This is a genomic window from bacterium (genome assembly GCA_035549195.1).
Lineage (GTDB): Bacteria > Oederibacteriota > Muellerivitia > Muellerivitales > Muellerivitaceae > DASZRK01.
In genome coordinates this window covers 1-51,574 of record DASZRK010000029.1, presented here as the reverse complement: position 1 = coordinate 51,574, position 51,574 = coordinate 1, and the positions used below count along the sequence as shown (strand labels likewise).

Below are 51,574 nucleotides of genomic sequence, written 5' to 3'. Positions count from 1 at the left end.
CATTCGTGGCCATTGGCTTGTGCCCAATGGCCGGGTATGGGCTGGCTGGTTGATTTTGAGAAGTCTCAGTGTCTGACGCTGTCTGGGATTGTGTTGGGGCGGGTTGGGTTTGGGAGACCGCCGGAGCCAGGGGCTTGGCCGCCAAGAGCTTCCCGATCCAGCTACGGCCCAGCAACAGCAACAGGCCTAGGGCCAGGATCCCATGGACCATCCAACGCCTAGTCAGGGTCCCCAAGGCTCGCTTCAGGTTAGCGGCCAGGAACTTCCGCAGGGGGTCCGAGGTCAGGTAGAGGTAGAGCTCTTGCAACGGAGTATGCCCTGCTGAAGCACCCCTCACCCCACCTTCTCCCCCAAGTGGCGAGGGTTTAGACATGGAACCGGAGGCCCTATCCCCCGAATCCGCGTCCCCAGGGTCGACCACCGCTTTCCTATCCTCTTTGACTTGGCTTTCGGTCTTAGGTTCCGGGCTGACCACGGCTGGCGCCTTCTGGACCTGCCCCACCTTAAAGCTATCGACCGGGTTGCCGGCCTTGACCCAGGCCACCAGCTTCTTGCATTGGTCGGGGGTCAGGTAGTCGTCCAAGACCGCCCCCAGGGCCCTTTCGACCTGTTCGGCGTCCCCCAGTTCGGCCAGGACCAGCAGATGGACCTCGGTAATAGAAAAACCCTTATTTTCGGTGTTCAGAGCCTGAACACTCTTTTCAAGGGTTTTTCGGGCCTCGGGGGTTAAGACCCGGGTGATCTTCCAGGCGTTGTTCACCTTGGCCGCCGACAATCCCAATTCCGCCGCGACCTTCCTTTGGGTCTGTCCCGTGTACCGCTTCATCCGCCGCTCGATGGCCAGGTCCCACCGCCACCAGGACATAGGCTCCCACCTGTTATCCAGGATGGCCGCCAGCTCCTCCTCATCCTCGCTCAACCCCTCCAGCACCACTGCCCGCAGGATCGCCAGCCCGGCCAGCTTGGCCCCCGCCAGGCGCACGTGGCCCCCGATGAGCAGGTATTCATAGCCGGGGTATTTGGTCTTTTCGGCTTCCGTCAGTGCGCGGACCCGGATCTCGACCTGTTGGCCTTTGGCCTGAAGGGACTCGGCCATGGCCTGGGCGGCCTGAGGGTCCACCGGGCCCCGGGGGTTTTCCGGATTGGCCAGGATCTGGCCTAAGGGAATGTCAACGATCTGGGCGACGGCATTGGCGACGGGACTCATTCGATACCTCCGGCTTATAGGGTGACGGCCGGGCAAATCTTAAAAAAACGTTCGGGGGGCTTCCAGGAATTTTGAAAAACGGAAAATAATTGTGCAGTCGAAAATTGTTTTCCGGTCAGTCTTTGGGCGGTTTTGAAACCGGGGGGGAGAACCGAAAGCCGGGGGGACAAGGTCCCCCCGATCTTTCAGGGCCCCGGGCGGAGAACCCGGGACCCAAGGAGGCTCCGCCAGCGATCCCTTGGCGGATGCCAAAGGCGCGGCTGAAGCGTCTTACTTCGACATGTCGTCCTTCTTCATGTCGTCCTTCATGTCGGTCTTCATATCGTCCTTCTTCATCGAGTCATCTTTCTTCATGTCGTCCTTCATCGTGTCGTCCTTCTTCATCACGGCCTTCTTCATCATCTTCTTTTTCTTCATTTTCTTCTTACTTTTCATCATTTTTCCCGGGGTGGCCGCAGGCGTGGACGACATCATGGCTTCATCCGCCAAGGTCATCCCGGCCGCGCCGAGGAACAACACCGACATCAAGACCACAAAAAAACGCTTCATGAGACCCTCCTTGAAATTGAAAGAGCGGTCGACCGCCCTTGAAGACCCATCGGCCGGCCTGGAACCGGTCCAAAACGCAGATACGGCGCCAAGCGGGCGAAAGTTACATTTTCAGGGGAAGCTTTCGCGGGGCCTGGACCCCATCGGATCACGGACCCAGGCAGGTAACCTCGTTCAAGACCCGGCCGTATGGGGAAGAGAGGGGCTTGGCCCCGTTCCGACCCAAGGAGCCTTGAAGGAAAGGAGCCGATGATGGACGAGGACATTCGGATCGCAGGGATCCAGGCTAGCCGGGCACTGGCCGAGACCCGCGAATATACGAGGATCGCCGAGGAATACCGGGCGGCCGTGAACGCCCGCGATCTGACGGCGATCGGCAGGACGCTCCATCCCGACCTTCATTTCGTGGGGCCCGCCGGCGAGGTGCATGGCCGGGAGAGTTTTTTGGGGATCTACACGAAGGCTTTCGCCGACCTGGAGAAGTTGGATCGGACGACCGAGGCCTTGGAGAACAACCTGGTCTATTTCAAGTATTACCTGGTCCTGCCCCCGCCCCTCGCCCCGATCCAAGGCACCCTGAAGACGACCCACGCGGAAGATGGGCTCATTCGAAAGATCGAAATGACCCACCCCTCGAGCCGGACCGGGAATGAACCGAACCCCCAATGACCAGGGCCAAGGACAGCCTGGACCGGACGGGCGTCAGCCGAGCTCTTGGGCGAGCCCGAGGAGGATCCCCTCGGGACCCCGCAGATAACAGAGCTTGTAGCTGTTCTCGTATCGGACCACCTCGCCGACGAGCTGGGCGCCGCGCGCGCGGAGGCGGGTGAGCGTGCCCTCGATGTCCTCCACGGTGAACATGACGCGCAGGTAGCCCAGGGCGTTCACCGGGGCCCGGCGGTGGTCGGCGGCGACGGCGGGGCGCAGGAACCGCGAGAGCTCGAGCCGACTGTGTCCGTCGGGGGTGGCCATCATGGCGATCTCGACGGACTGGTCGCCCAGCCCGGTCACCCGCCCGGCCCATTCCCCCTCGATCATGGCCCGGCCCTCGAGCTTCAGGCCCAGCTCGGTGAAAAAAGCGATGGCCTCCTCGAGCGACTCCACCACGATCCCGACGTTGTCCATCCGCCGCAGGTTGTTCTTTCCGGTCATCTTGTCTCCGATCGTTATGATCCCACCGCCAATTCCCTGAAGGACTACCGGTCCCCCGCCGAAGCGTCGCCGTCAGTTGCCGCGCCTTCGACCTTGTAATTCATGAAATGACAGGCCTGTTCCAGGCTCCTTCCGGTCTTCGGGTCCCATATCAGGACCGCCATTTCGGACGGGAGCAGGAAACCTTCCACGGCCTTATAGGCGATCCGGACCTCGCGTTCCTCCCCGGCTTGATCGGTCCAACCCGTCAGGACATAACCCCGGGGGGAGCGGTCAAAGATCGTATCCATGGCGAATTTGGAGCCGTCGGTCCTTTCCCCCCGGACCGAATGGATCTTGAACCCCGTATCCAGGACAAAATGATGGGCTTCCTGCTTGTCCCCCAGGTCGACCAGGAGGTTGTCGCCGCCGTCCCCGATCCGGGCGTCGAATTTTTGAAGATCCCCGGCCGTAAAGACCTCTTCCACCATGAATCCCGACCAAAGGTTGATGATCCGTGCCGCCAATGACCGCATGGCCTTGCCCAGGTCGTCCATCCCCGAATCGAAACGGTCCTCCCCCGACCGGGGGATGGACGGGCTTTCGATCTCCCATCCCGTCGACGGGTCCCAGTCAAGGGAGACCCCGAACCCATCCAAAGCCTTGACGACGGGCGCCTTCTTGCCGAACTTTTCCACCGCCTTATCGCGGATCTTGTCGATCAGGTCGCTCCGGAACTCGCCATGAAGCCTCCGGAGCCCCTCCCGCGGGAGGTTGTAATAGACCGAATTGATGCCTTCCAGGATCTTCGCCGTCTTGGGATCGGTCCCGGCCAGGGCCGGGTGGAGCAGGAAGAGGAGGGACAAAAGGATCGGGGATCGCCATACCTTGTTCAATAGGGCCTCCGGGGGAAGATCGGGCCATTCTAACAGGCCAGCGGGGCCCTGACCGCGAAACATCCTGGGACATTGCCGGGCCAGGGAAAGGCCAGGGCCCTCCGGTCAAAAGCCTCCCCGGCGTGGACAGCTATTTCCTTTTTATGGACCGAAACAAAAGGAGGGTCACCGTGAGCATCACTACGAACAGCAGATAATATCCATGGTACGGGGTGGTCAAGGTCGCGAATTCGCCTCCCCATAGGATCACGAGCAGAAGGACGAACCAAAGATCCTTCCAAGTGGGCGGTGGAAAAGCGCGCCTCCGGGACCTGGAATTTTTCCCCGATCTTCTATTTTTTGACCTCAAATAGTTTCACCCTTCCGGCCGATCCGCCCTCAACTGTAGTTGAACGACTTTTTGACCATCAGGAAGAGCTTATGATCCGCCGCCTTGGGGCCCTTCCAAAGAAGATGCAATTGCGGAGGGGCCTTATCCCCCAGCTTTCGGCGCCAAACCATCGCCAGGCGGTGCGGACCGGCCTTCAAGGCCATCTTTCCCTCCGTTGTTCCCGGCGCCGTGAGGACCCTCTTTCCATCGATGGTCAAGGAAACCGGGTCCGAACTTTGCACCCGGAAGGAATAGCTTCCCTCCTCCTCGGCGTCGAATTCCCCTTTCCACGACGCGCTCAAGACGGGCCCGGGCGCCCCGAGATCCCCTTCGCTCGTCACATCCAGGAAAGCCACTTGGTGGCGGGCGGTGGGAGGGCCTTTCAGGTCCGGGGTCGGGTAGAAGGTCCCTTCCACCCCACAGAAGAATCCGTAGCTCTTCAGGCAACCCTCATCCAGGGCCCGGACCTTCCCATCCGGACCCTGGAAGGTCTCGGTGGACTTGGGCCAATCGTATTTCTTTTTCCCTTTTGGATCGTAAGGGCAGGTGGAATAAATGAGGATCGGATAGTCATTCACCTCCAGGTCCAGCTTGTCCCGGTCCCGGACGGTCTTCCGGTCGACCTGGAGGGTCACGGGGCCGCCCTGGATGAAGAACTGATAAACCCCCGCTTGGGGCGGATGGAACCAGGCGGTCAGGGTTTCCGAGAGCCGGTCCGGATCCTTCAAGGTGTCATAGAAGGCCCAAAAGCCCCTTTGCTGGTGAACATCCACGTTCCGGATGGGATAAAAATAAGCGACCGTCTCCCCCTTCCCGTTCTTCCATTCCTCCTCCGGCTGGGGCCGTCGGTTGGTCTGCTTGTTGTAGTCCATGATGTCCTTGAGGAGCTGGAGGCTGGCCCTTTTCCCCGGGTCCAAAAGGAATCCGGTGCGCCAATAGAGCTTGGAATAGTTGGGCCAAAGATCGAAGGGTGCTTCCAGGCGGCGCACCTGGCCCCGGCCGAAGGCCTGCAGGTCCTCGGGGGTCAGTTGGTCGTAAAGGGTCGGGGTGACGAAGAACCGGACATCCTTGAGGCGGCTCATTTTCTGGAGGACCAAGGCCAGGTCGGGGGAGGCGGATCGGGCCGGGTTCCCCGCCAGGAGGAACAAGGCCAGCCCAAGGATCGATACAGGACGTTTCATAACCCTCTTTTCGGACCCTATCCAGGGACCCACCAACCGATCACAGGCTACCACGGCTTCTTCGCCAATACCCAAGGATCCCTGCCAGGATCAGGGCCTCCCCGGCCCAAAAAAGGGGCCATTCGTAGGGACCGGGCACGAGAGCCTCAGGCCCGGTCCGGCCCGGCCCCTTTGTTCAAAGGCGCCTTTAATAAACTTCGAATAAGATCCGAAGCCGGGTCTTGGAATCGATGGCGACATTCGCATTGGTCGCCGGTTTAAATCGCCACTTCGACGCTGTTTTTAAGGCGATGGCGTCCAACTCATCATTGCCGCTCGGATCCAAAAGCCGTGGTGTCACGACACCTTGGGCCGTGATCAGAAATTCAATGACCACATGGGTTTTAAGGTTTTGGTCCCTTAAATAAGCGGGAATGACCGGGGCCGGGGCATAGATCGCTACCGGTCCATGGGTCGGCCCCAAATCGGGTCCGGCATCCACTTGGTTCTTCTCCGGGGCTTTGGGAAGTTCTTTTTTTTCGACCCTTTTTTTGCGGCTTTGCTTCCGGCTGAATATCACTTCTTCCTCGACCTGGACGGCTTCAGCTCCGGTCAAGTGGGCATTGGCGGGCAATTGGACGATCTGGGCCTCCACATAGCCGGCCGGATCGAAGGTATCCCTCAAAAAGGACCAATGCCCCGATCCCAGCGCGAGGAAAAAAAGGAATTCCAAGGCCAAGGCGATCCCGGCCGCTTGGCGGAGTCTTTTTTCGTCGGCTCCCGATCTTAACAGGGTGCCCGCGATCGTCATTTTTCTTCACCCGCCTCGGCGACCAAAGCGAACTTTCGCACACCCACTTCTTTGGCCTTGTCCATGGCCTGAACGACCAAACCGTAACCGGCGGCCTGATCCGCATTCACGATGACCACCTCCTGGGGGTTGGCCTGCATCTGGTAGGTCAATTGGGCCCCCAATGTTCCCAAGTTCACTTGGGTCTTATTGACCAAAAGGGTCCCGTCCTTTTTGACCGTGAGGATGATGTTTTGCTTCATGTTCTCGGCCTTTCCCGACATTTTGGGGAGGAGCACCTTGACGCTATTGATCCGGGTCATGGCCAGGGAGGACACCATAAAGAAGACCAAAAGGAAAAAAATAACGTCGATCATGGGGATGATCTCGATCCTGACGCGCTTGGCCGGTCTTTGTCGGATCTGCATCAGTTCTTCCTTCTTTCCGCGCCCATCCGGGCCTCCAATAGACGGGAAGCCGCCGATTCCATTTCATAAATGAAGTTCTTGATGTCGTTGTTGAAGTAATTATTGGCGATGACGCAGATCAGGGCGATCACCAACCCGGTCGCGGTGGCGATCAGGGCTTCCGCGATCCCGCCGGTAATGGAATAGGGGTCATCCACCCCGCTTTGGGTCAAGACCTTGAAGGATCCCATCATGCCAATGATGGTCCCCAAAAGGCCCATTAAGGGAGCGATGGTGATGGTCGTGTCCAGGACATGGACCCTTTTTTCAAGGATGGGGACCCAGCTTTCCCCCTCGTTCTTCATGGCGATCTCCATTTCCGCCGTCGGATTCTTGAAATGCTCAAGACCGGCTTTTAGCACCGCCGCGACAGGAGTGGCCTTGCCCGCGCAAAGCTTGAGAGCCTCGGCCGTTCTGCCTTCTTGAACTTTCTGCAGGACATCTTGGGTAAGATCGGGCGGGGTCACATATTGCTGGTGGAGCGCTTTCCACCGTTCGACGATGACCGTTAAGGCGATCAATGACGATCCCAGGAGCGGGGCCATCATGAATCCACCCCTGAAAATGAATTTGAACCCCTCGAATAAACCGCTCATTTCCGTTCCTTTCCATTCCTGAATTAAAAAAGGCAGGACGCCGGGCAGCCCCGGACGGCCATCCGGCATCTTCCCAGCCGCTTTTGCATCCCTTTTTCCCCGCTTCGAGGACCTTGGCCGAACGGAAAATGAATTGCCGTCCCGCTCCAGGGTGATCGCCGTTGGGTCCATTGGCGATGAAGATGGGATATCGATCATCGAAAACATTCAACCTGTCCGGCCCGCCTTCAGGCCCTGAAGGCCCCTTTCCTTCTGGAAGGCATGGCCCGGGCCGTCCGGCGCCGACCTAGAACAGGCCTTCTTGGACATTGACCCCGTACCAGATATCCAGGCCCGTTACTCCCGTGGATTCCATCTCGCCTTTCATCGGCTCCGATCGCATGAAAGCGGGGGCCTTCGAGACATCGGACGCCTCATGGGCCACGATGGCGATCTCCGGCTTTCCCGGCAGGTGGTGGATACTGTAGTTGCTGTTCTTGTACTTCCTTCCCGGATGGTTGTGTTTCCCGCCGTCCTCCTTGTAAAAACAATCCAGCCAAAATCCGTAGTCCCGCACCTCATTTCGGGCGATCACAATGCCACCGGTCATCCGGGGCTGTTCCGTGTATCTTCGCTCGGTCGTGTCCAACCCGTACCAGACCATGGGGACCTGGGTGTCGGCCTTGTCCATGGCGGCCATGAACTCGGGCGACCGGACCAGATCCACTCCCTCGCCCAAACGGGCGCATTTCAGGGTGATGATGAAGGTTCCGCGGTCGTTCAGGTCGCGGTGCAGACTGTAGGCGGAAAATCCATGGGCCTTTAGCTTCGGCCCCTCCTCGAAAAATGCCCGAAGATAAGCCTTGGGGTCCGCGGCCTTTTGGCGGATAAAAATGGTCCCCGGGGCCTCCAAAGAAGACCGATCGTTCCGGCAACCGGACGAAAAGAACGCCATCATCAAAACGGCCGCGAAAACCATGCTCACCGACAGGGGATCGAACTTTTTCATGCGCCCTCGCTCCGATCTTGAATTGAAGTGATCCTACACTTTCACTCACCCGATACCATTCGCTTGATGGATCGATACGGGCCAACCAGGTCTTTGGACCTCTTTCCTATTGTCCTTAAGACCCGCCGCGCGGATGGAACAACGACCGTCCTTGCCAAGGACAGGACCAAGACGCCGGCCGGCCCCTGAGGACCGACCGGTGCTCCGATCGCCGTTCTTGCGCTTCAAGCTCTCCCGTTCAAAGCGTTTTCGACAAACGGAAGATGAATTCCCGGCCGTTCTCGTAGTGATTCCCGTTGTAGCCGTTGTTGATGAAGATGGCGTAGGGGTTATCCAGGACGTTCAGGACATCCAGGCTGGCTTTCATGCCGGAAAGGCCGCTGTCCTTTTTGAAGGCATAACCCAGGGTGACATCCGCCGTGAAATGGCTCGGCAGCCTCAAACTATTGCCGTCCCCGGTGCTCAACCCACCCCCGTAAAGTCCTTCGGCGGTGATCCACAGGTCGCCCGGGTCGTAGGTCAGACCCACATTGGCCGTATGGATCTGGCAATGGTCCAGGTATTGGTAGACCCCGGCCGGCGGGATGTCGCCGCCCGTGACGGCGAAGTCGCCGCCGCTGATCCCCTGGCCTTCGGCGATCTCGAAGGTATAGTTGGCGAAATCCGACCAATCCTTGTCGAGGGCGCCGCGCATGGAAAATTCCACCCCATAGGCGTAGCCGGTCGCGTAATTGAAGGGCTGGTCGATCCCGGTGTTCAACAGCTGGGTCTCATCCAGCATGTTCACGGCGTCCTTGTAATAGCCGTTGAGGGTGAACAGCTGGCTGCCCGCCTGCTGGGAGATCCCGGCCTCGAAGTAATCGTCCTTCTCGGCCTTGATGTTGTAAGGGACCGACGCGTCCCCCACCCCCAGATCGATGAAGGTCTGCCGGAGGTCTTCCGCCGGGGCGGGCATGAAAAGCTTGCCGTAGAACACATGGAACTTGGTGGTCTCCGCCGGCAGGAAGCTGATCCCCACCCTCGGTCCCCAGTTGCTGTCGTTGTCCGTGGAGCCCGGGAAGACGAACTGGGTGGCGTCAAAACGGATCCCCGCGTTCACGACCAGCCATTTGGCCAGGGTGAGTTCGTCCTGGAGATAGACCCCTTCCTCATAGCCGACATCGGTGGAGCTGTCCCCGCTGGCCGTGGTCACCGGGCCGCTTCCGTCGTTGGAAACCTCGACGATGGAGACCGGACCCGACGATTGGGTCAAGAGGACCTGGCCGCCCATCTTGATCAGGTTATTGGGGTCCGCGCGCCAGCTGAGATCCACCTGCGTCCCGTAGTTGTCACTGGTCCGGTCCTGGGAATAGGAAGACTCGGTGATGCCTCCCAAGGAGCCGGCCAGGGAGTTGAACTGGCTTTGGGAAAAGGCCAGGTCGTTCGCCAGATCGTTGGTGAAGGTCAGGTTGGATTCCTTCCAATAAGGCGCGATCTGGACGAAGGAATTCTCATCGAAGGTATGCTTCCACGACAGTCCCACGTATCGATTGGCTTCGGTTTGGGTGTCGTTGGTGGTGGAAGGCACATAGTTGAAGGGGCCGTTCCCATAAGTGTCCGTCAGCCCGGTGAAATAAGTGAAATGGGGGCCGCTCGGATCGAAGGAACCGTCATAGTCGGGGATCTGGTTGAATTTGTCCTCGCTATAAGCCGTGAGGCCCAATTTGTTCGAGTTATCCGCGACCCAATCGAATTTCACGAACCGGTCCGTCCCATAGCTCTTGTCGTGGTTCGCCAGTTCGCTTCCGCCGTTCTGGTCGTTGTTGATATCGGCGGGCGCGGGAGTGTCCAGGCCCCGGTCGGTCGAGAAGGAATCGACCGAAAGCAGGTAATGGAAGGCCCCCGACGCGTCGGCGCCCCCGTAATGGGCGTAGCCCGATGTCTGGTTGTAAGAGCCGTAGCTGGCCCCGATCTCCCCTCCCGACTCCGTGCTCCCGGACTTGGTCACGATGTTGACCACCCCGGCCAAGCGGTTCCCGAACTCAGCGGGAAGCCCGCCGGTCAGGATCTCCATGTGGTCGATATTGACGGGAGTGAAGGCCTCCCCGAAAGAACCGCCCACCGAATCCGGCAGTTGGATCCCGTCGATCTGGTACTGCAAGTTGGCGTGGTTGCCCCGGGTGAAGACCTGCCCCAGCGCCCCCTCCACGAAACCGGCCGTGGTGGTGTACAACAACCGGCGCACGTCGGCGGTCGCTCCCCCCGGAAGTTGGGCGATCTCGTCCTTGTTCAGGTCCCGGCTGCTGTTGGAGGCGGAAGTGACGAGATGGCGTTTGGCCTTCACCGTCATTTGCATATCCCCTCCCGCCGACAAACGGACCTCGAGGGAGGCGGTATCACTGGAAACCGCCACCGTCCCCTGATAGGGGGTGAACCCATCCGCCTGGACCGTGACCTGGTAATCCCCCAGCGTCAGCGGAAAGACCTGGAAGGTCCCCGTGGCCGAGGTCGTCAGGTCTTTCTCGAACCCATCGCCCTTGACGGTCACCTTGGCGTTGGGCACCGCCGTACCCTGATCGTCCAGAACGGTCCCCGATAAAGCGCCATCCACCGTCGCCAAGACACGCCCAGTGGAAAGGCAAAAAAGCGCTAACAACAGGAAAACAAACTTCTTATGAATGGTCATCCTTCTCTCCTGTAAATGCAATTCATGGCCTGGCGACCATTCGATCCATGCGGAGGAATGGAGCTATTCCATGGAAAATCGGTTTTGTTGCGATGGAATGGTTGCGATCGGGCGAAGCCCAATGGAAAGATCCCCCGATCAGCGGAATTCAGCCGAAATGAGACGGGGCTGAAGTGACCGTTACAGGAGGATGGAAGGCGGGGCCCTTCCAACCGACGGAAAGGATACGATCGAAGGGACGAATGAAAGCGGCGTAAAAACCACGACCGAGACGAAGAACAGTGAATGGAACAGGGTAGGGAGCTTGGGTGTGGAGGCCGCGTTGGAAGCGGTCAATTGCCAGGCGCAAAGCGGGCAATCGTCATGACTTTCAAGATCGTCATGATGATGGAAAGCCTCCATCGCCAGCACCAAAAAGAGCGCCAGCAACGAGAACTTCATGAATAAAAAAGGATTTTTACGAAAAAACCTCATCGATCCAGGCCCCCCCAAAACCGACGGCCGCGACGTTTTTGCCCGTTCAATTTCTTGACCCTTTCCGGCATTGGAGATTCATCTTTCCTCCTTTTGACACTGACCCACGCCCAAAGGCTAGTCATCCTTCCGCCGAATTTTGAGCCTGGAGACTTTTATTCACTTCCCCGTCTTGACAGGCATCGCAGTGCCTGCACAAACGCAAGTTCAGCCAATGGGCCGCCGCGAAGTGACATCCACCCAGACCCATGGCCCATCCTTCCCAGGGTTGTTCAAGGAAGAAGTGTCCGCACCCCCAGATCACGGCCCCCAGCAGGCCCAAGGCGGGGACACGCCGATCGCGATGCCAGCCGAAGCCCCGGCTCAGGGCAAAAGCGGCCACGGACAGGCTGGTCACGATCATGCCCGTTTCGAACCGTTCGTCCTTGAGGAACGCCATGCCCGCCAGGGGCAAGAGCGTCAACACGAAGGGCAACAGGGCGCAATGGACGGCGCAGGCCATGGAGAGCGTGGTCCCCAATCCGTCCCAAAAGGTCCCTTTGAGTTTTTCAGTCATCAATTGCATGTGTCCTCCTTAGCATTTGGGTACCGGCTTGTGCCCCGTTTCTATTCCGCAGGCCTTGCGCAAGTCCCTCAAGACCAGCTTGTGGGGCGGCTTGGGGATCCGGTACCGCTCGATCCCTTGCTCCCGGATGATCAGGATCTCCGTTCCCAGCGACGATCCGCACTTGGGGCAAGCCTCGATCGCGTTGACCTGCACCAAGGCCCCCCTCTCCAACCCGAAGGCCTTTCCCACCCATTCGGGGACCCGTCCCATGGCCTTCGTTCCCAGGAACCTCTCGATGTACAGATCCAAGGAATCAATGGGTACGATCCCGCTCTTGATCCTAATTGGATCCATGACCTTCTTCCGGATGGTCCTTTTGGCCCGGGGCCAAAGTGCGCATGTCCTTCCGTTCCACATCCGCTGAAGGTTTGCGGTCTTCACACTTTCCCCCGCAACAAAAGCCGTCCCGAACGGCGCCGACCGCCTTTCCGTCATTTCCCGGAACGGATCGTTTGCGTTTATGATTCCCAAAAGCCATGCCATCGCCCTCCAAGTTGGTTGATGCCGCTTGATCCGTTCGGCGGGGAACAAGCCGGAACTCTATTAATAATTTTACTAATTGCGGGGGAAAATATACCCAAGCTCTGCCGATCCGTAAATAGTTTTATTACTAATTACAGATCAAAGGTCCGGAAGGGGGAATGCTTGAAGGAGGGGTTAAGAGGCCTTTTGGCAGGAACTGCAGTAACCGTAGAATTCCAGGGTGTGCCCCAGGATCCGGAAACCCGGGTCCTCCCCGGGTTTCCCGGCCTTGGGCTCCGGCACATGGTCCAGACAAAGGCTCTTGCCGCAGGAAAGACAAATGGCGTGATGGTGGTGGCTTCCTTCCGCCTGGTACTCGAACCTCGAGGCCGTCCGGTTTTGGAGATGGGTTTGGATCACCAAACCCATCTTGGTGAGCATCAGCAGGTTCAGGTAGACCGTGTTCAAGCTCACCCGGGGATGATCTTTTTGGACCTTTTGGCGGACTTCCAGGGCGGTCATGGGGACCTTGGACGCCATCAGGATCCTCAAGATGCCTTGCCGCTGGGGCGTCAGCTTGTGCCCTTTTTCCTTGAGTTGTTTTAAGACCCGTTCCAGTTCCACATAGTCTCCGGGAGCATTCGCCTTATTTCGTTGGAGGATATTAAGGTTTTGTCACTCAACCCACAAGTGATCCGTGCGGCCGGGGGCTTAAAACCCCTCGGAAGGCGGGGGTATCCTCAAACTCTCGATGGCCTGCAATAGGTCCGAGGTGAGGAAGGGTTTTCCCAGGACCCAATTGGGCAGGCCCCGGGTGAATTCGACGACCCGGTCGCTCTCCGGGTCGCCGGTGATGAAGATCATCCGGTCCGCCAGCTCGGGCCGCCGCTCCTTGACCTTTTGGTGGAATTCCAGCCCGCTCAATCCGGGCATGTTCACATCGGTGATGATGAGGTCGATCTTGGTCAAGCCGCGCTCGATGATCTGCAAAGCGTCCTGGGCGCATTCCGCCGGATAGGTGAAATGACCGTTCTTCCGCAGGACCCGGGTATAAAGGGACAGGAACACAGGATCATCATCGACGATGAAGACCCGGTACCCTTTCGCCGCTTCCGTTCCGTTCGCCATCATTTTCCACCTCCCGTGGATGGCCCGCTAGCGCCCCGGGGATCCCGGAACGGCCGGGGTCCCCTTCGCCAGGGCCTCCTGGACCTTCGAGGTCAGGGCCTGGAGGGTGAAGGGTTTTCCGATGAAATGATGGCCCGGTTCCAACACCTCCCGCCGGGCGCCGTTCTGGTCCGAATAACCCGACATATAAAGGATGGAGAGGCCCGGCCTTTTCGCGACGATCTCCCGGCCCGCCGTCACCCCGTCCTTCCCCGGCATGACCACATCGGTGAGCAAAAGATCGATGACCCCCGGGAATTCCTCGCTGATCCGGATGGCCCTTTCCCCATTGGGCGCGGTCAGCACCCGATAACCGGCCGATTCCAGGGCCCGGCGGGTCGCCTGGAGCAGGGCCGTTTCGTCCTCCACCAAAAGGATGGTTCCCTGGCCCCGGGCCGCTCCCGGGGCGGGGGCGGCCGCCTCGTCGGTTCCCTTCCCGGAAAGGTCACAGGGCAGGAAGATGCGGAAGGTCGTACCCTTCCCCAGGGCGCTTTCCAAAAGGATGCCCCCTTTGGATTGTTGGACGATCCCATAAACGGTGGAAAGACCCAGACCCGTTCCCTTTCCCTTGGGCTTGGTGGTGAAGAAGGGCTCGAAGATGCGCGTTTTGACCTTGTCCTCCATTCCGCTTCCCGTGTCGGAGACCGTCAGCAGGACATAGCGGCCAGGAGGGATCCCCAGCGCCGAGGCCCCTTCCACGCCCAGTTCCTGGTCGGCGGTGGCGATGGTGAGTTCTCCACCCTCGGGCATAGCGTCCCGGGCATTGACCACCAGGTTCATGAGCACCTGTTCCATCTGCCCGGGATCGGCCAGGACCTTCCCCAGACCGGGGGCTAGGTCGAGGGAGAATTCGATATCCTCGCCCAAGATCCGCCGGAGCATCTTTTCCAGGCCCCGGGTGACCTCGTTCAGGTCCAAGGACACCGGTCGCACCATCTGCTTATGCCCGAAGGCCAGGAGTTGGCGGGTCAGCACCGCGGCCCTTTCGGCGGCGTTCTTGATCTCCAGCAGGTCCCCTTTCTTGGGATCGTCGTTCCCCGTTTCATCCAGGACGAAGCCGGTATAGCTCAGGATGACCGCCAGGATATTGTTGAAGTCGTGGGCCACGCCCCCCGCCAGGGTGCCGATGGCCTCCATCTTTTGCGAGACCCGCAGCTGTTCCTCGAGCTTCTCCCGGGCCAGGAGCAGCCGTTTCTGTTCGGTGATATCCGAGATGAAACCGTCGATATAAAGGGCGGCTCCGCTCGCGTCCAAGGTCAATTTCGCGTTGAGTTTCACCCAGATCACATCGCCGTCCTTCCGTTTCCAGAGGGCCTCCAACCCCTTCACGAACCCGTCCCTTTGCAGGAGCTCGATGAAGCGGGCCCGGTCCGAAGGCTCGGCCCAAAGGTCGCGGGCCGTTTCCCGGATGGAACCAACGGCCTCTTCGGGGGAGCCATAGCCGAGCATTTGGGCAAAGGCCATGTTCGCCTGCAGGCCTTTCCCGAGGAAATCCGTCCGGAAGATGCCCTCGATGGAGTTGTCGTAGATCTCCCGGTACTTGGCCTCGCTTTCCCGGAGCTTTCGTTCCTCGTTCTTGAGGGCGGTAATGTCCCGGTAAATGGCCGAATAACCCTTGAGGTTCCCCGCCCCGTCCCTTAAGGGCGTGGAACTGACGGACAAATGGACCAGCTTTCCGTCCTTCCGCTTGCGCAGGGTGTCGTAATGGAGGGTTTGGCCATGTTCGAGGATCCTCTGGCGTTTCGACGTGGTCTCTCCGATCCGATCATCGGGCTCCAGGATGCGGCTGTTCCTGCCCAGGATCTCCCCGGCCCGGTAACCCAGGAGCCTTTCCGCCCCCCGGTTCCATTGGAGGAGATTGCCCTCCAGGTCCACGACCACCACGCCATCGGAGGTCTGCTCCAGGACGCTGGCCAGGAGCCGCTGATTTTCCTCGGCCTTCGTCCGTTCGGTGATGTCCTCGGACAGGCCCATGAAGAACCTCGGGGTCCCATCCTGCCCCCGGATGAGGACCTTGCGGGTATGGAGCAGACGGTCGCCCTTGCCGGGGATCGAGACGTTCACTTCGGGAATGTCCATGACCCCGCCATGCCGGACCAAGTCGTCATCGGTGGACCGGAAGAATTCCGCCTGGTCCCTTGGGTAGATGTCGAAGATGCTTTTTCCCAGGACCTTCAGGGGGTCCAGTCCCAGGACATCCTCGGCGGCGTGGTTCACCATTTGGATGGTCGCGTCCTGGGCGTCCCGGAGGAACAGGGCGGTGGGGATGTTCTCCACGACCGACAAGAGCAGCTGCTGGGAATCCAGGATGTCCCTCTCGGCCTTCTCCCGGCGCTCATCGGACCGGACGAACCGGCCGGCGCTCCATAGGATCAAGGCGCCCATCAAGGCGATGTTACAGACGGAGAAAAGGGCCAGGGCGAAGGGCAGGTTGTAATAGCCCGCGTCAAAACCCATTTGGATCGACCTTCCCAACACCAGGGTGAACAGGACCAATCCCGGAAGGAGGATCCGCACCGTCCTTCCCCCGGGCGTGGAACTGGTCATCCACCGGCGGAATTGGAAACCGGGGCGGGCGTTCAACAGCCCGAGGGAAAGGAGGACAAAGAGGACCGAGGTATGGATGGCCATGGGCGTGTAGTGGAGCTTCCAACGGAGGAAATCCCCCATGTCATAGCCGTAGCCGATGAGGGAGGAACCACCGGCCAAGAGGGGAACGAGGGCGAGGATCTGGACCCAACGACCCGCCCGGTGCCCATTTCGATCCAATAAAAGAAGGGCCGCGCCCAAAGGAACGAAACTGAAGGCCGCATGGAAGGCCATCCGACCCGGCAGGTCGCCGGGATAATCGGCCACATCCCGTACCATCCACTGGTCGATCCCAAGGTCTGCGCCCGTCCAATATTCCAGGAGGGTCAAAAGACCCAGCAGGACCACCAAGCCGGCACAGGCATTCGATAGGGCGCGCAGGCCCCGTCGCAAGGAGGAAAAACAGGAGGATCCGAGGGCGACCCCGGACAGGACGAAGCCCAGGGCCGTGTTGAACCGCATCTCAATAAAACCGGGGACCACGCGGCGGACCCCTTCCCAGCCAAAGAACCAACCCAGGGCCACGGCCATCCCGACGAGGATCGCGGTCACCGCGGCGAACCCGGGCAAGCGGGTGAAGATCCTAGCGATGGGACCCTTTTCGGCGTTGTCCATGAAAGGCCAGCTTCCAGGTCGCCCCATGAGTCGTTCGGGGGGACCGCCCACGAGAGCCATGGGCCAACTTCATATTTCTTATAGGTATAGCATTCATGGCAAAGTGCTATATGAGGTAGGTCATATTGGGATCGTCGAAAAACCAGGGAAAGAGGCTCAACCTTCCCCGGAAGCCTTCATCACGAAACCCCGCTTGCCGTCGGTGAAGACCAGGGAAAGCCCCAGGGCCTTGGCCAGCACCTCCAGGGTATGGGCCGTGTAAAAGGAGACATGGGTGAAGTCACGGGGATAGGACCATTCGGAGAATTTCACCGGATCGTCCGGATGGAAGAGGGTGAGCCCTGCCAGGATCCCTCCCGGCTCCAATCTGGCCGAGCCCGGTTTGGTGCCTCCCATACGGTCCGCACCTTGGCTCGGCACAACCAAGACTTGTCCACCGGCTTGTCCCGGATCCCCTTTTGGCGCCTTTCCTTCGGACGGCGCCTCGATCCGGGATGACCCATTCGTGGCCATTGGCTTGTCCCCAATGGCCGGGGAAGGGCCGTTGGACAGGTGCCCTACCCAAGGCCGAAGGACCGCCACCGGGTCGCCCAAGTGTTCCAGGACCTCGGTGCAGGTCACCAAGCCGAAGGTCCCCCGGGGTTCCTCCGGGAAGAAGATCGGATCGTAGATCTCCGTGGGATGGCCCGCTTCTTTCAGCAAACCCGCCAGGACCGGACTAGGCCCACAGCCCAGGTCCAGCGCCCGGCAGCCCGTCCGGACATAGGGCGTCACGCAATCCCCCAGGAATTGGCGGAACATGGCCACGTAGCCCGGATGGTCCGGGCTGTTCTGGTGCTGGAGATAGCGTTCCTTCTGCGCCGCAAGTGTGGGATGAAGGGCGGGATCGAGCAGGATGAAACGGCAGGAAGGGCAAAGGTAGTACTTGCGCCGGCCGGCTTGGGTGTGGAAAGGCTGGGTCGCGGCGCCGCAAAGTCGGCAGGCAAGATCCAAACTTCCCTCCCAAAAGAACCGGAAAGACGCTTTCACACGGGTCCAAAGAAGTTGAAAAAACGGCTTATTTCCCTTAGAATCCTGCCACTTTCGTCAGTTGGCCTCATCGTCTAACGGTTAGGACGGATGGTTCTCAGCCATTAAATCGGGGTTCGATTCCCCGTGGGGCTACCAACCGAACCCAGGTCCGCATCAGCGGATCTGGGTTTTTTTATTGGTGGGCTGTCGAGGATCTAAGGTTTCGGCAAAGGATCGAAGATCGAGGTGACCGGGATCACTTTCCCGAATCCCTCCAGGTCCTTCTGCAGGTCCTGAGGACCGCAGATGACCAGCACCCACTGCTTCTGATCCAAGATCCTCTTGGCCGCTGCGGCCGCCTGGTCGCGGGTGACCGCCCGGATGCGGTCGCGGTAGCCCGCCAGGTAATCGTCCGGGTAGCCGTGGAAATCCAGGGAGCCCTTGTAGCCGGCCAGCGAGAAGACCGATTCGAAGTTGTAGGCGAACTCCTCGATCATGGACCTTTGCGCCTCCGCCACTTCCCCTTCCGTCGGGCCGTTCTTATCGAAGTCCTCCAGGATGCCGAACATCTGCTCCAGGAACTCCTTCACCGAATCGGGCCGGGTGCCGCCGATGACCTCGAACAATCCCCTCCCGTCGAAGGGCTGGGCCACGCTGTCCACGAAATAGGCCAGGCCCCGGTTGGAGCGGATCTCCCGCATCAAGTGCGAGGTGAAGCCCGAACCGCCCAGGATGTAGTTGGCCACCTGCAGGGGGACGTCCATGGCGTCATGCCGGGGGAGGCCCTGGACACCCCAGCGGACGAAGACCTGGGTCACATCCTTCGGGTAGAAATAAATGACCGGGCCCTGGGGCTTTTCCTCCGGCGCCATGACCTTCGGCGCCTTCCGGGCCCAACCGGCGAAGGCCTTTTCCAGGTCCGCCGTGACCTGGGCCTGGTCGAAGTTGCCCGCCAGCACCAGCACGGACCCCTGGGGGCCGAAATGGTCCTCGTACTGCCTCACCGCATCCCCCCGGGTGAAGGCGCCGACCGTCTTGGGCGAGGCCCAACGGCCATAGGGGCTGCCCGGATAGAGGGCCTTGTAGAACACCACGCGGGATAGGGCGTCGGGCGTGTCCTCCAGGCGGTCGAGCCCGTCCATATCCTGGTCCCGTTCGGTCGCCATGCGCTTCTCATCGAACCGGGGCTTGCGGAGCATGTCCGTGAAGAGCCCCAGGACCTCCGTCAGGTCCTTGGAAAGACATTTGAAGGAAGCCGTGTAATCCTCCATCTCGGCCGAAGCGCCCATGGAGGCCGCCTTGTTCTCCAGGGCCGCGTCGAAGGCCTCGGGGGAAAGGTCCCCCGCGCCCGCGTCCCGCAATCCTCCGCAGAGCCATTCGCCCAACCCTTCCTTGCCCACCGGGTCGGCCACCTTGCCGCCGGGGATCAGGAGCTGGCCCGAGACCAGGGGCAGGGACGGGTCGGGCAGGAAGACCACCTTCATGCCGCATCCGAGGGTCACCGACGAGAAGGCGGGGACCTGGATGTCCAGCGGCGGCGCCTCGGGCAGCTGAGGAGGCCTTCCCCAAAGCGCATCCGAACCACAGAGGACACAGAGAGCACAGAGAAAGAGACCTTTTGTTCTAAAACGACTAAACTTCAAGAAATTCAATATTTCGTAATGACTTTTAGAGAAAAGCTGTCCGCGATCTTCAATTTTCGATCCCCAAGAAAGCATGGCCTTTGTCTTCGACCCAAAGTCCTTGTTGTCCTCTGTGCTCTCAGTGGTTCGATCGGTTCTCAAAAGAAAGAGACCCTTTGTTCTGGAACCACCCACCTTCAAGGCATTCATCATTCCGCGATATCCCTCCGAGAAAAACCGCTCGTATCCTTCGATCATCGATCCCCAAGAAGAAATGGCCTGGGTCCTCGACCCAAGATCCTTGTCGGCCTCCGTGATCTCCGTGCTCTCCGTGGTTCGATCGATTTTCATGGGGTCGGCCTCTCGAGGGTGGCCAGGGTCCGGTTGTCCTCCGTCAGGTAGCGGGCCACCACGTCCTGGATGTCCTTGGAGGTCACCGAGCGGACCATGTCCAGGTAGCGGGTCAGGTAGCGCCAGTCGCCGTGGACCGCCTGGTTATAGGCCAGGTCCTGGGCCAGGCCCTCCGCCGAGGTCTTGCCCCAGAGATAGGAGGATTCGGCGGCCCGGCGGGCCCTTTCCAGTTCCTCCAGGGTCACCCCGTTCTTTTGGATGTCCTTCAGGGTCCCTTCGATGGAATCGGCCACCGTTCCCGTGTCCGTGCCGGGGGCCGGCGTGAAATCGATCGTGAAAAGGTTCGGGTCCCGGTCCCCCGGAAAGCCCGTGGAGGAGGACACCGAGGTGGCCTTCTTGGCGGTGAAGATGAGGCTTTTCATCAACCGCGAGGTGTTGCCCGAGGTCAGGATGGTCGAAAGCACGTCCAGCACCACCGATTCCTGGTGCGGGAAGTTCGGCACGTGCCAGGCCAGGATGGCCATGGGGTCGGCGTCGAAGCGGGCCACCACCGTGCGGGGCCCCTTTTGGGGCGGCTCCACCGTCCATTCCTTCTTCAGGGGCGGCGCTTTCGGGTTGGGCACTTGGCCCAGGGTGGATTCCAGGATGGGCAGGATCTCCTTGGCCTTCACGCCCCCCACCACCGCCAGCACCCCGTGGTCGGGCCGGTAACATTGGCGGTAGAAGGCCACGGCGTCGGGGCGGGTCAATTTGAAGATGTCGGACATCCAGCCGATGGAAGGGTCTTTATAAGGACTGCCTTGGAAGGCCGTGGACTCCAGCGCCTCATAGAGGGCTCCTTGGGGGCTCGACTCGGTGCGCCAGCGACGCTCCTGGGCCACCACGTTCCTTTCCGAATAGAACTCGCGGAAGACCGGGTGGGCCAGCCGGTCCTTCTCCACCGTGCAATAGAGCAGGACCTTGTTGGCCGGAAGGGTGATGTGGTAGTTGGTCACGTCCTGGCTGGTCCAGGCGTTCAGGCTCTGGCCGCCGTTGCGGGTATAGATGGCCGAAAGTTCGTCCTTCACCACCACCTGCCGGGCGTCGTCCTCGAGCTTCTTCATCTTGGCCGCCAGTTCCTTCAGCCGGTCCGCCGAGGGCTGGAGCTTGGCCTTCTCGGCGTTCATCGCCTCGGCGATCCGGTCCAGGGTGTCGAGGATGGTCCGCTCCTTGGCGTAGTCCCGGGTGCCGATGGTCTCGGTGCCCTTGAACATCATGTGCTCGAGCATGTGGGGCAGGCCCGTCTTGCCCTTGGGCGCGTCCTGGGCCCCCACGGGGACCATATAGGAGAAGGAGACGACCGGGACGCCGGGGCGCTCCACGATGAGCACCTTCATCCCGTTCTTGAGGGTCTTCTCGACGACCGGCAGGTCCAGGGTCCCGGCGGCCCGCAGAACACCCAGACAAAGGAAAAAGGAGGCCCCGATCCCACCGCGAAGAAGCGAAGAGGCGAAGAAAGACCGGAAGGACCTATTGTTTTGGGAAGGCACGGGGAGGGATCCTTTGCTCGGAAGAAGATAACGATCTTTTGACGTTACTCCGTGTTTTTGGTGTCATCACGGGAACGGTTTTCTTCGCGGTGAAGGCCTCAGGACTTGGACAGGCCCGTGACCTCGTAGACTTTAACCGCTTCGGAGAAGCCCTTCAAGACGATGGGCTCCAGCGCCCGCATCTCCACCAGGCCCTTCAACTTGCGGAACATGGATTCGGAGATGAGCACCTGGCCCGGGGCCGCCTTGGAGCAGAGCCGGGAAGCCAGGTTCACCTCTTCCCCGATGACGGTGTAGTCGGTGCGCTTGTCCGACCCCAGGTTCCCCGAGACCACCACCCCGCTGTTGAGCCCCACGCCCATGGTCAGGGGCGGCTGGTTGCGGTCGATGCGGGCCTTGTTGTATTGCCCCAGGGCGTATTGCATGTCGAGGGCCGCCTTCACCGCCCGCAGTTCCTTGTCCTCGAAGGGCACCGGCGCCCCCCAGACGGCCATGATGGCGTCGCCGATGAACTTGTCCAGGGTCCCCTCGTACTTGAAGACCACGTCGACCATCAGGGTGAAGTACTCGTTCAGGTCCTTGACCAGTTTTTCCGGGGCCATGTTCTCGGAGAAGGCGGTGAAACCCCGGATGTCGGTGAACATCACCACGCATTCGCGCCGTTCCCCCCGCAGGGCCAGCCCTTCCGTATCGCCCAGGACCTTCTTGGCCACCTCGGGCGAGATGTACTTGCCCAGGATGTTGGTGACCCGCTCCTTCTCGCGCAGGCCCTGGATCATGTCGTTGAAGGACCGGGCCAGCACCCCCAGTTCGTCGTGGGTCTCGGGCTTCACCTGCACCTGCAGGTTGCCCTTCCCCACTTCCTGGACCCCCGAAAGCAGGGCCGTCAGGGGGTGGGTGATGCGGCGGGCGATGAAGAGGGCCATGACGATGGCGAAGGTCACCCCGCCCACCCCGATGATCACGATGGTCTGCTGGAGGTTCTTCTGGAAGGCCAGGGCCTGGTCCTCGGAACGGAGGATGGCGTAGGAGCCGATGGCCGTTCCCAGGCTGTCCTTGATGGGCGCGAATTCGGCCCGGTACTCCTCGTTCCCGAGCGAAATGGGCGTGTAGGGGGAAAGGCTCTTCTCCTTCCACATGGCCTCGGTGGGCAGGAAGGGTTTGAGCTGGCCCGCCAGGTAGTCGCTCTTGTCCTCGGGCCAGGTGGAGGCCATGACCCGGTCCCGGACCAGGAAGGCGATCTCGCTCTTGGTCATCTGCTTCATATGCTCGGCCAGTTCCTTGTCCAGGGAGAAGCCCAGCACCAGGGCGCCCAGGATGTTGCGGCCCGGGCTGAAGATGGGGTAGGTCACGGCCTGGTAGGTGGTGGTCACGGGCTTGGCCGCGCCCGGGTCCACATAGAGGAAGGCTCCCTGGCTGTCCTTGCCCGAAAGGGCCGCCTGGATGTTGGGCCAACCGCCCGCGGGGAGGGGGGTGGGTTCGGGCCCTGGGGCCGGGTCCTTCCCCGCGCGCAGGTCCAGGATGGCCTGGGGGGGATGATGGGAGTCGTAAAGGATGTTCCCCTTCTTGTCGGTCACGATGAAGAGGGGCGGGGCCTTGACCGAGTCGCTCAGGTCCAGGCAGAGCTCGCTGACGGTGTTGGCCATGTCGGCGAACTTGGGTTTCTTGACGTCGAGCGCCGCCGTCAGGCGCGGCAGGCCCGACATGAGGACCGCCTTGTCCCGCAGGTTCTCCCGCTCGGAGCTCACGAAGCTCTCGAAGACCGAGAAGGTGCGCTGGATGTCGGTCAGGAGGGTGGCGTCCTCCTCGGAGCGGATGCGGGTGCTGAGGATCAGCAGGATGGCCCCGGTCAGGACCACCACCAGAAGGGCCACGGCGAAGAGCAGTTTGTCCCGCAGGCGCAGGCGGGGCTTGAGGGGCGGGTTCATTCCTGGGTCTTGTCCAGGGTGACGTCCACGTCGGTGGTCTTGCCGCGCTTGATGGTCACCTTTTGCTCGACGGGTTCCCAGAGGTCGTGCCAGGCCACCAGGGTGTAGGTGCCGGGCGGGATGTCCTTGATGCGGAAATGCTGGTTGGGGCCGCACTTGGTGAAGTAGGGATTGTCCAGCACCAGGATGTAGGCCTTCATGGCGTTGTGGATCTCGCAGAAGACCTTGACCGGCACCTCGGCGCGCTTGAAGGTCACCGAGGCCTTGTCCCCGTTCTTGCGGCGGCCCAGGTCGAACTTGTTGTCCTGGGAATTGGTGAAGACGTTGTGGTAGACCCGGTCGTTGTTGGTGAAGTCGACGGTGGTCCCCTTCAGGATGGGCAGGACCCGGGTGGTGAACTGGAGGAAATGCTGGTCCAATTGCACGTGCTTCTTGGGGGCCTTGTAATGGCCGGGGACCTTCTTGAGGAAGAACACCACCTCTTCGGGCAGGGTGTGGGTCTCGCGGGCGGGTTCGGGGTTCTCGTTCCCATAGCCGGCATAATTGGTGGAACTGGGCGGCGCCTTGCGGGGCGGGGCCGTGACCGTCAGGGTGCCGGTCAAGGTGCCTCCCTTGGGGGCGGCTTGGAGGGATGGCGCTAGCAGGAACAAAAGGGCGAAAAGACATCCGGCCAGGGTCCGTGGAGAGCGGGGCATAGGGTTCCTTAAGAGGAGTGGTGGCTTGTCATTATATTTAAGGCGGAAGGGCAAAGGAAAGTTACAGGGGGTAAAAAGAAAGAAAAACCCAAGCGGTTCGCCGCAAATCGACGCAAATGGGCGCCAATGAACCATCCGACGACAACCAACGTTCACCGGGGCAAAAGGCACCCGGGAGGATGGACGCTCCCATCGGGATCGAATTTCTTTTTCCGGCGGATTTTTTGGAATGATCTTATTCGCGAAGATCCGCGCCAATTTGCGGCCAATGGCCGGCCTTAAGCCGTGCCCATGCGCTTGACGCGGTCCTTGACCTCGTCGGAAAAGCGCTGGATATGGGCCTGGGTCAGTTCGAAGGGGTCCAACTTGTCGTCCAGGACCAGGGGCGTGAGGTCCATGCCCCAGGCCAGGGCCTTGTGCTTGTCCACCGCGTGGCTCTCGAAATAGGTGGCGTTGGCCAGGCGGCGGCCCCGGGTGGCCAGGTCGTAGCGCTTGCCCCCGCAGATCTGGGAATCGAAGACCCCCATCAGGGCGTCGGCCAGGTTCTCGTGATCGTCCACCGGCATGACCACCTTGTCCTTGTCGCAGAGCCAGTCCAGCGACCGCCAGACCTCGCACCCGATGACCCGCTGGGGCCGGTCCGCCTTGGGCATGCGGCGGATGGCCGCGATGACCCGGAGGGCCACCGCCACGTGGGTGTCATGCTTGTCCTGGAAGTTGTGGGTATAGACCACCCGGGGCCGGGTCTGGGCCAGGACCTGGTCCAGGTCGGCCGCCACGTCGGCGTTCTTGGCGTCCTTCACGGCCCCACTGGGGAAGTTCAGCAGGAAGTGGGCCGCGTATTCCCCGATCATGGCCGCCTTCTTCTGCTCGAGCTTGCGGACCTCCATCATGCGCTCGTCGCTGTAGTCCTTGTAGTGGGCGTCCCGGGCGCTGCCCGCGCCGTTGGTGACGGTGACTCCGGTGAACCATTGGCCGTTGGGATGCCCGAAGCATTCCAGGATGCCGTGGTAGGCCATGAACTCCAGGTCGTCCTGGTGGGCGCAAAGCCCCAGGTGGGTGGTGCGGGAAAGGGCGTCGGGCAGGGACTTGCCGTCCGGGACGAAGAGTTCGGCGCCGCCCGCTTTGAACGAGATGGAAGCCATGAAAAACCCCTTAAAAACCAAGATCGAACCACAGAGTACACAGAGATCACAGAGTAAATCAAAATGATTCCCAGGAGGAAGTCTTCTTCGTGCCCTCTGTGCTCTCTGTGGTTATAAGGCTTTTACTATTTAATTGAAGGAAGGCTCGCGGCGGCGATGGCCTGGCCCACCCGGCGGCTGGCCTCGTCCGGCAGGTTGACCTTCACCTTCTTCGCCAGGTCGGGCGCCACGGAGGCCAACACCTGCTTGGCCTTCTCCAGGAGGATCGTGCCGCCCTCGCCCGAGGTGACCCGGCCCAGGATGAGCACCTGCTTGAGCTCGTAGAATTCGGCGTAATGGGCCAGGGCATATCCCAGGTAGACCCCGATGCTCTCATAGATGGGGATGGGCCGCTTGTCGCCGGCCTTGAGCAGGTTCTGCACCACCTTGAGCTTGTCGCCGGGCGAGAGCTTGGGGTCCAGCTCGATGCCCGCGGCCGGGGCCAGGCGGATGACCGCGTCCTGGGAGAAATAGTTGACGCCCGTGCCCTGGTCCCCCGACCACTCCACGTCCACCGGCGCCTTGTCGGCGTAATCCACGGGGGCGAAGGCCAGTTCGTTGAGCCAGCCCGTGATGTAGCCCTGGTGGTCCACGTAGCCCACCGCCTGGCTGGTGCCCATGGCGATGCCCAGCACGGGCTGGTCGTTCAGGCTCATGGCCCCGGCCAGGGCCGTCACGTCGCCGTCATTGCAGACCTCGATGGGCACATCGCCCCACTTCTTGGCGATGTCGGTGTAGATGGTCTTGATGCGCTTCTCGAAGAGGTCCTGGGGCACCTTGCGGAAGAGCGAGGCCACCCGGGTCTTGTTGTCGATGAAGATGCCCGCCGAGCTCACCCCGATGGCGTCGATGCGGGGCAGGTGCTCCGCCGCGCGGCGGATGGAATCGTCGATGCCGTCGAAGTGGTATTGGGGGTCGCTGGTGATCTTGGGTTCCCAGACCACCTCGCAGGAGAAGACCTCCTTGCCGTCGATGACCGCCGCCACCTTGCGGTCGGAGCCCCCCGCGTCGAAGCCGATGCGGCAGCCCTCCAGGTGCCGGCCCACGGGGGCCGAGACCTCCTGGGCCTTGGGGAAATCCCGGTCGGCCACGTGGACCACCTCGAAGGAGGGGCGCTCATAGACCTTGGCCATGAAGTCGGCGTCGAAGGCCCGCGCGCCGCCCGGGGCATAGTCCTTCTTGAGGCGGTCGGCGATGGACTTGGGCCCCGCCACATAAACCTTGGACCCGCCCCTTTGCCAGAGCAGGAACTTGACCAGCCGCTCGGCGTAACGGTAGGAGGTTCCGGACTGGGCGTGGCCCTCGGGGAAACAGACGGTCTCGAAGACCCCGATCTGCCCGCCGGAACGCTCCAACCCCAGCTTCAAGGGAACGCCTTGGCCGCTCTTGAGGACCGCCTCCACGAAGCGGCGGTGCCCCAGCACGGCCGGACGATAGACCGGGTCCAGGGGCGGCGCGAGGGCCGGGGCGACTTGCAGGAGGCTTTCGGCGGCTTGGGTGGTCATGGGCCCTCCTTATAAAGGGTTGAACCATTTTTGGGTGTCATTGCGAGGAATGGCCGCCAAATAGGCGGACGTTGATGACGAAGCAACCTCAGTTCCAGATAAACTTCCTTGGAAAAGACCTATCTTGGACTGAGATCGCCACGTCGTGTACGCCCCGCAGTTCGCGGAGCACTCCTCGCGATGACAAAAGATCGATCCTTCTTCTACTGCAGAGCCCGGAACTTGGCTTTTTCCACGGCTTTGGCGTCATAAGACGGAATAATTCGGACGGAGGAAAAAAACATTTCGCAATTCGCGTCGGCTGTCGGGGTATGATTCCCCCCGAATTCCAGGACTCGTTCCCATTTAAAGGGACCCGTGATCTTAGCGCCGGTCGCATCATCATGGTGATAACCGTTCTCCGGAAAATCCGAAAGGGGTATGGTCACCAATTGCCATTGGGTCGTGACCTTACAATAGTCCGATAACTGAACTTCAGAAACCAGGTTATATTTCTCGTCGGCCTGCATTCCTTTTTCCATAATGAAACAAACTGAATTAGTTTCTCCGCCCTTAGCCCCGCGTATATAAAATTGAAGAGCCCCTGATTGTCGATAAGGAAGCAGATTCTTGCGGGACATGCCCACCCCAAATCCAGACCAAGCCGTGCCCTTCAGGGAAACATCCACCCAACGTTTGCCTTGCTTATCCACAATGACAATCTTGGAACCTTCAGGATAGGCATAGGAATAATCAGCCGCCGCCTTTTCTGAGATCAAATCTTTGACCGGCAAAGGCCCCGCAGAAGTTTCCGCCACAACGTTGGGACTTCCGGAGGTGAAAAAATGCGTTTCCTCGGTTGTTCCGTTGATCTTGGCCATAGTGGTCCAAAAACTTTCATCTTCGGCCCCAAAATACCAAACCCCCAACCCATAAAGCTTGTTTCGCTTTACCACATTGGCTTGGGCTTCCAGACATTGGGAATCCGGGATCCACGCTTCATGTTGTTGGTTTTTGTCATCCGTGTAATTGATCTTCAATTCTTGACTGTAGTCGTTGTCACGGACGGGAGTAAGTTTATATTTTTGCAACAGGTCCTGGAAGCCGGACCAAGTCAAAGTATCACCATGTGTTCCGACCCAATCGTAACCATAAACTGGATAACCTATTTCCAGTTCAGGGGCAGGAATAACGGATGCCGCATATTTGATGCAAGTCTCGGCCCACTCGGGAGCAGTCACGCATCCCGGCCCGCTGGTAGACCAATGAAGATCGTAGGTCATGGGCATGAATTGCTGGACCACCCCGCCAATTGCGTGATAATCCTGAGCCTGTGGCCCACCCCAAGTTCCATTGGCATCCACCTTTGCATGGGCGGCGATCCCCAGTTTGAAACCATTGGCCTGGCAAGCCTTGCCCAATTCCGCCATGAAATTTGAGAACCCTGCCTTATCCTCAGCCTTAAGTTCCTCATAGTCGATCTGGATCCCTTCGACTCCGTCGGCTTTCCCATAGTCGATCAACTGCTGGATATGGCGTTTGCGGAGATCACCGTCATTCAGGAACTTTTCGACCCATCCGGCATCATGAGCCCCGATGGCGACGTTATAGTTACCGATCATCCACCAAGTCTCACAACCTCCTTTTTTGGCGGCGGCCATAACCTGGGCTTTCAAATCCCCGGTCGCATCAGTAACAGGCGCTGGCATGCCATCCGGCGACAGGTGATACCATTCGAAGTAAGCACGATCGATTTGATTCGCGTGTTTGACAAAACTGGCCACCGATTTGTGACCTTGGTCCCAAAACGTGACCCAACCTGAAATGGCCACCGGACCTTTTTTCTTGGGTCCCGCAACCTGTGTTTGAGCGTGAAGACAAACCGGCAACAAAAGAAGGGCGGCGAGGAGTATCCCCCCCGCCTTTCTCCGTGTCTCCGTGCCTCCGTGATGGAGGGGACTTTGGCTTTTCATCATTTCGCCCCTCCTTTTTGGTCCGTGCCGAAGGAACGGTCCTTGATCTTCTTCCAGAGCTGGGAGACGGCGCCGGCGGCGTCGGTCTTGCCCAGCCAGAGGTTATCGAAGGTCGGGATCACGTTGCCTTGGTAGACCTCCTGCCAGTTCACCATGAGCGGCATGAAGATGCCGTAGGGCTCGGCCTTGAGGAGGATCTTCTTGTTCAAGGGCTTCTGGCCGTCGAGGAACACGGGGGAGTTGGCCACGCTCATGAGCGCGGGCTGCACCAGTCCGGTGGAGGCCATCTTCTTCTCGCCCTCGGGGCCGGCCAGGAAGGAGACCAGTTTCCAGGCTTCCTTCTTGTGCTTGGAGGTGGAAAGGATGCCGTAGCCCGACCCGCCGCTCTGGTAGCCGCGGGTGCCGCCCGGCCCCTTGGGGAACAAGGCGACGTCCCAGTCGAAGGTCTTGATGTCGCGGAACTGCGGGGTCTTCCAGATGCCCGAGATGAACATGGCGGCGGTGCCGTTCACGAACATGTCGGAGGCGCCCACGCCGCCCATGGCCGTCATGTTGGCCGGGGAAGGCATGACCTTGTACTTGTTCATCAGGTCGGCGCGGAACTGCAGGCCCTTGATGAACTCGGGGGTATCGAAGGCCCACTTAGTGGGCTTCTGCGGGTTATCGACCCAGCGGCCGCCGGCCGAATAGACCCAGGGCTCGATCATGGCCCAGTCCTCGGTGATGCCCCATTGGGTGGTCCGTCCGGCCTGATCGACCTTGGTCAGGGCCTTGGCGGCCTTCAGGAAGTCGGTCCAGTCCCAGTCGTCCGAGGGCATGGGAAGGCCCGCTTCCTGGAACTCCTTCTTGTTGTAGTAGAGCACGCAGACCGGGGAGATGTCCCGGGGCAGGACGTAAAGGCTGCCGTTCACCGTGAATCGGTTCATGAGGGTGGGATAGAAGTCCTTCAGGGTGGAAGCGTAGGCGGGATCGGATTGGATATAGGGATCCAACGGTTCCAGCACGTTCCGGAAATAGAGGTCCCCGATGTTGTCGGTGGAGGCGAAGATCACGTCCGGGGCCAGTCCGCCGGCGAACTGGGTCAGGAGCTTGGTGTTGTACTCTCCCCAGGGCACCCGCTGCAATTCGACCTTGATGTCCGGGTTGGCCTTCTGGAAATCGTCGATCAGGCCCTGGAGGATCGTGTTCTCCTTGATGTCCCCCCAGGAGGAGATCTTCAGGGCGTCGCTCGTCTTGGAACAGCCCTGGACCAGCATCCCCAGGAGCAGCAGCGCCCCCAGGAACCCCTTCCCCATCCCTTGGATCTTCCTCATACCGTCACCCCTTTCTTGACTTTGGACGCATGCGCCCTTTTGGAGGTTTCCTTCAGGTACCCGTTGAAGGAGCGCCCCATCAATTCCCAAACCTTGTCCGAATCCCCGCAAGCCTTGTCCGAAACGTGCTTGGTGCCCTCGAAACCCCACATGGCGACCCAGTCGGCGCCGCCATCCACGGCCCCCCGAATGGCATCGGGGACGTCTTGTTCGTAGCCCTTGGGCACCAGGAAGCCCTTCACCCACATCAGCAGGGGCTTCTTGTACTTGCGGGACCAGATCTTCATTTCCCTTGTATGTTCCAGGGCGTGCTTGTGGACGTCCTTCGGGCGGGAGGCGTCGTATTCGAAATAGGTCTCGCCGCCCATCACGTGGATGCTCTTTTCCGAGCACATATCCTTGAGGAACCAGGCCTTCTCCCCCGGCAGGAAGGTCATGGCGTTCTTCTGGCCCTTGGAGGCCGCGTAGCGGGTCAGTCCCAGCAGGAAATCGCGCGTGGAGCGGCGCTTGAACTCCTTCACTTCCTCGGTGTGCTCCTTGGGCAGGGCCTTCCCCGTCTCTTTCTTGAACTTCTTCTGGCAGAAGTCGCAGCGGCAGGACCAAGCGGAAGGGTTCGGGGCCCAGGAGCCGTAGGCGTCCAGCCAATTCAGGTAGAAGTGGGGCTCGTCCCAAAGCAGGTAATCGGCGTTGAAGGTGGAGGCGGCGTCGATCCATTTCTTCAAATAAACGGTCAAGGAGGGGCCGTTCAGGCAAAGGGCCGGAGCCACCTTTCCGTCACTGCGCACCTGGCGCTCGTCGGTGTGCCAAAGGGGCACCTGGGTCATGGATTCCCCGCCGAAGACCCCGGCGATGGCCCAAGGGTCGATGAGGACGGTGAGCCCCAGCTTTTGGGCTTCCTTGGTCATGTTCTTGAAGGTCTCCTTGTGGAAGGCCAGGTCGTTCTCGGCGAAGCAAAGGACGATGACCGAGCAACCCTGGCGCTTCACTTCCTTCATGTCCTCGATGAAATGTTTGAGGATGATGTTGCCGAAGTAGGCCGTTCCGAATTTCATTCGCTTCTCCTGTTACGCCCGCACCGCAGGCCGAGTTACAGCACCCAATACCATTGAACCGGTCAGCTTGTAAAAATCCCGCTCAGTGTGTCTGCGTCACCCGGCCGGCTGAAAGATCTTCTATCAACTCCACCCTCAGCCGACGGCTCTCAAATTCCACTGGAATTCGAGAGTTCTTCAAATACTCCTTAGTGCGTTTGCGTCACCTTCTTCAAATAGGGCGGCTGGTCCGGGTTCAATCCCTTCGCCGTCGCCACCGCCAAAGCGAGGGTCTGTAGCATGGGCGCCATTCCGATCGGATTGAGGATCTCGCTCCCCGCCGGCGTTTCCAGGGGGATGGCCGCCTTGTTGAGCACCGCCTTGACCGGGCTGAAGGCCATGACCAGGGCCTGGCGTTCGTTGAGCTCGTCCAAAAGTTCCAGGGTCCCCTTCAGGGTCTGTCCCGGGGGCGCCAGGAGGATGACCGGGAAATCCTTCCCCGCCAGGGTCTTGGGACCGTGGTGGAAATCGGCGGTCGAGTAGGCATGGGCCATGACCTGGGCGCATTCCTTGAGCTTCAGGGCGGCTTCCTGGGCGAGTCCGTAGTGGAAACCGCGGCCCACGACCACGCAGGAGGAGAGATGGAGGAAACGGTAGGAGGATTCCCAGACCGCCCGCGACAGGCGGCAGCCTTCCTCGACCAGGCGGGGCACCTGGGCCAGTTCGGCGCGGACCTTGCGGCCCTTGACCACGCATTCGATGAGGCCGTAGAGGACCAGCAGTTCGGCCGTGTAGGTCTTGGTGGCGGCCACGCTCTTTTCCGGGCCGGCCATCATGTCGATGGCGAACTCCGCTTCCCGGGCCAGCCGGGACTTGGGGTTGTTGGTGATGCCGATGGTCAGCGCCCCCTGGGAGCGGGCCTTCTGGATGATGGAGCAGACGTCCGGCCCCTCGCCCGATTGGGAGACGCCCAGGACCAGCCCGCCCTCGTAGTCCACCTTGCCGCCATAGAGGGTCATGATGGAGGGAGCGGCCAGGGAGACGGGGATGCCCCATTCCTTCTCGATCAGGTAGCGGGCATAGGTGCCGGCGTTGTCGGAGGTGCCGCGGGCGGCCAGGATGACGAACTTGGGGCGGCGCGCCGCCACGGCCTCGGCTGCGTCGGCCAGGGCCTTCCACTGGCGGACCAGGAACCTCCGGAGCACCCGGGGGCTTTCCTGGATCTCTTTTTCCATCAGGGTTTGGGTGGTGTTCAAGGGAACCCCTTTCTTTCGGCCTTAGCTTCGCCGAAAAGGAAAAAGGGGTATATCGTTTTATACACTTTTTAATATCAGTTTTTTATCGTCAATGAAAATCGACTTTACAGGCACATTCCTCAAAGCAAAACATCAAGGTTGCTACAGCAACGGTACTAAATGGTGGTTAAAAATTTCGCTTTCTGAACTTTATTAGTTTTCTAAGTTTTTTAATTCCCTTCTCCCTAAATTTGACCAAGAGCCCAATAGCATAAATCCCAAGCAAAAATAAAATCGGAACGAATATGTACATAACGATTTGGTACAACCACAGATTATCAAAACTGGATAATCTCATTACGTTCGATCCTCATCATTCTCGTCGTGAAAATAAATTGATTTTCAAAAGTCATTATCGGATCTTATTTTTCATCTTGTAAATCATCACGAGCCCCGATCATCCCTTTTGCTGGCGGAAGGCCTGGGGGGTCTGACCCGACCGGCGCTTGAACTGCTGGATGAAATAGCTGGCGGACTGGAAGCCGCAGTCCTGGGCGATCTGGCCGATGGAAAGGCGGGTGGTCTCCAACAGGCGCCGGGCGTGGTCACAGCGCAGTTGGAGCAGGTAGTCGGAGAAACCCATGCCGAAGGACTCCTTGAAGCAGCGGCTGAAACGGGAGACCGAAAAGCCCGTCCGGGAGGCCACCTCGGTCAGGGAAAGGGACCTTTGGAAGTTCTGGGCGATGTAATCCTTGGCCCGCTCCAAGCGGAAGTTGCGCTCCCCCCTCAGGGGGGATTGGAAAAGGTTCGAGAAGAACTCCAGGTGGGAGCGGAAAAGGCCCAACAGCTCGGCCGAGGTCAGGGCCCCGGTGTATTTCTCCGACAATTCCTTCGAAAGGGTGGTGAATTGGGGTTCCACCACCAGAGCCCGTTTCTGGACCGTCTCCATCAGCATGAAGAGCAGCTGGATGAGATGGACCCGCAGGACCTCCGCTTTCTCCGCCGAGGCCCGCAGGGCTTCCCGCACGTATTCCTCCCGCATGAGCCGGATCTCCTTCTCCTCCGCCCGGCCGCAGGCCTCCACCAGCTTCACCGCCCAATGAAGGACCGTGAACTCGGTGTTCTCGGGTTTGGCCTCGTATTGGTCCTGGTAGAAGACCTGGGACTTCTGATGGTGCAGGCCCAGGTGGAGGGCCAGGGTGGATTCCTGGAAGGCCTCGGGCAGTTCCTCGGTGGCGTGGTCCAGACGGGAGATGCCCACGAAGACCGAGGTCTTGAACTTCTTGCGCAATTGTTCCTCGATGGCCATGGCCATGTCCCGGACCTGCAGGCGGGCTTGGGCGGCGTTCCGCTTCGGATCGGTGGAGGTCAGGAAGAAGGCCCCCTGGTTCTCCATCTTGCCGCAGACCGTCTCGGGAAGTTGCCGCACCATCTCGAAGCAGGCCCATTGCATCTGGGCCGACTGGACCATGGACCGCACCTCGCTGGTGGCCACCGCGCCCTCCCGGCCCAGCATGACCGCCAGCACCGTGTTGGGATGGCGGGTCAGGTGGAATTCATCCCGGTCCCAGGGCGCCAGTTCGCTCCCCTGCCAGGGCCCCCAAAGGAGGCGGTTACGCTTGACCTGGCTGTAATGCCACATGCGGTTGGCCATGTGCTGCGAGAAGACCTGGGCCTTCATTTTCTCCACCTGGCCCAGGAAACCCGGGTCGGGCCTTTCCTCGGCCACGAACTTCGCCAGCGCGTCGATGAGCTTCCGGTAGTCGGGGAGGGCCTGATCGGAGATCAGGGAGGTCTGCAGGAGGATCCGGGCGTAATCGTTGAAGATGGGGTCCGCCAGGCCCGGCGCCTTCCCGGCCAAAAGGCTGAATTGCTTGGACAAGGCCTCGAAGGATGGGATGGTCCGCTGGAAGGAACCGGACACCACATAGGCCACGCATTTGCCGTTCTGCAGCACGGGGGCGAAGTAATCCCAAAGTCCCGAATGCTGTTCCAGGACGCCCTTTTTCAAATGGGCGGCCTTCTCGAAACAATCATGGTTGTACCGAAGGCGATCCGCCTTCTTCCCGAAATAGAGCTCGAACTGGAAGGGCGAGGGATCGCCCGAGGGGGCGGCCAGGGTGTACCAGAGGTCGGGCTGGCGACGGTCCACGACGTAGCACGGCAAGGAGACATAGTCGGTGAAAAGGTTGATGACCGCATTGTTGGAAAGCACGCGCGAAAGCCAAGGAGGCGTGGCGGCCTCGCTGGCGGTCCCGGTCCTTAGGTCGATCCTGGGGCGTTTCATGCGCAATCCATTGATAGGGGTTCGACAATAACTTTACAAGTTTATCACGGGGGTCCCCCGGGAGTAAGGGCTAGGGCAAGAATTTGATATGGGTCTAACCGGTCAAAATATGGAGCTCGAAGGAACAAGGACGAACGCCGATATCGATCCTCCGAAGGGGGAACCCACCTGCCTTCAGGACGGATCAACGGGATGCCCATCCGGGTCCATCGCTGTCCATCCCTGTTCCAAGGTCCCGCAGTGGGATTGGCTATAATCCCCCCATGGATCGACCCCACCTATTCTTGCTGGACTACGACGGCACCCTCACTGACTTCGAACGGGACCCGGAGCGTTCCCTGCTTTCACCCCGGGCGAAGAAGGTCCTTCAGGGACTGCGCAAGCGATACCCGGTCATCTTCATCAGCGGGCGTTACCTGAAAAGCCTCCGGAAGGTCTCCGGCCTCCCCCACTTCCCCATGGTGGGGACCCACGGCTTTGAAAGCCGGAACCTGCCCAAGCACCTCCGCTTGGCCAGCCCGGCCCAGGAACGTTTCTACGCCAAGGAGGCCCAAGGGCTTTGGAAAGCGGTCCAGCCGCTCCTGCGCCGGTTCCCCGGCATCCATATCGAGCACAAACCCTATTCCTCGACCCTCCATTACCGGGGCGTTGCCCTGTCCCCCGCCCAGGTCCGGTCTTTGGAGCGCGGATTCCGGGCGATCTTCCGGCGGAGCGTCACCTTGGAACGCTGGGACCTGATGGCGGGCAAGATGATGCTGGAGGCGAAGCCGAGGGGGTTCAACAAGGGCAAGGCGGTGAAAAAGATCGTCCGGCATTTTCCCGACCACCGGGTGGTCTATGCGGGGGACGACATCACGGACCTGTCGGTCTTCAAGTCGCTCGGGAAAAAAGGTTTGAAGGTGGCCGTGGGGACCCGTATCCCCAAGCGTTACTCGGACCTGCGCTTCCCTTCCCCCAAGGCCCTCCTGGAGTGGCTGGCCGGCTTCACCCGGGGCTGAGCCCCTTAAGGGTTATGCCAGACGTCAGGATAGTAGGCGCCGCTCCCGGGCCAGAAGGCCCCGCCCCCCGCGACCCAAAAGGAATTGTTATAGGCGTAGCTTTCAGCGGCGAATCGTTTGGCGAAGGGTAGGGTCGCATACTTTTGCGTCCAGGTCGTCCCATCGTTGGTGACCCACACGTCATCATCCACACCCGTGTTGGGGATGGTCGGCATATAGGAACTACCGGCCCCACCCATGAGCCAGATCTGGTTGTAATAGACCTGGGCGGAAGCATAGACCCGTCCTGAAAAACCCGCGTTGGCCGTGGCCTGGGTCCAATGGGTCCCGTCATTGGAATACCAGGCATCCGAATAAGAGTTAACGTAATAGGCGTTCCCACCCGCCGGAGTGGCCTTTCCCCCGGCGATGACCCAGATGGCCCCATTGAACACCACACAGGAAGCACCGGCCCGAGCCGAGGGAAAATCAGCCTCCCTTTTCCAATTCGCACCGTCGGCCGAACTCCAGACATCCGACATCGCGGCCAGCCCTAGGCTATTGTCCCCGCCGATGACCCAAATGCGTCCATTGAAGACCACGCAACCAAAATCCTCCCGGGCTGCGAAAGGCGCGGCGGCCGTGACTTGGGTCCACTGGACCCCATCGCTGGAATTCCAGACATCATTCCCGAAACCACCTGTGACCACTCCGCCGATGACCCACAATTTGCCGTTGAATACCACCGTCCCGCATCCCCACCGGGTTCCGAAAGGAGGATTGGCCAGGACCTCGGTCCAGGTGATCCCATCGGTCGAGGACCAGACGTCCGCCTTGACCCCGCCTTGGATGGAGCAATCGGTCCCACCTCCGATCAGCCACATCTTATTGTTGAAGACGGCGTACCCCGAGAACATCCGGGGACCAAAAGACGCCGAAGCGGTGGCCTGCACCCACCCCAAGGGCTTCTGGGTCGGCGTGGCGGTAGCCGAGGCCGTGGCGGTCGCGGAGGGAGTGGGGGTCCCGGTGGCGCTGGGGGTCGGGGACGAAGTGGAGGTCCCCGAAGGGGTGGCGGATGGCGACGCGGTGAGCGTCGGCGACGGGGTCCAGCTCACGGTCGACGTCGAGGTCGCCGTATTCGGATCAGTCGCAGTCGGGGTAAGGGTGGCAGAAAAGGTGGAAGTCGGGCTGGAAGTGGGCGTCTCCGTGCAGGTAAAGGAAGCGGTCCGTGTCATGGACGGCGTCCCCGTGCAAGTATCGGAGGGGACGGGCGTGGACGAGGGTGAAGCGGTCATGGTCGGGGACGGGGTGTGGGTATCCGTGATCGTGGGCGTCCAGGTCTTGGATGGAAATTGGGTATCCGTCGGGGTCGACAAGGAGTTCGAAATGCCAGGAGCGGCCGGGCCTGAAAAGGGCCTGTTACACCCCGCCACCCAGGACAAGATCATCCACCCTAGACACCCCAGGACCTTGAAGGAAGAACGCATTGGACCCCACTCGGAAAACACTGAAAATATTGCCTGGTTCCAGGTGCATTTTCAGTGCCATCCACGGGGCAAATAATTTAATGATAAAGCGCCTATGTTGGAACGAACTTGGCCCTTTCTCAGGCCACCAAGACCTGACCGACCCGTTAGAAATCGCTCTTTTTCAGCGATCCACGATCAAAAAACGACAGGGCGACCATTCATCGCAAGACCATCAATTTGAGGATGATCCGCGCGCCTTCGGTGCGGACGATCACGTAATAGACCCCGTTGGCCAGCGGCGCGCCCGAAGCGTCCGTCGCGGGCACGGCCAGGATCGCCGTCCCCGGCCCTTGGCTATGGAAGGTCATCTCGTTCACCTTGCGGAAGGCCGTCGTCTCCACCTGCACCTGGACCTTGTCCACCGTGGTCATCCCCGTCACCTGGATGTTGAAGCCGTCCCCTGACACCGGGTTCGGGTAGATCACCGCCTGGATCCCGTTCCCCGCCGTGGGCGTGAGGGTGGGGCTGAAGGACGGAGTCCCTGTCTGCGTCGCCGTAGGCGTCTGTGACAGGGTGGGGGTGGGCGTCCCCGTGGGGGTCCAGGTCCAGGTGGCGGTGGAACTGTTCGTCGGGGTGAAAGTCCGGGTGGGCGTAGCCGAAGGCGAAGCGGTGAGGGACGCCGTCCAGCTTGATGTCGATGAAGGCGTTGGAGTGCTGGAGGCTGTCGCGCTAGGCGTCATCGAAGCCGTCGCGGTAGCCGTGGGTGGGACCGCCGTCGCCGTGAAGGTTCTCGTGGCGGTGCTCGAGGGCGTGAAAGAGGCGGTGAAGCTCGGGGTGGGGGTGGAACTGGGCGTCGATGAGACCGTAAAGGTGGAAGAGGCGGTCGGGGTCCCCGTTCTGGTGGCGGTGGAGGTCGCCGTGGGAGTGATGACCGCCGTATTCGTGGGCGTTCCCGAAGGGGTCGAAGTGGAAGTCGCCGTGGAGGAGGCCGTCGCGGTAGCGGTGGGTGGGACCGCCGTCACCGTGAAGGTCCTGGTCGGCGTCATCGTGGCGGTGGACGTTGCGGTCGAGGTGAAGGTATTCGTGGGTGGCACCGGCGTGGGCGTTGGCGAAGCCGAAGGCGTAGCGGTGAGCGTAGGCGACGGAGTCGCCGTAGTCGAAGCCGTCGGGGTGCTGGTCCAGGTGAACGCGGCCGTCATGGTATTGGTCTTTGTGGGCGTAGCCGACGGAGTCGGCGTAGTCGAAGCCGTGGCCGTCCTCGTCGCCGTGGACGTGGAAGACGCCGTGGCGGTGGGGGTGTTCGTAGGCGGCACCGGGGTATGGGTGCGCGTGGCCGAAGGCGTAGCGGTGAGGGACGCCGTCCAGCTTGATGTCGATGAAGGCGTTGGAGTGCTGGAGGCTGTCGCGCTAGGCGTCATCGAAGCCGTCCGGGTCGAAGTGGCTGTGAAAGTAGGGGTTGAGGTCGGGCTGTTGGTCCGGGTCAAGGTCGCCGTCGGCGGCACCGGCGTGTTCGTCCGGGTCGGGGTGAAGGTATTGGTGGCGCTCCCGCAGGGCGGGTAGGTGATGGTCGCGTCGAAGGACCCGATGTCGGTCGGGGGCGCCTGTCCGTCCACCCGGACATTGCACAGGATGGTCACGTTCCTGGCGTGGTGGAACTCGAAGTTCTTCCCACTGGGACCCGTCACGGTGACGCCGTCGAGCGTCACATTGGAGACCGGAGCCTCCGCCACCGCCCACATAATTCCCGGGCTCTTGGCGCCGCTGGAAGCCGTGGTGGCCGTGATGTTCCGGAGCGTGATATTGCTCCAGAAGGGCGTGGTGCTGGTGATGGCCTGGGTGTCGTCGGTGGTGGGCGGCAGGGACGAGGGATTCGGGTAGAAGCTGGTCAGGAAGAAGGGATAGAGCAGGATGTTGGTCATGGTGATGTTGGAGTAGGTCAGGTTGGTGATGACCCCGCCCCGGTCCCGGCCCGTCTTCCACCGGATGCCGTACTGGGTGCCGTTGAAGGTGCAGTTGTCCACCAACAGGTCGCTCACCCCGCCCTGGGTGTAACCCCCGATGGAAAGGCCGTGGCCGGTGCCGAAGGTGCAGTTGCGGATGGTGATGGCCTGGCAGTTGTCCGAACTGCCCCCGATCTGGATGACGTCGTCCCCGTCGCTGATGTAGCAGTTCTCGATCAGGTAGTTCTTCCCCCTCAGGTCGATGCCGTCGGTGTTGGGCGAAGGCCAGGCCGCCGTGATGCTCAAGCCCGAGCAATAGACCCCGTTCATGGACCCCAGGGTTTGGATGTGGAACTTGGGCGAATCCTTGACCGTGATCCCCATCAGGGTCACGTTGGAAGACTTGGAGAGGTAGATCATGGCTGGGGGCCGGTTGTCCGGATTGCCGTTGTTGAAATCCGTCCACCAGGCCGCGCCTTGGCCGTCCATGGTCCCCGACCCGTTCAGGGTGAGGTTGGTGAGGTTGGTCCCATAGACGAAACTCGTGTTCTGGGGGAAGGTCCCGAAAGCGGTCATCTTGAGGGTCCCGCCCGAGGCGATCTGGAAGGTCATGTTGCTCTTCAATGTCAAGGGGCCGGAAAGGAAGGTCCCCGAGGGGACCAGCACGGTCCCGCCGCTCCCCACCGCGTTGATGGCCGCCTGGATGGCGGCCCGGTTGTCCGTGCTGCCCGTGGTGGCGTTGTAGGGAGCGGAAGTGATGTTGAGGGTCTGAGCCTGGACCGAGGCGCCAAGGAACAGGAAAACGGCGAAAGCGGGCGGTTTGGGGACCCAGTGCATCAACGTAGCACCATCAATTTCAGGGTGATCCGTGCGCCTTCGGTGCGGACGATCACGTAATAGACCCCGTTGGCCAGCGGCGCGCCCGAAGCGTCCGTCGCGGGCACGGCCAGGATCGCCGTCCCCGGCCCTTGGCTATGGAAGGTCATCTCGTTCACCTTGCGGAAGGCCGTTGTCTCCACCTGCACCTGGACCTTGTCCACCGTGGTCATCCCCGTCACCTGGATGTTGAAGCCATCCCCGGTCGCCGGGTTCGGATAGATCACCGCGGTCACGCCGGTCCCCGGCGTGAAGGTAGGAGTGAGGAGTGGGAAGGTAGGAGTTGAAGTCCAGGTCAATGTCGGGGTAACCGTCGGCGTGTAGCTAAAGGTGGGGGGCAAGGTCCAGGTGGCAGTGAAGCTGTTCGTCGGGGTGGGGGTTCCCGAGGCTGTGGAAGTGAAGGTCCGGGTCATGGTGGCCGTCGGAGGAACGGCGGTGTTCGTGGGTGTATTTGTGGAGGTTTCCGTAAAGGTACGGGTCGAGGTAGACGTGGGCGGCACCGGACTATTGGTATTTGTGAAGGTAGCCGTCGGCGGAACAGGACTATTCGTGTTCGTGAAAGTGGCTGTTGGCGGCACGGGCGTGTGCGTAGGCGAAGCGGTGAGGGACGGCGTCCAGCTCGCAGTGAGGGAAGGCGTAGCCGTCATCGAACTGCTTGATGTCGATGAAGGCGTTGGAGTGCTGGAGGCTGTCGCGCTAGGCGTCATCGAAGCCGTCGGCGTCATCGTGGCGGTGGACGTTACGGTCGAGGTGAAGGTATTCGTGGGTGGAACCGGCGTGGGCGTTGGCGAAGCCGAAGGCGTAGCGGTGAGCGTAGGCGACGGAGTCGCCGTAGTCGAAGCCGTCGGGGTGCTGGTCCAGGTGAACGTGGCCGTCATGGTATTGGTCTTTGTGGGCGTAGCCGACGGAGTCGGCGTAGTCGAAGCCGTGGCCGTCCTCGTCGCCGTGGACGTGGAAGACGCCGTGATGGTGGGAGTGTTCGTAGGCGGCACCGGGGTATGGGTGCGCGTGGCCGTCGCCGTGGACGAAGACGTGTTCGAGGCCGTCGCCGTAAAGGTCCGGGTCGAAGTGGCTGTCGGAGTCCCCGACGCCGTGAAGGTTTTGGTGGGCGAAGCCGAAGGCGTAGCGGTGAGCGTAGCCGACGGAGTCGGCGTAGTCGAAGCCGTGGCCGTCGGGGACGATGACGCGGTCCATGTCGCCGTCGACGTCCTGGTGGGCGTAGCCGTCGGTGAGGACGAAGAACTGTATCCCGTCATTTCCAGGCGCAAATAGTCGTATTCGAACCCGTTCCCATTGCCCGCGCCGCCGGCGGGCCGCATGCCGATATCGATCTCGTTCGTCCCCGCGTGGAGCTTGTTGGCCGCGAAGTCCAGGTAGGCGTCCCCCCAGGCACCCTGCGAACCCAGGCGGACAATGCTGTCAAAACTGTGGGCCGGGGGATAAAAACCCGTCGCCGGATTGGTGATGGACGCGTATTGGCCGTTGGTGGACCCCATGACCGCGGCGGTCTGGACGGTCCCATTGACCGTCAAGATGCAGGCGGAACTGTAATTCGAGGCAAAGGCGATATAAAGCCGGGCGGTCTGGGCCGCCGAGGGCGCGGAGGCAAGGTTGAAATAGATCCGGGAAGTCGTCCCGGTGTAGGCGGATCCCGTATAGGTGGTGGGTTGGCAGTAGTTCCAATCGGTCCCCGGGTTGCTGCTCCCCACCGTGAAGCTGACCCCGCCCGGGAACTGGTTCGCGTAATCCAGGAAGGCGCCCCAGGCGGTGGGGCTGTTATAGGGAGCGCCGCCCGCGTAGCGCGGAAGGGCGCCGTTATAGGGCGTGAGCGAATGTTCCCCGTTGAAGAATTCGTTGGAATCCCGGTCCGGCGTCCCGATCTCCCAGACGGTGGGGCCCAAGCGCAACGGGCCCCAGGTGACCGTGCCCAGGTTGACGGTGGAACCCGCGTTCACATTGACCCCGGTCCGCTTGAAGGTACCGATGGCGCCCGGACCGAAGGCCCAGAGGTTGTAGGCGCCGGGCAAAACGTGCGGGATGGAGAAGCTCCCTCCGGCCCCGGTGCGCACCCAGAACTGGTAGGTCAGGTATTGCTGCTGGAAATCGGTCCCGCCGTTATCCGGCGCCAAACCGATCCAGAGACTCACCGGTGAGGCGCCGGGGTTGTTGGGATCGTTGATGGCCAGGGTCCCGCTCACGGTCCCCCGCCCGCTGTCCTGGGGATAGGGGGAGCCGCTCATTCCGCTGGGCGTCTGGGGATGGAACCAGGTATAGGGCCAAGCGCCCTGTTCGGCGGCGGCCTGGGCCTGGGCGTCGGCCCAAAGGGTCCGGGCCTTGAGGGAGACGGGGTCGCCGGCGGATCCCGTGTACTTGTTGGCGTAAATAAAAGCCGGGCCAAAGGTCTTGGAGGAGAAGGTCCCGGCCGGTTGGTCCTGGGTCGATCCGAATCCATAGTGCCCGCCGCCGAACATGTTCAGGAGCGTGTTGCCGATGTGCTCGGTGAGTTCCCGGTGCATGGGCCCGCCATCGTAATACTCATGGCTCGGGAGCACTTGCCAGATGCCGTCGACCGAACTGCTGGAAGCCCAGCCCCAGGTGTCCAATTGGCCAAGGGGAGCGCTATAGGCGTATTTGCATTCCGTGAGACCGTTGTAGATCCCGCTGGTCCATTGGGTGACCTCGGCGGGCGCGCCCGCCACGGCCACCGAACTGTCGTTGGGCGAGGCCATCTGACGGAAACGGTAAGGATCCACGCAAAGCCAGTCGAAGATGGAACCAACATAGACGTTCGACCGCAGTTCCGCCCCCGGATAGTCGGCATAACCGGATTGGTGGGTGAGGATCATGGTCACGTAGATGCCCTGCTGGCCGCGGTTGAGGTCGTAATAGACGGCCATATCCATCGGATCGGCGGTCGATTGGAGCCAGACCTCCGCCTGGTTCCCTCCGTTACCGGACGGATTGACGCTCAAGGTGTAAACGGCGCTCGAGAGCGTCGGCCCACCGGAACCATCCCAATAGAAGTAACCGCCCCCGTGCCCCCCCGAGAGCAGATTGGTCCCGTTGTAGGTGAAATTGGTGATGTTGCCGTTGGATTTATTGATGGTGACGGACACGATGCCGTTGGCCAGGACCACGGTGCCGCCGTTGTCGGTGACCGTGACGTTGCCGCCGGTCCCCGTGCCCCCGCCGGGGACATTGGCCCAAAGCGGAAGCGCTTCCAAGAATAGGAAGGAAAGCAGAAAGAAAAATTGTTTTAAGCGTTTCGCGATCATCGACCTCATCCGGCTTTCAGGCGCGGAGTCTTTGGAAAACTTTTTAATTGAACCGGTTCAACATCCGGGCGTGGAAACCCCTTCAAGGGAACGTCCGATGTTCAAATCATACCGAACTATCGTGAGCGGCCGCCAAAGGTTACAGGGGAATTTTGGGTAAAGGCTTTCCGGGGACGGAACATCCCGCAACTTTTCCAAGACCTTCCCGCGCTCTGAGGCTAGCGGGAGATCAGGAGTTTTCCGATAAACCGGCCTTCCGAACTATGGACCACGATGTAATAAAGGCCATTGGCCAGGTCCGCACCCGCTTTGTCCCTGAGGGACAGACCGACTTGATAGACCCCGATCGGCAGTGCGCCCAGGTCCATTTCATTCACTTTCCGGAAAGCCGTCGTGAAGACCGTGAGCTTCACATCGCTTTCCGGCTGGATCAGGGTGATCTGGACCGAAATGGGGCCAGGCCCGGACACCGGATTGGGATAAGGAACGACCCCGCCCTTTTTGGGAACGCCGGTGGCCGTAGAGGTCTTGGTGGATGTTGAACTGGGCGTCGGGGTCAGCGTGACCGTCGGGGTGAAAGAAGGGGTCAGGGTGAAGGTTGGGGTGAAAGTGACCGTGGAGGTCGATGTAGGGGTCCGAGTAGCGGTAGCGGATGGGGTGAAGGTCACCATCGGGGTCGAAGTGGAGGTCCAAGTTGGCGTAGCCGAAGGCGAAGCGGTGAGGGTCCAGCTCGATGTCGATGAAGCCGTTGGAGTGCTGGAGGCTGTCGCGCTAGGCGACGTAGTCGCCGTAGTCGAAGCCGTCGAGGTTCCGGTCGAAGTCCCCGTGGAGGTCGGGGTGGGCGTGATGACATTGGTGTTCGTGAAAGTCGCCGTCACCGTCGGGGTCGAAGTCACGGTGGAAGTCCCGGTGAACGTTCGTGTTGGCGTAGCCGAAGGCGAAGCGGTGAGGGACGCCGTCCAGCTTGATGTCGATGAAGGCGTTGGAGTGCTGGAGGCTGTCGCGCTAGGCGTCATCGAATCCGTCGAAGTCGACGTAAAGGTCGGGGTCGGTGAATAAGTGGCGGTCGGGGAAGGTGTGAAGGTCATCGTCCCCGTCGAAGTCGGCGTCGGGGTGATCACATCGGTGTTAGTGGGGGTCGGGGTGATCGTCGGAGTGGAGGTGGGGGTCCCGGTGAGGGTCATGGTGAAGGTGGCGGTCGCCGTCGAGGTCGAAGTGGATGTCCGAGAGGGCGAAGCCGTCGCGGTCGGGGTATTCGTGAAAGTGGACGTCGGAGTACCGCTGGCCGTGGAGGTCACGGTGACCGTGGGGGTCGAGGTCGGGGTGGGCGTGATGACATCGGTATTCGTGAAGGTACGGGTGACCGTTGGGGTCGAGGAGGGCGAAGCCGTGGACGTCATCGAAGCCGTCCGGGTAGGCGTGGAGGTCGGGGTGAAGCTGGAGGTGGCGCTCGCCGTCGGGCTATTGGAGGCGGTGGAAGTGGCCGTGCGGCTTGCCGTGGAAGACGGGGTGGAAGTCGCCGTACTGGCCGCTGTCGAGGTGGAGGTACGGGTTGGCGAAGCCGAAGGCGTAGCCGTAAGGGACGCCGTCGGCGTCATCGAAGCCGTGGGGGTCGAAGTGCGCGTCGCCGTGGGCGAGGACGTAAGGGTCATGCTGGGCGAGGCGGTCGGGCTACTGGTGCTCGTGGGCGTGGACGAAGGCGTCCGCGTGGGGCTGTTGGTGGGGGTCGAAGTGGCCGTGCGGGTGGGCGTAGCCGTCGGGACGGGCGTGTGGGTCGGGATGCACCCGTCGTGGAGGAACTGGATGTTGTCCACGTAGAAGTTCCCCAGGGCCGTCGGGGCGCCGGTGTTGTAGACGAAATAGAGCTTGGTGATGGGCATGGCCGAGGTGAGGGAGCTGGCCCCTCCCCCGGGGTTCTGGAAATCGATGGTCCAGGTCAGGGTCTGTAGACCTGCCACCACCGTGGGGACCGTGGAGGACAGGCCCTGGTAGGAAATGCCGTTCGGGCCGGAGTCGGCGAAAAGGATCAACTGGTTGTAGCCGCCGCCGACCAGGGCGGCATCGGCGTAGAGGTCCATGGAGATACGGGTGGTCCCATAGAGATCGGTCGGGGTGAAGCCGCTCAGGTTGAAGAGGTCGTTGTTGTAACCGCTGGGGGTGGTCACCTGGACCTTCATGCAGGTCGTCCCTTGGGAGGGCATCCCGGCCACCGCCCCGGCGGAATTCACGAAGGTCCGGGTCGCGTTGTTCCCGCTCCAAGTCCCGTTCTCGACGGCGCTCTGGCAGCCGTTGAAAAGCGCTGAGCAGGGCGTGGGGGTGCGGGTCGGGGTGAAGGTCGGGGTGGCGATCCCGCAGGAATTGACCAGCCGGATGTTGTCGATGAAAAGGTCGCCGACGGCCGCGTTCTGGGCGTTGAGGACGATCCGCAGGGTGCTCAGGGCGGAGGCGGAAGTGATGGCCTGGGGATAGTCCAGGTTGAAGGTCAGGGTCTGCTGGCCCGCCACCAAGGTCGGGGAATCGGAGGAGATGGACTGCCAGGTCGTGACCGGTCCGGCGGAGGAATCGGCCACCAGGACGAGGCTATGCCAGCCGCCCAAGGCCGAGACCAGCGTGGCGGCGGCGTTCACCTCCATTTGGAGCTGCACCGCGGACCCGAAGACCGCCGGGGAGAACCCCGCCAGGTTGGCGATGTCGGCGTTATAGGCGGACCCGGTCGTGATATGGACCTGCAGGGCCCCCGACCCCTCCGAGGGCATGCCCGACGGCAGGCCCGAGGTCGCGATGCTCCGGGTGGCGTTCACCCCGCTCCAGGTCCCGTTCTCGGTCAGGGAGTTCGTCCCGTTCAGGAGGATCGTGCACTGGGTGGGCGTGGGCGTCACGGTACGGGTCGGGGTGGAGGTGGGGACCGGCGTGCCGCCGGGCGGGACCTTGACCAAGACCATGTTGTAGGCCGGGACCGTCACCGGGAAGCTGGCCCCCGTAGTGATGGAGTTGCCCGTTCCAGGCACGGCGGAGACCGCCGGGTTCGTGGTGCCGTTGACGCTGATCCAACGGAGTTCCTGGGCCGGGGTGGAAGCCCCCGACTTGGTCGTGCCCGCCGGGGCCAGGGTCCAGATGTTGCCCGAGGTCCCCGGCGAGAAGCCCGAGACGGTGATGGTGACCGTATTGCTGGTGGCCGTATTGTTCACGGTGAAGACCGTTAGGTTGCCCGACGCGTCCTTCGAGGCCCAGCAGCGTTGGGCCGCCAGGCTGGTCGTGGCGGAGACCAGGTTCCGCCCGAAGACCTTGGAGAGGTAGGGGAAGATGTACCAGGCCGGCCGGGGGTTGTTGGCGGGGGTGTCGTCCGAATTAGCGCTGCCGCCGCGCAAAAGCCCGAAGTCCGAGGTGACCGCCGAGCTGAACCCGTTCTTGATGGCCCAGATGTTCGCGCCCTGCCAACCGTTCCGGCCGAGTTCCAGCAGGTATTGGGCGCTCCACATGGCGTCCACCCACTCCACCGTCTTCTGCTCGGGCGCAGTGCTACGGTATTCGGTCATCCAATAGGGGATGCTGCCGGGGGTGAAACCCGCCGTGGACAGGATGGTGTTCATCTCGCTGGTGCGGGTCGTGGCGGCGTCCACTTCGGTGGTGAGCAGTTGGTTGTCCACGGTCGTGTTGTCCGCGGCGTTCCCGATGGGATAGGCGTGGGAGATGAGGTAGTCCGGCGTGACGCCCTTGGCCTTGATGGCGGAAAGGGCCGCCTCCGACCAGGGCATCCATCCCGACTCGTCCTGGCAGATGGCCCCGACCTTGATGGTGCTGTCCACGGCCTTCATGGCGTTGTAGAAGTCCACGAAGTTGTTCCCGTAATTGGTGCCGTTCGTCTCGTAGCCGTTCTCCCAGCTCCCGAAGATCTCGTTCCCCACTTCCCAATAGGTGACCTTGTAGTTCCCCGCTCCCTTGTTCATGTAATTGACCCAGGCCGACGCCAGCGACACCGCCGCCGCGTGGCCATGGCTGGTGGCGCCCCCGGGACACCAATAGCCCCCGTAGTTCACGATGCATTGGAGTGGAACGTTGGCGGCCTTGGCGAAGGCGATCCCCTCGCTGATGTTGATGATGTAGGAGCCGGAGGAACAGCCCGGGGCCGGCCCGTTCTCCAGGTTGCTCCAGTCCACGCCGTCGGACCAGCTCCCACCCGGGAAGCGAAGGTTGTAGGTCCCCATGGCGCTCAGGGCATTCACATAGTTCGTGTTGCCCGCCGTCGCGGAACCGTCATAGACGGACATGTTCTGGCCGAAAAGGGTGTCCGGAATGGTCCGGATGGCCGAGGCGGCGTTGACGGTGACGGAAACACCGGCGGCCATGGAAGGAGCGGCGATGAGGAAAAGGACGATCGGGAGGAGAATATAGAAGGAAAGGTACTTGAACCGGAGAACGGGCATGCTCACCTGTCGTTTAAATCGTTTTCTTGAACCGGTTCAATGAAATTGCAATTTATTTAGCCGGGCAAGGTCCTGTGTTGGTGGGGTGGAAAGACGTTCAAACACTGGAACTTCGGAAAAAATATACCGCCCGGGACCAAAAGGGACAAGAAATTGGCTCAAAAAGGACCCAATGGATCCCGGAACTCTCTAAAACTTTTTTCGGGTTTTTTCTGCGGCTGGAGGACTGGCGTTCTCTTTCTCGTTCAAGCCAAGCGAGGTTCGATCCGTTCGATGGACCGTCCCGATCAGCGAAGGACCAGCAACTTGGTCAGGAAGTGACCCGCCGGAGTACGGACCCTCAGGTAATAGATCCCGTTGGCCAGAGGAGAACCACGGCCATCGGTCAAGGGAACGACCACGGAAACCCCCGATGGAACATTGGCGAACTCCCAATGGGCCGCCATTCGGAAAGCGCCGGTGAAGACATCCACTTCGACCGTCCCGATCCCCGGATAGGGCGGCGGCAAGAGGTTCACCGTGGGACCCGGAGCCGGGTTGGGATAAACGACGGGCCGTCCATTGCCGTTCGGGGTCGGGGTCGAAGTCGCCGTGGCGGTCGAGGTCCTCGTCGCCGTCGGAGTAAAGGTTCGAGTGAAGGTATGGGTCGGAGTTGACGTGGTGGTCGGCGTGGAACTGGGGGTGGATGTCCTCGTCAGGGTGAATGTCGAAGTAGCCGTGGGCGTCGCGGTCGAGGTGAAGGTATTCGTGGGCTGCATCGGCGTGTGCGTGGGCGAAGCCGAAGGCGAAGCGGTGAGGGACGGCGTAGCCGTCATCGAATCCGTCGCCGTCCTTGTGGACGTCGAAGACGCGGTCGCGGTAGGCGACAGCGTTGGAGTGGACGTCATCGTCGGGGTCGAAGTCACGGTGGAAGTCCCGGTGAACGTGCGTGTTGGCGTAGCCGAAGGCGAAGCGGTGAGGGACGCCGTAGGCGTCATCGAATCCGTCGGGGTCGGCGTAATGACCGAAGTATTCGTGGAGGTCGAGGTCACCGTCGGGGTCGAAGTCACCGTAGAGGTCGCGGTATTGGTGGCCGTGTTGGTGGAAGTCGCCGTGAAAGTGCGAGTTGGCGTAGCCGAAGGCGAAGCGGTGAGGGACGCCGAAGGCGTCATCGAAACCGTCCGCGTAAAGGTAGCGGTGGCGGTCCCAGTGGAAGTGTTCGTCCGGGTGGCGGTGGCCGTCGCGGTATGGGTCGAAGTGTTGGCGGCCGTGTTGGTCGAAGTGGCCGTGAAAGTGCGGGTTGGCGTAGCCGAAGGCGTAGCGGTGAGGGAGGCCGTAGGTGTCATCGAAGCCGTCCGCGTGAAGGTGGACGTAGCGGTCTCCGTGGAAGTATTCGTGCGGGTGGCCGAATTCGTCGCGGTGGCGGTGGCCGTCGAAGTCCGCGTTGGCGTAGCCGAAGGTGTAGCGGTGAGGGACGCCGTAGGCGTCATCGAAGCCGTCCGGGTCGGGGTGGGCGTCGAGCCCACGACCGTCAGACAGGCGCTGTTGCCGCCGATGACGTCCCAGATGGGCGACATCAGGCTGTCGGTATAGGGCAGGCCCTGGCCCAGGTCCCACATGCCGATACCCCGCAAACCCGACCCGACGGCCCAATTGATCTTGTCGCAATAGCTCTGGGCCGTGTCCACATAGACCTGATGGCCGTTCGCCGTGTAGGACTGCTCCGCATAGGTCGCGTTGTAGGCCCCGGCCGTCCCCAAATGGAGGGTGGAAAGGGTCTGGTATTCCTGGGCCCCGCAACCGCCGTCGTAATCGTTGGTGTAAAGGGGACATCCCAGGACCATCTTGGAGAGGGGATAGGCCCAATGGCTCCCATTGGTCATGGCCGCGATCCCGTTCTTGATGAGGTTCAGGGGACCGTTGTACTTGTTGGGACAGTCGTACCAATCGTAACCCATGTAGAAGCACCAGTCGGTGTAGCTCCCCAGGGTGGTCATGTTGTAGATGTCCCGCACGTAATCCACCGTCGCGAAGGAGACCGTCCGGGGCTGGTTGTCGAAAGTGGAATTGGGCAGGGCTTTGATGTCCTGGTAGATGAGCTGCATCATCGCGGTGGCGTCCGCCTGGGGCGCGGCCCCGGGGGTCTCCCAGTCGATGTCCACGCCGTCGTAGCCGTTGGTCGCCACTAGGTTGCTGACCGCCGAGGCGAAGGCCGCCCGGTTGGCCGAGGAACAGAGGGTGGCGAAGGCCCCATCCTGCCCTGCCCCGCCCAGGGACACGATGCAGCGCACCCCGTGGCTGTGGGCGGCCGTAATGAGGGTGTTCCCCTTGGCCCCCACGTTGGTGAAGGTCTTGTTGGCGTTGGGCTGGTAAAAGGCGTCCGCGATGACCGTCAGGTCGCCCCAAGGCACGTCGCTGTTCCAGTTGATGGCCCCGGCGCTCCCGGTGAGGCTGGAGGTGCTGGACTTGGTGTCCTGCAGGGCGTAACAAACCACCTGGTAGGGCGGGGCGGCCCAGGCCTTCGGGATCACGCAAGAAATGAACAGAAGGAAGGGGAAGATCGCCGGACGTCTTGAAATCGTTTTCAGTAGGCCGCGCCCCAAAGCACCCACGCGAAGCTCTCTCACGTTCCCCTCTTCAAAGGAAAATGGATCGGTCCCGACGAGGAAACGTTACCAGAAGCCGAAAATAGCGATGTCCATTTCCGGCGATTCTGATGTCACTTTATCCGTTGAACCGGTCAAACGGCCTCATGGAAGGAACGGGCCCTTCAGGTTCCACCGCCTGGAATTTTGGAAAGGTCACCCGGCCAAAAGGGTCAGTGGAGGACCAGCACCTTCAGGACCTTCGCGGTGGGCGCCGGCCCCGAGACTTCCATGCGGATGTAATAGAGGCCGTTGGACACCGGGGTTCCCCACTGGTCCCGTTGGTCCCAGGAAAGGGTGCCCGCGCCGGCCACCAGGGCCGACTTCGAATAGACCTTCCGGAAGGCGGCCGTATAGACCTCCAGCGCGACCGTGGAAGGTCCCGGTACGCTCACGCAAACATTGATCTCCCCGGATCCGGTGGCGGGGTTCGGCTGGGCCGGGCAGATGGTGGTCTTCAGGATGGGCGTGGGCGTTCCCGTGAAGGTCATGGTCGGCGTGGCCGTGGGCAGCGGCGTGGAAGTGGAGGTGGGGGTCGGGAGGACGATCGTGAAGGAAGGGCTGCTGACCGCCGCGCCGGTGAATTGCAGGGCCTGGTTGTTCCCGCCCGTCCCATAGACCGAGGTGTTGGTCATGATCCCACCCTGATAGGTCCCCGCGGAAGCGGCGCCGGAGAAGTCATAGACCACCAAAAGGTCCCCGGACGAAGCCGCGTATACGAGGGTCGAGGTCGAAAAGGTCATGGTCAGTATCCCGGAACTGAAGGTCCCGCTTCCCAGCAGGCTATCCCCTCCATCCACGATCCCGTTCCCGTTGCCGTCCCGGTAAACGCTCACGCCGCCGATCCCCGTGTCGCTATCCCCCGTCCCCGAGGCGGTCAATTGAAGTCCCGTCAAGGTCGCGGCGGAAGAACTGGGGTTGGTCAACTGCACCTGAAGGACCGGCACACCCGAGGTCCCCGGCAACAAGGTCGCCCCGCCGGGTTGGGATCCGCCCAGGCTCAGCGTGATGACCGGCGCCGTGGGGGTGGCGGTCGGCGTCGAGGTGAAGGTGAAAGTGGCCGTGGGAGTATGGGTGAAGGTCGAGGTGAAGGGCGGCGTGGCGGTGTTCGTGGACGTGGAACTGGCGGTCGGCGTCGCCGAAGGCGTAGCGGTAAGGGAGGCCGTAGGCGTCATCGAAGCCGTCGGCGTTCCGGTGGGCGTGGGGGTGATCACATCGGTGTTCGTGAAGGTCCGGGTGACCGTTGGAGTGGACGAGGGTGAAGCCGTAGGGGTAGCGGTGGGGGACGCGGTCCAGCTCGATGTCCATGAAGCCGTTGGAGTGCTGGAGGCTGTCGCACTAGGCGTCATCGAGGCCGTCGCCGTATTGGCCAGGGTGTTGGTCGGGGTGGACGTGAAGCTGTTCGTGGAAGTCGGCGTGTTCGAGGCGGTGGAGGTCGGCGTGGCCGTCGGCGGAAGGGTCCCGGTGCTGGTGTCGGTCGGGGTGGGGGTGATGGTCCGGGTATTGGTCGAAGTGGAGGTGTTCGTGACCGTCGGGGTGCTGGACGGGGTAAAGGTGAAGGTGCTCGTCCGGGTCGCGGTGGCCGTGGACGTGGAGGTCGCGGTGGAAGAAGG

General features: G+C 61.3%; 36 protein-coding genes and 1 tRNA gene. 3 read left to right on the top strand and 34 right to left on the bottom strand.

Annotated elements, in window-relative coordinates; translation table 11 throughout:
• Both VHE12_07455 and VHE12_07450 read right to left on the bottom strand, forming a co-directional pair.
• A partial coding sequence (locus VHE12_07455; protein ID HVZ80620.1) for a ParB N-terminal domain-containing protein occupies positions 1-1,207 on the bottom strand: 1,207 nt, incomplete at its 3' end.
• 270 nt (positions 1,208-1,477) lie between these two features.
• Positions 1,478-1,756: a hypothetical protein gene (locus VHE12_07450; GenBank protein ID HVZ80619.1), complete on the bottom strand. Its 279-nt coding sequence runs from the start codon at positions 1,754-1,756 to the stop codon at positions 1,478-1,480.
• A gap of 252 nt (positions 1,757-2,008) precedes the next feature.
• On the opposite strand from VHE12_07450, the gene VHE12_07445 reads away from it, so the two are divergent.
• Positions 2,009-2,425, top strand: a complete 417-nt coding sequence (locus tag VHE12_07445) for a nuclear transport factor 2 family protein (protein ID HVZ80618.1) — start codon at positions 2,009-2,011, stop codon at positions 2,423-2,425.
• A gap of 33 nt (positions 2,426-2,458) precedes the next feature.
• Here the strand turns inward: VHE12_07445 and VHE12_07440 are convergent, their stop codons facing one another.
• The 15 genes from VHE12_07440 to VHE12_07370 form a co-directional block, all read right to left on the bottom strand.
• Entirely contained in the window at positions 2,459-2,908 is a 450-nt protein-coding gene (locus tag VHE12_07440) for a VOC family protein (protein HVZ80617.1), read from the bottom strand.
• Between the two features lie 44 nt (positions 2,909-2,952).
• A complete protein-coding gene (locus VHE12_07435) occupies positions 2,953-3,783 on the bottom strand; it encodes a hypothetical protein (protein HVZ80616.1) in 831 nt (276 codons plus the stop codon).
• A 378-nt stretch (positions 3,784-4,161) separates the two neighbouring features.
• Complete coding sequence (locus tag VHE12_07430) at positions 4,162-5,334, bottom strand: PA14 domain-containing protein (protein HVZ80615.1); 1,173 nt, start codon at positions 5,332-5,334, stop codon at positions 4,162-4,164.
• Between the two features lie 187 nt (positions 5,335-5,521).
• Complete coding sequence (locus VHE12_07425) at positions 5,522-6,124, bottom strand: energy transducer TonB (protein ID HVZ80614.1); 603 nt, start codon at positions 6,122-6,124, stop codon at positions 5,522-5,524.
• Positions 6,121-6,531, bottom strand: coding sequence for a biopolymer transporter ExbD (locus VHE12_07420; GenBank protein ID HVZ80613.1), 411 nt, complete (start codon positions 6,529-6,531; stop codon positions 6,121-6,123). The genes VHE12_07425 and VHE12_07420 overlap by 4 nt, the downstream gene beginning before the upstream one ends.
• Positions 6,531-7,166 carry a MotA/TolQ/ExbB proton channel family protein gene (locus VHE12_07415; GenBank protein HVZ80612.1) on the bottom strand — a complete coding sequence of 212 codons (636 nt, stop codon included), beginning with the start codon at positions 7,164-7,166 and terminating at the stop codon, positions 6,531-6,533. The genes VHE12_07420 and VHE12_07415 overlap by 1 nt, the downstream gene beginning before the upstream one ends.
• 286 nt (positions 7,167-7,452) lie before the next feature.
• Complete coding sequence (locus VHE12_07410) at positions 7,453-8,154, bottom strand: hypothetical protein (protein HVZ80611.1); 702 nt, start codon at positions 8,152-8,154, stop codon at positions 7,453-7,455.
• Between the two features lie 238 nt (positions 8,155-8,392).
• Entirely contained in the window at positions 8,393-10,819 is a 2,427-nt protein-coding gene (locus VHE12_07405) for a TonB-dependent receptor (GenBank protein ID HVZ80610.1), read from the bottom strand.
• Positions 10,820-10,999: 180 nt separating this feature from the next.
• Complete coding sequence (locus VHE12_07400) at positions 11,000-11,260, bottom strand: hypothetical protein (GenBank protein ID HVZ80609.1); 261 nt, start codon at positions 11,258-11,260, stop codon at positions 11,000-11,002.
• Between the two features lie 154 nt (positions 11,261-11,414).
• Positions 11,415-11,858 (bottom strand): MerC domain-containing protein, encoded by a 444-nt coding sequence (locus VHE12_07395; protein HVZ80608.1) that lies wholly within the window; start codon positions 11,856-11,858, stop codon positions 11,415-11,417.
• Positions 11,859-11,867: 9 nt separating this feature from the next.
• Positions 11,868-12,281: a hypothetical protein gene (locus tag VHE12_07390; GenBank protein HVZ80607.1), complete on the bottom strand. Its 414-nt coding sequence runs from the start codon at positions 12,279-12,281 to the stop codon at positions 11,868-11,870.
• 276 nt (positions 12,282-12,557) lie between these two features.
• Positions 12,558-12,986, bottom strand: a complete 429-nt coding sequence (locus tag VHE12_07385; protein HVZ80606.1) for a Fur family transcriptional regulator — start codon at positions 12,984-12,986, stop codon at positions 12,558-12,560.
• An 87-nt stretch (positions 12,987-13,073) separates the two neighbouring features.
• Positions 13,074-13,490 (bottom strand): response regulator, encoded by a 417-nt coding sequence (locus tag VHE12_07380; GenBank protein ID HVZ80605.1) that lies wholly within the window; start codon positions 13,488-13,490, stop codon positions 13,074-13,076.
• A 27-nt stretch (positions 13,491-13,517) separates the two neighbouring features.
• Positions 13,518-16,733, bottom strand: a complete 3,216-nt coding sequence (locus VHE12_07375) for a PAS domain S-box protein (protein HVZ80604.1) — start codon at positions 16,731-16,733, stop codon at positions 13,518-13,520.
• 156 nt (positions 16,734-16,889) lie between these two features.
• Positions 16,890-17,726, bottom strand: a complete 837-nt coding sequence (locus VHE12_07370) for a methyltransferase domain-containing protein (protein HVZ80603.1) — start codon at positions 17,724-17,726, stop codon at positions 16,890-16,892.
• 99 nt (positions 17,727-17,825) lie between these two features.
• On the opposite strand from VHE12_07370, the gene VHE12_07365 reads away from it, so the two are divergent.
• Positions 17,826-17,900 (top strand) — tRNA-Glu (locus VHE12_07365).
• A 59-nt stretch (positions 17,901-17,959) separates the two neighbouring features.
• Here VHE12_07365 and VHE12_07360 read toward each other — a convergent pair.
• The 11 genes from VHE12_07360 to VHE12_07310 form a co-directional block, all read right to left on the bottom strand.
• Positions 17,960-19,387, bottom strand: coding sequence for a pitrilysin family protein (locus VHE12_07360; protein HVZ80602.1), 1,428 nt, complete (start codon positions 19,385-19,387; stop codon positions 17,960-17,962).
• 326 nt (positions 19,388-19,713) lie between these two features.
• Complete coding sequence (locus VHE12_07355; protein ID HVZ80601.1) at positions 19,714-21,246, bottom strand: pitrilysin family protein; 1,533 nt, start codon at positions 21,244-21,246, stop codon at positions 19,714-19,716.
• A 98-nt stretch (positions 21,247-21,344) separates the two neighbouring features.
• Entirely contained in the window at positions 21,345-23,174 is a 1,830-nt protein-coding gene (locus tag VHE12_07350; protein HVZ80600.1) for an adenylate/guanylate cyclase domain-containing protein, read from the bottom strand.
• A complete protein-coding gene (locus VHE12_07345; protein ID HVZ80599.1) occupies positions 23,171-23,869 on the bottom strand; it encodes a carboxypeptidase regulatory-like domain-containing protein in 699 nt (232 codons plus the stop codon). Before VHE12_07345 ends, VHE12_07350 begins: the two co-directional genes overlap by 4 nt.
• Before the next feature lie 278 nt (positions 23,870-24,147).
• Positions 24,148-25,014: a PIG-L family deacetylase gene (locus tag VHE12_07340; GenBank protein HVZ80598.1), complete on the bottom strand. Its 867-nt coding sequence runs from the start codon at positions 25,012-25,014 to the stop codon at positions 24,148-24,150.
• 125 nt (positions 25,015-25,139) lie between these two features.
• Positions 25,140-26,558: an ROK family protein gene (locus VHE12_07335; protein ID HVZ80597.1), complete on the bottom strand. Its 1,419-nt coding sequence runs from the start codon at positions 26,556-26,558 to the stop codon at positions 25,140-25,142.
• Positions 26,559-26,761: 203 nt separating this feature from the next.
• The gene (locus VHE12_07330) at positions 26,762-28,513 is read right to left on the bottom strand and encodes a glycosyl hydrolase family 18 protein (protein ID HVZ80596.1); all 1,752 of its coding nucleotides are present in this window, start codon (positions 28,511-28,513) and stop codon (positions 26,762-26,764) included.
• Entirely contained in the window at positions 28,510-29,823 is a 1,314-nt protein-coding gene (locus VHE12_07325) for a sugar ABC transporter substrate-binding protein (protein ID HVZ80595.1), read from the bottom strand. The genes VHE12_07330 and VHE12_07325 overlap by 4 nt, the downstream gene beginning before the upstream one ends.
• Positions 29,820-30,875, bottom strand: coding sequence for a hypothetical protein (locus tag VHE12_07320; protein HVZ80594.1), 1,056 nt, complete (start codon positions 30,873-30,875; stop codon positions 29,820-29,822). The genes VHE12_07325 and VHE12_07320 overlap by 4 nt, the downstream gene beginning before the upstream one ends.
• A gap of 188 nt (positions 30,876-31,063) precedes the next feature.
• Positions 31,064-32,110, bottom strand: coding sequence for an SIS domain-containing protein (locus VHE12_07315; GenBank protein ID HVZ80593.1), 1,047 nt, complete (start codon positions 32,108-32,110; stop codon positions 31,064-31,066).
• A 436-nt stretch (positions 32,111-32,546) separates the two neighbouring features.
• Positions 32,547-34,376, bottom strand: a complete 1,830-nt coding sequence (locus VHE12_07310) for an AraC family transcriptional regulator (protein HVZ80592.1) — start codon at positions 34,374-34,376, stop codon at positions 32,547-32,549.
• Between the two features lie 263 nt (positions 34,377-34,639).
• Between VHE12_07310 and otsB the strand changes: the two genes are divergently transcribed.
• Positions 34,640-35,374, top strand: coding sequence for a trehalose-phosphatase (gene otsB / locus VHE12_07305; GenBank protein HVZ80591.1), 735 nt, complete (start codon positions 34,640-34,642; stop codon positions 35,372-35,374).
• A gap of 5 nt (positions 35,375-35,379) precedes the next feature.
• Here otsB and VHE12_07300 read toward each other — a convergent pair whose 3' ends face one another.
• The 6 genes from VHE12_07300 to VHE12_07275 all read right to left on the bottom strand — a co-directional run.
• Entirely contained in the window at positions 35,380-36,840 is a 1,461-nt protein-coding gene (locus VHE12_07300) for a hypothetical protein (GenBank protein ID HVZ80590.1), read from the bottom strand.
• Between the two features lie 200 nt (positions 36,841-37,040).
• On the bottom strand, positions 37,041-39,599 hold the full coding sequence (locus VHE12_07295) for a glycosyl hydrolase family 28 protein (GenBank protein HVZ80589.1): 2,559 nt from the start codon (positions 39,597-39,599) through the stop codon (positions 37,041-37,043).
• A complete protein-coding gene (locus VHE12_07290) occupies positions 39,599-42,862 on the bottom strand; it encodes a polysaccharide lyase family protein (GenBank protein ID HVZ80588.1) in 3,264 nt (1,087 codons plus the stop codon). Before VHE12_07290 ends, VHE12_07295 begins: the two co-directional genes overlap by 1 nt.
• A 269-nt stretch (positions 42,863-43,131) precedes the next feature.
• Entirely contained in the window at positions 43,132-47,337 is a 4,206-nt protein-coding gene (locus VHE12_07285; GenBank protein ID HVZ80587.1) for a FlgD immunoglobulin-like domain containing protein, read from the bottom strand.
• Positions 47,338-47,624: 287 nt separating this feature from the next.
• Positions 47,625-49,847: a glycoside hydrolase family 18 protein gene (locus VHE12_07280; protein HVZ80586.1), complete on the bottom strand. Its 2,223-nt coding sequence runs from the start codon at positions 49,845-49,847 to the stop codon at positions 47,625-47,627.
• 287 nt (positions 49,848-50,134) lie between these two features.
• Positions 50,135-51,574: hypothetical protein (locus VHE12_07275; GenBank protein HVZ80585.1), on the bottom strand; the 1,440-nt coding region annotated here is incomplete at its 5' end.

Coding starts and splice junctions, on each gene's coding strand:
- VHE12_07335 (HVZ80597.1), bottom strand. CDS start 26,558: ATGACCACCCAAGCCGCCGAAAGCCTCCTGCAAGTCGCCCCGGCCCTC.
- VHE12_07300 (HVZ80590.1), bottom strand. CDS start 36,840: ATGCGTTCTTCCTTCAAGGTCCTGGGGTGTCTAGGGTGGATGATCTTG.
- otsB (HVZ80591.1), top strand. CDS start 34,640: ATGGATCGACCCCACCTATTCTTGCTGGACTACGACGGCACCCTCACT.
- VHE12_07400 (HVZ80609.1), bottom strand. CDS start 11,260: ATGAAGTTCTCGTTGCTGGCGCTCTTTTTGGTGCTGGCGATGGAGGCT.
- VHE12_07395 (HVZ80608.1), bottom strand. CDS start 11,858: ATGCAATTGATGACTGAAAAACTCAAAGGGACCTTTTGGGACGGATTG.
- VHE12_07320 (HVZ80594.1), bottom strand. CDS start 30,875: ATGAAATTCGGAACGGCCTACTTCGGCAACATCATCCTCAAACATTTC.
- VHE12_07325 (HVZ80595.1), bottom strand. CDS start 29,823: ATGAGGAAGATCCAAGGGATGGGGAAGGGGTTCCTGGGGGCGCTGCTG.
- VHE12_07405 (HVZ80610.1), bottom strand. CDS start 10,819: ATGACCATTCATAAGAAGTTTGTTTTCCTGTTGTTAGCGCTTTTTTGC.
- VHE12_07380 (HVZ80605.1), bottom strand. CDS start 13,490: ATGGCGAACGGAACGGAAGCGGCGAAAGGGTACCGGGTCTTCATCGTC.
- VHE12_07410 (HVZ80611.1), bottom strand. CDS start 8,154: ATGAAAAAGTTCGATCCCCTGTCGGTGAGCATGGTTTTCGCGGCCGTT.
- VHE12_07445 (HVZ80618.1), top strand. CDS start 2,009: ATGGACGAGGACATTCGGATCGCAGGGATCCAGGCTAGCCGGGCACTG.
- VHE12_07310 (HVZ80592.1), bottom strand. CDS start 34,376: ATGAAACGCCCCAGGATCGACCTAAGGACCGGGACCGCCAGCGAGGCC.
- VHE12_07285 (HVZ80587.1), bottom strand. CDS start 47,337: ATGCCCGTTCTCCGGTTCAAGTACCTTTCCTTCTATATTCTCCTCCCG.
- VHE12_07330 (HVZ80596.1), bottom strand. CDS start 28,513: ATGATGAAAAGCCAAAGTCCCCTCCATCACGGAGGCACGGAGACACGG.
- VHE12_07340 (HVZ80598.1), bottom strand. CDS start 25,014: ATGGCTTCCATCTCGTTCAAAGCGGGCGGCGCCGAACTCTTCGTCCCG.
- VHE12_07295 (HVZ80589.1), bottom strand. CDS start 39,599: ATGCACTGGGTCCCCAAACCGCCCGCTTTCGCCGTTTTCCTGTTCCTT.
- VHE12_07350 (HVZ80600.1), bottom strand. CDS start 23,174: ATGAACCCGCCCCTCAAGCCCCGCCTGCGCCTGCGGGACAAACTGCTC.
- VHE12_07420 (HVZ80613.1), bottom strand. CDS start 6,531: ATGCAGATCCGACAAAGACCGGCCAAGCGCGTCAGGATCGAGATCATC.
- VHE12_07375 (HVZ80604.1), bottom strand. CDS start 16,733: ATGGACAACGCCGAAAAGGGTCCCATCGCTAGGATCTTCACCCGCTTG.
- VHE12_07415 (HVZ80612.1), bottom strand. CDS start 7,166: ATGAGCGGTTTATTCGAGGGGTTCAAATTCATTTTCAGGGGTGGATTC.
- VHE12_07450 (HVZ80619.1), bottom strand. CDS start 1,756: ATGAAGCGTTTTTTTGTGGTCTTGATGTCGGTGTTGTTCCTCGGCGCG.
- VHE12_07425 (HVZ80614.1), bottom strand. CDS start 6,124: ATGACGATCGCGGGCACCCTGTTAAGATCGGGAGCCGACGAAAAAAGA.
- VHE12_07345 (HVZ80599.1), bottom strand. CDS start 23,869: ATGCCCCGCTCTCCACGGACCCTGGCCGGATGTCTTTTCGCCCTTTTG.
- VHE12_07430 (HVZ80615.1), bottom strand. CDS start 5,334: ATGAAACGTCCTGTATCGATCCTTGGGCTGGCCTTGTTCCTCCTGGCG.
- VHE12_07440 (HVZ80617.1), bottom strand. CDS start 2,908: ATGACCGGAAAGAACAACCTGCGGCGGATGGACAACGTCGGGATCGTG.